Raw genomic sequence first — 44303 nt, forward strand, 5'->3', positions numbered from 1 at the left:
TCGGCGAGGTAGTTTCCTTACGCGAGCAACTCGCCTGGTTTGGCGAGCATGGGAGCGCGCTGACGGCCGATGTGGGCAAGACAGATCTGAAGCTGGTCAGCCTGGCCTGAGACATCTGCTGTTAAAGACGAATCGATTTTCCGGCGCTGCAGACGCGGCGCCGCACTGAACCCAAGGCGCGCCAAGGCGTGCTGGTAATGACTGAGGACCGAGACATGGATCGTGAAAGATTAACCCACCTGCAGCAGCTGGAAGCCGAGAGCATCCACATCATCCGCGAGGTGGCTGCCGAATTTGAAAACCCGGTGATGATGTACTCCATCGGCAAGGACTCCTCCGTCATGCTGCACCTGGCCCGCAAGGCCTTCTACCCGGGCAAGATCCCTTTCCCGTTGCTGCACGTCGACACCAACTGGAAGTTCAAGGAGATGATCAAGTTCCGGGACGAGACCGCCGCCAAGTACGGACTGGATCTCATCGTCCACAAGAACCCGGACGGTCTGGCCATGAACATCAACCCCTTCGTGCACGGCAGCGGCAAGCACACCGACATCATGAAGACCGAGGGGCTCAAGCAGGCGCTGAACAAGTACGGTTTCGACGCCGCCTTCGGTGGCGCGCGCCGGGATGAGGAGAAATCCCGCGCCAAGGAGCGGGTCTACTCCTTCCGTGACAAGTCCCACCGCTGGGATCCCAAGAACCAGCGCCCCGAGCTGTGGCGCGTCTACAACGGTCAGGTCAACAAGGGGGAGAGCATCCGGGTGTTCCCGCTCTCCAACTGGACCGAGCTCGATATCTGGCAATACATCTACCTGGAAAACATCGACATAGTGCCGCTCTACTTTGCGGCCATGCGCCCGGTAGTGGAGCGCAGCGGCATCAAGATCATGGTGGATGACGAGCGCATGCCCATAGGCCCGGAAGACGAGGTGAAGCAGGAGCTGGTGCGCTTCCGCACCCTCGGCTGCTATCCGCTGACCGGGGCCATCGAGTCCGATGCCACCACCCTGACCGAGATCATCGAGGAGATGTTGCTGACCACCTCGAGCGAGCGGCAGGGACGGCTCATCGACCACGATCAGGCGGGCTCCATGGAGCAGAAGAAGCGTCAGGGCTATTTCTAAAAAAATGTTCTAAGGGATCGACACATGAACAACCACATTCAGACCGCCATCACCGAACAGGGCATCGAAGCCTACCTGCACGCCCAGCAGCACAAGAGTCTGCTGCGTTTTCTCACCTGCGGCAGCGTGGATGACGGCAAGAGCACCCTGATCGGCCGCCTGCTGCACGACTCCCAGCAGATCTATGAAGATCAGCTCAAGGCGCTGGAGTCCGACAGCCAGAAGCTCGGCACCACGGGCGAGAAGCTCGACTTGGCGCTGCTGGTAGACGGCCTGCAGGCCGAACGCGAGCAGGGCATCACCATCGACGTGGCCTATCGCTATTTCTCTACGGCGAAGCGCAAATTTATCATCTCGGACACCCCGGGCCATGAGCAGTACACCCGCAACATGGCCACCGGCGCCTCCACCTGCGATCTCGCCATCATCCTCATCGATGCCCGCAAGGGGGTGCTGGATCAGACCCGTCGCCACAGCTTTATTGCGAGCCTGCTTGGCATCAAGCAGTTCGTGGTGGCAGTCAACAAGATGGATCTGGTGGAGTTCAGCCAGCAGGTATTCGATCGCATCAGCGCCGAGTATCGCGAGTTCGCCAAGAATCTCAGCGTCGACAACATCCAGATAGTGCCGGTCTCGGCGCTGGATGGGGACAACGTGGTCAACCAAAGTGACAAGCTGGCTTGGTATCAAGGGGAGACCTTGCTCTCTCTGCTGGAAACGGCCGAGGTGGAGCGCGAGCTGGAACGCCACCCGGTGCGTCTGCCTGTGCAGTATGTGAGCCGCCCGAACCTGGATTTCCGTGGCTTCGCGGGCACCCTCGCATCCGGCATTCTGCGAGTGGGCGACACCCTGGCGGTGCTGCCGTCCGGCAAGCAGAGCAAGGTGACGCGCATCGTCACCTTCGACGGGGATCTGGAGTACGCCCTGCCGGGTCAGGCCATCACAGTCACCTTCGCGGACGAGATCGACATCAGTCGGGGTGATCTCTTGGTGGACGCCGCTCGCCAGCCCAAGGTGACCCAGAACGTGCTGGCTCACATCGTCTGGATGGGGGAAGAGTCCCTGCAGCCGGGCCGGGTCTATGACATCAAGCTGGCCACCAAGAAGACCCGTGGCCAGGTGGAGGCCATTCGCCATCGCATCGAGATCAACAAGCTGGACGAGCTGGACGCGAGCGAACTGAAGCTCAACGAGATAGGCCTGTGCGAACTGAGCCTGACCGATCCGGTGGCGTTCGATCCCTACACGGATATCCGCGACACCGGCAGCTTCATCCTGATCGATCGGCTGACCAACGTCACCGTCGGCGCTGGCATGATAGTGGAAGGGTTGGCGGCCCAGGTGGTGACTCTTGCTGGCAAAGCAGGGCAGTACAGCGAGTTCGAAATAGAGCTCAACGCCCTGGTGCGCAAGCACTTCTCCCACTGGCAGGCGCTGGCAGTCGGCAACGACAGCGGCAAGCAATAGAGCCTGGTACCCTCTCCCTCGGGAGAGGGCACGATGAAGATCTTCCCCCTCATCCCCAGTCCTTCTCCCGCTGATTAAAAAAGAGAGGGAGAAGGGGGTTAATATTCCCTCTCCCTCAGGGAGAGGGTTAGGGTGAGGGGACTCGTTGGCTCCTTCCCATGTGGATGAACCTGAGTGACCGAGGAGTTAGGATGGGTAATATCGTGTGGCATCAGCATGCCGTCAGCAAGCAGAGCCGAGCGCAGTTGAAGGAGCAGAAACCGCTGGTGCTCTGGTTTACCGGGCTGTCCGGGGCGGGCAAATCCACCCTGGCGGGGGCGCTGGAGCAGGCGCTGGCGGCCGAGGGAAAGCACACCTATCTGCTGGATGGAGATAACGTGCGCCACGGCCTCTGTGGTGATCTCGGCTTCGACGATGCTGCCAGGCAGGAGAATATCCGACGGGTTGGCGAAGTGGCGAAATTAATGGTGGATGCGGGTCTAATCGTCCTCACCGCCTTTATCTCGCCGTTTCGCGCCGAGAGGGATCTGGTGAGAAGTCTCTTGGGGGCGGACGAGTTTGTCGAGGTGTTTGTAGATGCGCCGCTCTCCGTTTGTGAAGAGCGCGACCCCAAGGGGCTCTACAAGAAGGCCAGAGCAGGGGAGATCCGCAATTTTACCGGCATCGACTCCGCCTATGAGGCGCCGGAGCAGCCCGAGATCCATCTGCTTAACGCCGGCAAACCGGTAGAAGCGCTGGTGGATGAGTTGCTGACCGCCCTGCGGCAGGGGAGGTTAATTGACTAAGGTTGATTGTCCATTCCGAGGACTGATATCAGAGGGGCGCTTGCCCCCTTGTTTATTGTTTTTCAATTATTTTGCCTATTGGCAGCGACTCCATTAATAAAGCGGAGCACTTACCCTTTTTTTCTTATTTCCCCACAACGATTATCTTGCCACCGGAACCATTTATCTGTTGAACGTTTTTTAGGTTATTAGGGTAATAAACGTAGTCACCGTCAAGTGTGGGAAGTTCTCGGTTCAACTCCTAGTATATATCTAGTACCCAATCCCTACGGAGTTCCACACGCTTTTCGGGTTGTGGTGAGTGGTTTGTATTTACGTGGTAAAAGAGAGCCCATCAATCGAGCAGGTACTCTCGCCAATCAGATAGCCGTACGATTTCTCTCGAGTCGGTCACAAGGTCGAATGGACAGCGTAGATGTAATGTCCAGCCTCACTGTGGTTGCGCTATCATCCCTGATAGTGTTCCTGATCTTGCACCTTTCCCTCGGCGGAGTAGAGGGGGGAGCCAAGACCATGCCCGTTTGTGACTATGGGAACAGTTTGCCAATCTGTTAGTCGCGATGTCCCAATAGCTTACTCCTCCTCCAATACCCTATAGCGCTGGGAAAATTTGATGGCATCAAATCCGGTTTCAGCTAAGCTCTGGTCAATCGGGGTGGTCAGCAAAGGGGGGCTCTTAAAGTATCCATGTGTCTTACTCCTATTTTGGAAAAAGGCGCCATCGGGGCTTAGCATTAGATAGGAGTTAGTCATCGAATCGTTATTTTCCACCGACATAACCTGCGACAGCGCTTGATGACGTGCAACAAAGGAAGCAAACTGCTGGTCGCTGATGGCTTGAATTGAATCAAATACCGGCAACACCCGCAGCACCTTCCACTTGTTGGGTTTAAGTGTGCTAATCAATGCTGTAAAATCCTCATCGACATTGAATAGGTTTACCACCGTATTTATCTTCAGTTTTGTGGCGGGTGAATGGCTTTTAACTTGCTGAAAAATAGATTGTAAGCGCTCTGCGGACAGAACGTTGCCTGACGTTGTGAGCCGGCCTATCTGTTGCTGCCCTTCCAAATGGCACGTGTCGTAGCTAATCCCCAATAACTGCAGTTTATGGCTGTGTTCGGCGATGAATTGGTCGCTGATTAAATGTCCATTAGTGATTATGGATGTTTTGAGGCCAAGTTCAATAGCGTAATCCAGCGCCTCAACAAACCGTTGCTTAAGTAGTAAAGGTTCTCCACCAGCAAAATTTAGCCGCACACTCTGGTATTGAAGTTTATCCTGGATAGGATTGGGCGAAAAAAAATAGTCTGCCAACTTGGCAAGAACTTGCTTCATGTCATCCAAATTACGATGTAGCTCGTTGGGCATAGCCCATTTTGCATAACAGTAATGGCAATCGTAATTGCATTTTTCGGTAATGTGGTAGTTGATAACTAACTGATTTACTTTGCTCATAACACCGTTCTAATATGATTCCATAATCGTGGGCATTAGCTTAAGCGACATCTTACTAAAACACCTCTGTAGCTTGACACCTCAGAGAGATATAGAGGCTAGGATACTTATACTTGATCGCTATATATTCTAATTCTGTTTCTCACATCTTGTTGTTAATTAACCTGGCACCATCATTGTTCCTTACATCGAATGGAGTGGTTGCACGCCGATCTATTGGCTATTACGTGATGCTCGGATAATAATAATGAATACCTTATTTCATTCCCGTTTGAGTTCAAGCGAAGGTATTGTTATCTGTAATAGTGTTTCCTGTGACAATTTTTGAAAAGTGTTACGGTATTTTCAGCTATACCTTCCCCCTTACCCTTCAGCATCTCAACGTGATGAACCTTAACATATGGGAGTCTAGCTATTTTTGAAGTAAACAAATTTTTATTTTTCAGTCATAATATGTACTATTCGTTCTCTTTTAAATATGAGTGGTGACCCTTGAACTCCTTCATATCAAAATGATCTGATCTCTTTTATATAAATAGTTATATATTAATGTGGGTATAATCTCTGTCACCTAGATTGAGATATCGTTTCATAAGCACTGAAAATGCTTCAAGCCAGAGCTAATAAGTGTTATGAATCTCTCAGTAGATAATTTATCATTGTTTTATTTTATATTTGAAAGAAGGTGATAAAAAACGTATGTAACAAATGAAATAGCCACTATGTAATGTGTATATCCTAGCCACATGAAAAATTGTGCTTTAATGTATAACCAAAGATAGGAAGGCCAGTCATTGAACCGCTCAGGTTTGTAAAGAAGTCTGGTGAAAAGATAGTCTATCGGTTTGTGGTTTTCGTATTTCTCCAATATACTGTAATACTCTTCAACTAGTTCATAATATTTATTATAGTCTTCAGGAAAGCCTCGTAATTTACGAGCGAATTTACCAAGTTCCACGCCGCTCCGATGCATCGCCTCCGCGCGAGATACAAAATTTTCTTGACCAAGCAATAAAGAGTATACAAGCACCATGACTGCAAGTATTGCTTGAAAACTATTAAGTAACTTCTCAGAAATGCTTATCTCTACTCCATATGCTTGGAAAAGAGGAATGAAAATCAATGCAGCTGATATAAATGCCACTGTCCACTGTGAGACCTTTTGGTGAGTCGAAAGCCTTTCGTTAGCTATATATCTTGACTTTGTTGTTAATTTTGTGCGTCTCAACAACTCTTTGATTTCACTATTTTCTAATTCAGCCATTTTTCCACCTCTTCGCTATAAGAGTGACTAGATGGAGAGCAGTGCAAATATGTTATGAGCAATTTCCATCTAATACTGTATAACTTATGACAATTGTCATGAAAAATATACATTAAATAAAACTGTTAACGGCCACTCTCCTGAAGCAGAACTTGTTCGCTTGATGTACTCTTTTTGTTTCAGAATTAAGCCATCATAGAATGACTGTAAAGGTGTTAGCCATAGCAAGAGTAGGCAAGGCTACCGCCCCTGAATTCCAGCCTCCAGCCTGCTGCTCTTTCCCTGCGGTGTTGCTCTGGTCTGGTACATGGCTGACTCTGACGAGAGGTGATCCTGATGGCTATGTTACCGAACGGAGCCGGTTAGGGAAGGGGAATTGGATAATTTCTCGGGTAAGATCAATAAATTGAGCCGCTATGGGGTTGTGGTCGAGCGGTGGGGGTATCTCAACGCCCTTACTTTCTCAACGCTCGTAGCGTATTTGGACGGGGCAATTAATTCCGGGATGTCACTCTGTTGAGTGAGGTGTAGTGCAGACGTCATGGTGAGGGCATCAAGACTGGGGCAGTGATGGCGGGGGCGTACCCATCCTGCCAGAACCGCATTTCCCACAAGATATAAATGGGCCCGCTGCCGGTGACGACAGGGGTCCTTCTTTGTTGTTAGCGCACGGTCTTTAGGTCTGGTTTCCTCTGCGGAGGCTCAGCGGGCGAGTAGGGGTTGGGCGCTGACCAGGGCCGAACTGGCAGCATGGGGGGCGGGGCGTTGCTGGAATTGGCGCACCAGCCGCTCCAGTTCGTTCAACTGCCGTACCAGTGCGATGACGCCCTGCACCGCGTGCTGGCTGCCCAGACTGGAGTCATCGGCGAGGCTCTTGATGCTGAGCACGTTGCGGTTGATGTCCATGGTGACCTGGGACTGCTCCTGCACCGCCTGGGCAATCTGGCTGCTGCCGGCGGCCACCTGTAGCAGCATGTCGTTGATCTTCTGCAAGACATCGCCGGTGGCAGAGGCCTTGAGGTGGCAGCTGGCCGAGAGCCGCTCCCCCTTCTCCATCGCCTGCTCCGCATCCCCGGCACTGCCCTGCAACAGACTGATCATCTGCTGGATCTCGCCGGTGGAGGATTGGGTCTTGATGGCGAGGGTGCGGATCTCGTCCGCCACCACCGAGAAGCCACGGCCCGCCTCACCGGCGCGGGCGGCCTCGATGGCGGCGTTGAGGGCCAGCAGGTTGGTCTGGTTGGCGATGTTGTTGATCACATCCAGGATGCCGTCGATGGCCCGGCACTGTGCGGCCAGGGTGTTGATCACTCCCTTGGAGGTGACCAGCTCGCTGTGCATCCCCTCCACCGCGCTGATGGTGTCCAGCACGCTGCGATTGCCTTCATTGAACAGGCCGGTGGTCTCGTCCAGCCGATCGGAAGAGGCGGTGGAGCTGTGGGAGACTTCGCGAATGGACTCTGCCATTTCGGTGATGGCGGTGGCGACCTGATTGGTCTGCGCCTGTTGTTGTTGCAGGTTGTCGGTGATGCTCTCGGCGTTGTGCAAGTCCGTCTGCGCGGAGCGCAAGATCTGCTGGCAAGTTTGCTGGGTGCGGGCCAGCACGGCGTTGAACTCGGCCTGGTTCATCTGCATGGCGAGTTCGATGGCGGCGATATGGTCGACCCGACCGGTGTAGAGAAGTTGCATCAGCGGGTTGTCGAAGCGGCGGCGTGCCTGCGTGCCGAGCCGGCTGAGGCGACGTGAGAGGGCGTAGCCGATCAGGGCTGCGCCGGCCAGTGGCAGGGCGGCCAATAGCAGCGGCCAGCTCAGACCATGCTGATAACCCAGCGCCATCATGGCCCCCAGGCTGAGCAGCAGGCAGAGATTGAGCATCAGGGCATGGGAGAAGGTGGGCAGGCGCAGGGCCAGGGGCTGCTGCCCCTCCCGCAGTTGGGCATAGACCTTCTCGGCTCGTTGTTTCAACGCCTCATCGGGGGCGGTGCGCACCGATTGATACTCCACCACCTTGCCGCTGGCATCCTGGATGGGGGTGACGAAGGCGCTGACCCAGTAGTGATCGCCATTCTTGCAGCGGTTCTTCACCGGGCCCATCCAGCTCTTGCCCTCCCGGATATGGCTCCACATATCGGCGAAGGCTTGAGTGGGCATGTCGGGGTGGCGCACCAGGTTGTGCGGCGCCCCTTGCAGCTCCTCCAGCGCGAAGCCCGCAATGGTGCAGAACTCGTCATTGGCATGGGTGATGCGGCTCTCCAGATCCGTGGTGGAGATGAGGTTCTGATGAGCCGGGTAGAGACGCTCACGCTGGGTAACGGGTTGGTTGACTCTCATGGGGTGTTCCGGCTGGGACTATGGGCGATGAGTGCTGTCTGCAAGCGGTGCACCAGAGTGGCGGAGCATGGCAAAAATAGCGGGATGAGCGGGCGTTGTCCGACGAGGGTCGGTCACGCAGGGAGCTTGAAGCGAGTCGGTGTTGGCAGGGTGCTGAATCGATTCGCTTTTTGGGAGCTGTTTTGGGAATGGGCGGCGGGGTTTTGCAATTTGACAAGGGGGAAGGCCGGAGCCCGCAAGGGCCCCGGCCAGGGTCAGGGCTGGCCCTGTGGTTCATCGGTCGGGGTCAGCATCAGGGTCTCTATCTGCAGGTTGGTGACCAGCAGGGTCTTCAAGTCTTGCAGGTACTCCTCCAGCGGCGGCTCTTGCAGCAACTGGGCGAGCTCATTGCCGACCGGGGTGAGGCGGTAGTAGAGCAGGGTGAGGTTGCTCTGGCGCTGGCGCAGGCGCCAGCGCTGATTGCCGAAGGCCAGCTCGACCCCATCGGCGGGCAACGGGCCGGATTCGAGTTCCCCTCGGTGCAGCAGGCCGAGATCGAACAGCAGCAGCAAGGCGCTGTAGGGCATCCGGTATTTGCCGAGCCCCATGCGGGTGACCTTGGCCCGGCTGAGCAGGCTGGCGCCCTTGTGCATGCCCAGTAGCAGGCGCTGCTCGTCGCTGCCCTCATAGTGGCAGGAGAGGGCGCAGATGCGCTGGAACAGCTGGGCCTCGCGCTGGGTCATCTCCTTGAGGGTGCTGAGGGCGCGGATGGAGAAGCGGCCGGGGGTCGCCACTTCCAGGGCGAAGATCCGCCCCCACAGCTGCTGCATGGGCACCATGCTGATATCTTCGGCCAGTTGCAGGAAGCGGGTCAGCCAGTCGCTGTCCATCTCGCCGCCGGCGGCCGTCTCCTCGCAGTGGCGCGCCGCCATCACCATGATGGATTCCAGGTTGCGCTGACGGGTGGCCTGATCCGCCAGCTGGCGGAAGGTGGCGCGCTGCTCGAAGGTGCTGTCGCTGTTGCGAGTCAGCATGCCATCGATGTTGCGACTGCGGGCCAGGCGCAGGGTCTGCTCCTGACTGCTTAAGATGGAACTCTCTTTCTTGGGGGGCGGAAGATCGGCCATGCTGGCTCCGTGATGGCAGGGGGGGATCAGGCTGGTATTCAATGTTACCCCAACCGGGCGGGCGAGCAATCCCTCAGGCGGGGCCCGGTCCTCTATGTGCAGGCCGGATAACAAAAAGGCCTCCCAGAGGAGGCCATTTTATGGTTTATCAAGGCGCCAGGCGCGGTCGATGCTATAGGCGCTCACTCCTCGTAGACGCTGACGTCGGTCGCCTCCATGGAGTAGGAGGCGGTGGCCATCTCGTGGCTGGAACTGATGGTGCGCATCTTGCCCTTCACCCAGATGGCGTCCCACAGGTCATCCACCGGCGCCCCCTTGGGGTAGCTCACATAGATCACCTGGTTAGTCGGCGGCGGCGGCACGTGGATGCAGGCGCCAAAGTAGGGCACCAACAGGAAGGCGGTGACCTTCTTGGCATCTCCCTCCAGCGGCACCACGAAGCCCGGGATGCGTAGCTCCTGGTTGTCCAGCTTCTTGTTGACCCCGCCGACCGGTTGCGGCACCGACGCCAGGTTGCCGTCGTGGCTGACCTGTGGCGGTGGTAGCAGTTTTTCACCCTCTGGAATGAGTACATCCCAGTCGATTGTTTTGTAATCTACGGCATGGGCAGGCAAAGCCAACACTCCCAACAGCACGGTCAGCACTCGCCACATCGTCATATTTCCTTTGGTTATCGTCATACCCGGATACTCATACTGTCGCTCGGGCTGTAGCGCGTGATGGACGCGAGCGGCGGGCGGTTTGGTGAATCGGTTTGTCCCATATCGTCATACTCGAATGCTCATGCCATCGCTCAGGCTGTAGCGATACGCGCGGGCGGCGGGCAGCAGCCCGATCACCATGCCTGCCAGCCACACCAGTCCCAGCAGTTGCCATTCGTAGGCGCTCGGCAGGCCCAGGCCAAGTTGCAGGCCATAGTGGCTGAGCAGCCAGGGGGTGGCAAGCAGTTGTCCTAGATAGAGCACCCCGACCCCGAGGGCGATACCGAAGGTGGTGAGGGCCATGGCCTCCAGCGCCAGCAGCAGGAACAGATGGGACGGACCGGCGCCGAGGGAGCGCAAGATGGCGAGCTCACGGCGCCGCTCGTTGAGCCCCGCCAGCAGGGTAGTCAGCATGCCGATGAGGCCCGCCACCACCACGAAGCCGGCGATGACCGAGAGCGCCGTTTCCATCACGCTCATCATGCCCCACAGCTCCTGCAGGGCAGCCCCCGGCAAGATGGCCATCAGCGGCTCGCCGGTATAGGTGTTGATGCCGCGCTGCAGCTGGAACGCCAATATCCGGTTGCTCAGACCCACCATGAAGGCGGTGATGGTCTTGGGGGTGAGATCCTGGGCCAGTGCCTGCTCGGCGGTGACGTTCTTGCTGTGGCGACCGGTGTCCCAGCCGAGGTGGATGGCTTCGATGCCGGCCAGCGGCACGTGCACGGTACGATCGACCGGGGTACCGGTCGGCGCCAGGATCCCCACCACCTTGAACGGCAGATTGTCGTGCTGGCTGAACGAGGTGTTGCCGGCGCCGTGGGCGAGGATGATGGATTGACCCAGCTTGTAGCCGAGTTTCTCCGCCACCTGGGCACCGAGTACCGCCTCGAACGGCGTCTCGAACGGGTGTCCTTCCCGCATCTGTAAGGATTGCTGCTGGCCATATTTCAGGTGAGTGAAGTAGTCGCCATTGGTGCCGAGCACCCTGAAGCCCTTGTGGGAATCCCCGAGAGAGATAGGAATGGTCCAGGCGATACCGGGGCGCTGCTTGATGGCCTGATAGGCATCCCAGCCCACGTTGTTGGTGGGGTTGCCGATGCGAAACACCGAGTAGAGCAGCAGGTTCACCTGGCCGGAGCGGGCGCCGACGATGAGATCGGTACCGGAGACAGTGTTGGCAAAGCTCTCGCGTGCCTCGGTGCGCACTCGCTCCACCCCGAGCAGCAGGGTGACGCTGATGGCCACGGCCAGCAGGGTGAGGCCTGCGGTGAGGCGGCGGGCCCAGAGGCTTTGCAGGGCGAGTTTCAGCATGGCGACCTCCGCGTTCTGGATGGCTGGCTGGCAGCCAGCAGTGGCCCCCTTGGGCAGAGGCTCTGGTTATAAAACATCATCATGCAGCCCTCCGGTTGAGCCGTTGCAGGTTTTCCACCCGGGGGAAGAGCGGTTCGAGATAAGGATCGTGGCTGACGAAGATGAGGGTCGAGCCCTGCTTGTCGCACTCCTCGAACAACAGCTTGATAAAGGCGGCTCTGTTGTCGGTATCCAGCGCCGAGGTAGGCTCGTCGGCGATCACCAGCGGCGGTGAGCCGATCAGTGCCCTGGCGGCGGCGACCCGCTGTTGCTGGCCGATGCTCAGGGCATGGACCGGCCTGTGCAGTGCCTCGTCTGGCAGCTGCAACTCCCCCAGCAGGCGACGAGCTTCCTGTTCTGGACTGCCGCGCAGGCGGGATCGTTTCTCCTGGGAGAATGTGAGCGCCGTAGTGACATTATCCAGTACAGATAAAAAAGGCAGCAGATTGAACTGCTGGAAGATGTAACCCAGATTGGCCGCCCGGAAATGATCACGGGCCCGGCCGGAGAGCTGGGCCAAGGGTTGGCCCAGCACTTCCAGGGTGCCGTGGTTGGCAGTCTGGATCCCGGCAAGCAGCCCGAGCAGGGTCGACTTGCCGGAGCCCGAAGGCCCCTTGATAAACACCCGCTCTCCTTGCGTGATGCGCAGGGCGGGCAGATCGAGTACAGCCTCGCCACCTGGCCAGGAGAAGGCCAGATCGCGGATCTCAACCACGGCGTTGTTCATGGGATCACCAGCTCAGTTTGTAGGCGGAGGGGGTCAGCTCGGCTGCGGTCTGACCGCTGGGCAAGATGCCCTGCACGCTCAGCTTTTCCAGGCTCGGGTAGACGGTAAACAGGGTGGCTTCAAGACCACTGAGTTTGGCTGGGGTCGCGCAGGTGTAGGTGTACATGGCACCCATGTCGGCGTGACCGTCTTCGTGGTGGTGCTCATCCTTGGCGCCGTCAGCCTTGTCATGGTCGTGATCGTCCTTAGGGGCATTGAGCTCCTGCTGGGTCAGGGAACAACCGGCGGCGGGATCGAGGCGGAACAGGGTATCCGGTTGTTTGAGCTGGGCCATGGCCTTGGCATATTGCGCCTTCTCGGCATCGGTCTTGGCGGCATGCTCGAAGCCCACCAGATCGGCGGCGGGGGCCAGCAGCTCTATCATCAGCTGGTTGCCATCGAGCACCAGATTGAGGTGGCCGTGACCGTGCTCGTGAGCACCGTGGCCGTGGCTCTCGTGTTCATCGTGGTTGGCTTGCACGCCAAAGGCGGCGGCCGCCAGTAACAGGGTGACTGCTTTCATCGTTAATCCTTTTAAACCATTAATTAATAGGGAAAATAATCAGTAGTGGAAACGATGAAAACGGGCGGGGCACGGATGCTGTAATGGCGTGAAGGGGTTTTGACTACGACAGGAAAGACGGGGATGACAGGCAGGTAGGCGACAAACAGTGACGGAAGTGCGGGCGGCGTGGGCGTCAGGGCCAGCTTGCCATCCAGGTGGAGAGCGCAGATGAGGCAGTGGTGGTCATGGCTCGGCAGATCCGCTTCCAGCGGATGCTGTGCCAGTGCCGGTTGCGACCACAACCAGCCGAGCAGCAACAACCAGATTTTCAGCTTGGTACGACCCATAGACCCTTTTGGAAAGGGCGCCATCAGCGCCCTTTCTCTCTGATTCAGAGATGGGACTTGATGAGCCCCATCACCTTGGTGATGTCGGTGGCATCGAGCTGGCCGTCTTTGGCGAACAGCACCTTGCCTTCTTTATCCAGCAGTATGATGGCCGAACTCTCCGGGGCAAGATCCCAGGCGTTGCGGGCCATGCCCTTGGCATCCAGCACCATGGCGGACCAGGGGAACTCTTTCTTGCTGTCTTCGGCGCTGCTCTTCACAAAGTCGGAGGTGCCCCAGATGGCGTCATTGCTGTTGATGATGGTGACGGTCTGGTACTGATCGTGGGGCAACTTGGCCGCCTTGATCGCCTCGATCATGGGAGCATTCAGCTCCTTGGCGCTGGAGCGACCCGCGATGTGCTGGATCAGAAATACCTTTCCAGTCAGCACCTTGCTCTGCCATGGCTGGTAGCTGATCGCCTTGTCCTGCAGCACCAGTTCGCCCTTGTCGCCGATATTGACCAGCGGTACCTGGGCAGCTTCCTTGATGTTGTGGGCCATGACCAGGCTTGGCAGCAGCGCCAAGGTAAGTACGAGATGTTTCATCCTGATGACACTCCTTTGTTATGTTATAACGATTTCACGATTGAGGGAATGGGGGCGTACTCATCCTAAACTGATCGGATCTGTTTAAAAAGTGTTAAATAAAATGGTGCAGGCTCGAGTGACGCTGCTGGTAAGCGCAGGTCTCTGCTCGCAAGGGCGGTCAGGATGGCACGCAGTCGATAAAAATCAATTTGTTATCAACTGGTTTGATGAGTTGAACTCAGTAGAGCGGTTCACTGACCAGCGGGATCTGGGCCATGGTCATCTGCTGAGCCAGCAGAGGAGAGCCGGTCAGCAACACATGGCGTTGGTTGTCGATCACCACTGTGTCGCCTTTCAGCCCGCTATCGGCGGTGATGGCGAGCCAGGCCGGCGAGACGCTGCCGATGCTGATGTTGGGATAGATGATGCTGAGCATGTACTGGGGCGCCAGCTCGGCCAGCAGGCTGGCCATCAGCAGCGCCTTCTCGTCGCTGTCGGCCTTGTTGTCCTGCAGTGCCTGCAGGGGCGGGGCGAAGTGATCCATCTGCTCAGGGGGAGTGGGGATGGCGTTCAACCACTCCTGCAGCAGATGCACGCTGGTGGCGAGATCCTTGGCCGAGAACTGCTGGGCCAGCGGCTTCAGATCCCCCTTGAATTGGTAGAACAGCTGGGAGTAATTGGGCCTCACACAGGGCAGTTTGCGATTGGCCGGATGCACGCAGGGAAGTACCCGCATCTCATAGAAGGCATCTTCCTGATATTGCTGATAGGCCAGCCAGAACTGGGTCGACTCCTGGCTGTCGTCATGCAGGGTGAAGGCTTGCTCCAGATTGCGAAACTTGGTGGCGGTCTCGGGGCTGCTCTGGTTGATCTGGTTGATGCTGTTGTAGAGCCGAGGGCTGATATAGGAGTAGAGAGTCTCTAGCGGATAGTTGAGAGAGGCGTCGAGCAGGGTCATCTCGTGGCGACTGGCGGAGATAACGCGCTCATCCGTATTCAGCTGCAGGTGCTTCTGTTGACCATCGGCGGACAGCCATTGCCAGCTGAAACTGACCTCCTGAGCGTTGGCCACAGTGCCAAATACTAGACTCCACAGCAGGCCCTGTGCCAGTTTCATGATGATGCCTCCTGCGCCGATAGATAATAAACAACTAGGTGAGACGGCTGAATTTGGATTACTTCAATTGCATTGAATTTGGTAATAGTCTGATAAAGCTTTAAATTTAATTTTTAAAATAAGTCGCACGGGGAACGATCATGAAGCCTATTTCGATGCTCTTGCTGATATCTGTCACGCTACCGGCCCTGGCGGGGCAGGTTTTCGTCAATCAGGGCATGTCCACGGCGGACACCTTTGCCCTGCGGGATCAGCTGGCGCGGGAACATGAATGGCAGGAGTGGCTGCGTTTCCAGCAGGCGGTCAAATGGTTGGAAGTTCTGCCGGTCAACTGCGATCTGGTAGGCGGTGCAGGCGGTGACTACCGCTGTGGTGATGACTACTATCGCCCCTATCGGCAGAATGGGCGCGACCTCTATATACAGGGGGATCCGGCCGGGGTGATGCCGGGTCAGCACCCGCAGCGAGGTATAAAAAAGGCGCCCTGAGGCGCCTTTTTTGCGAGAGATACGCTTACTTGGCGGCAGCGTAACGCTCGGCAGAGGTGACGATCTCGGCTTCGGCGGCAGCCTTGTCGCCCCAACCTTCCACCTTGACCCATTTGCCTGCTTCCAGCTCTTTGTAGCGCTCGAAGAAGTGCTGGATCTGGGCTTTCAGCAGCTCAGGCAGATCGTTCACATCCTTGATGTGATCGTATTGCTTGGTCAGCTTGGAGTGCGGAACGGCCACGATCTTGGCATCTTCGCCAGATTCGTCGGTCATCTTCAGCACGCCGACCGGGCGGCAGCGAATGACGGAACCAGCCAGCAGCGGGTAAGGAGTCGGTACCAGCACATCGACCGGATCCCCATCCAGAGACAGAGTCGCGTTCACGTAGCCGTAGTTGCACGGGTAGAACATCGGGGTGGACATGAAGCGATCAACGAAGATGGCACCGCTGTCTTTGTCGACTTCGTATTTGATCGGGTCGGCGTTTTGCGGGATTTCGATGATGACGTAGATGTCGTCAGGCAGGCTCTTGCCAGCCGGTACCAGGTTCAGGCTCATGACGTTTCCTTTGCGTGTTGGAGTCAAGTTTGCAGGCCGATATTATAGCGATGTCGAAACAAATGACCATATTTCGCGGCCACTGCGACAGACTTGGTGTCCGTCATGCTGCTTGGGTCTGCCAAATCGTTGCCAGCTTGGTAGAATGCGCACTCCCTTTACTGGAAAAGGCAGTGGTATGCACATTCATATTCTCGGGATCTGCGGCACCTTCATGGGTGGTCTGGCGGTGTTGGCAAAGCAGCTCGGTTACCGGGTGACCGGCTCGGACGCCAACGTGTATCCCCCCATGAGCACCCAGCTCGAGCAGCAGGGCATCGAGTTGACCGAGGGTTATGATCCGTCCCAGCTCAGCCCCGCGCCGGATCTGGTGGTGATCGGCAACGCCATGAGCCGTGGCAACCCCTGCGTGGAATATGTGCTGGATCGCAACCTGCCTTATATCTCGGGCCCGCAGTGGCTGCTCGAGCATGTGCTGAAAGATCGCTGGGTGCTGGCCGTGGCGGGCACCCATGGCAAGACCACCACCGCCAGCATGCTGGCCTGGGTGCTGGAGTACGCCAAGCTGGAACCTGGCTTCCTCATCGGTGGCGTGCCGGGTAACTTCCCGGTCTCCGCCCGCTTGGGCGACGCCCCCTTCTTCGTCATCGAGGCGGACGAGTATGACTGCGCCTTCTTCGACAAGCGCTCCAAGTTTGTGCACTACCATCCGCGCACCCTGATCATGAACAACCTGGAGTTTGACCACGCGGACATCTTCCCGGATCTCGCCGCCATCCAGCGCCAGTTCCATCACCTGATGCGCACCGTGCCAAGCAATGGCCGGGTGCTGTTCCCACAGGCCGATCACAATCTCAGCGCCGTGCGTGAGATGGGCTGCTGGAGCGAGGTGGAGCTGGTAGGTCAGGACGACGCCAAGTGGAAGGCGGTCAAGCTGGCGGATGACGGCTCGGTGTTCGAGGTGTGGCTCGATGGCGTCAAGCAGGGCGAGGTGCACTGGGAGTGCATCGGCGAGCACAACGTCAACAATGGCCTGATGGCCATCGCCGCAGCCCGTCATGCCGGTGTCATGGTGAAGCACGGGATTGCCGCCCTGTGCCTGTTCAAATCCCCCAAACGGCGCATGGAGCTCAAAGGCGAGGTAGCCGGTGTCAGCGTCTATGACGACTTCGCCCATCACCCGACCGCCATCGAGACTACCCTCGGCGGCCTGCGTGCCAAGGTGGGCAAGGCCCGCATCCTGGCGGTGCTGGAGCCGCGCTCCAACACCATGAAGCTGGGTGTGCACAAGGCAGAGCTGGCCGCTTGCTTCGACGGCGCCGACCAGGTGTTCTTCTTCCAGCCCTCCAATATCGGCTGGGATCTGGGGGAGGTGACGAGTCATATGCGTCGCCCGGCGACCGTGTTTGGCGAGCTGGATGCGCTGATCGCGCAACTGGTGGCCGAGAGCCGTCCGGGGGATCATATTCTGATCATGAGCAACGGCGGCTTTGGCGGTATTCATGACAAACTGCTTGCCCGCCTCCAGCAGAAGATCGCGAGTTAACATGGATAAACAGATCACTTTGGCGCTGACGGGGGCTTCTGGCGCTCCCTATGCACTGCGTTTGCTCCAATGCCTGGTACAAGCCGATTATCGGGTCTATCTGCTGGCCTCCTCGGCCGCCCGAGTGGTGCTCAAAACCGAGCAGCAGGTGGATTGGCCGGGCTCCCCCAAGGAGCTGTCTGCCTATCTGTGCCGCCAATATGGTGCAAAGGAGGGGCAGATAGTGGCTTGCGGCAAGGAGGAGTGGTTTTCGCCGGTGGCGTCGGGGTCGGCGGCGCCCAAGCAGATGGTGGTCTGTCCCTGCTCCATGGGCACTGTCTCCGCCATCGCCAACGGCACCTCCGACAATTTGCTGGAGCGGGCGGCGGACGTGGTGATCAAGGAGCGCGGTCAGCTCATCCTGGTGCCGCGAGAGAGCCCGTTTTCGGCGATCCATCTGGAGAACATGCTGAAACTGGCGCGGCTCGGGGTGACCATCATGCCGGCGGCCCCCGGTTTTTATCACGAGCCCAAGAGCATCGAGGATCTGGTGGATTTCATGGTGGCGCGGATCCTGGATCACCTCGGTATCAAGCAGAGCCTGACCGAGCGCTGGGGCTATGCCAAGCCTTGATGTGAGCGGATAGCAGACAAACAAAAGCGGCGCCGACCACAAGAGTCCGGCGCCGCTTTTTATTGGCGAGGCGGGTTATGCCGCCTGGATGGGGGCCGTCACATACTTGAACAGGAAATCAGTCACCTCTTCCCGGGATGGGCGTTGCGGTTGATTGATCATCTGCATCATGACATAGCCAAACCCGGTCAGGGAGCGGGCCAGATCCTGCGCCGACAGCACGCTCTGGATCTCGCCACTGTCCATAGCTGCTTGCAGGTGGGAGGCGATGCGTTCCAGCGCCTTGTCCAGCAAGCGGGTGTAGCGGGGCCAGACTTCTTCCCGCACCGATGAACTCCATTCCAGCCAGATACTGGCATGGTCCGGTCTGTCATAGGCGGCATCGACGAACAGCTTCACGTGACGGTGAATGCTGTCGTTGACCGGGCCCTGGCCAGCATAAGCCTGCTCGAGGATTTGTTGCACAAAGCCCTCGATCTCGGCCAACACCTCATCGACCAGATCTTCCCGGGTGTTGAAGTAGTTGAACACGGTCGCGACCGATACCTTGGCCTGCTCTGCGATCTCGGCATGTCCCGCACGGCCAATGCCGCGACGGGAGAATACCTCGATGGCACACTCCATTAGTTGATCACGGCGAGCCTCCGGCGAAAGCCGGGTCCGACGTCTTATTTCTGCGCGTGGTTCCATAGTTTTTTCATCTAATAGTTATTGATTATGGTGTTTATAGTATTGTCACCGATAATGCCGAAAGGCTTGCTAACTCTATCAATTAAAATAAGCCGATAAAAGCATCACGTATGCCTGACGCCTTAGGGCTGTAATGGTAGAATCCTCGGTTTTGATGTTAATGAACGGCCAATAACCCTTTGGCCATTAATGGAGTATGTGATGAAACACACTGTCGAGGTGATGATCTCCGAGGCCGACGTGGCCGCCCGGATCGCCAAATTGGGTGAAGAGATCACCGCCCGTTACCAGGGTTCCGATGAAGTGGTCATGATTGGCCTCTTGCGCGGCTCCTGTGTCTTCCTGGCCGATCTGTGCCGTCAGACCCAACTGCCCATCACCCTGGACTTTATGACCGCCTCCAGCTATGGCTCCGGCATGCACAGCACCCGTGACGTGCGCATCCTCAAAGATCTGGATGATGACATCAAGGGCAAAGACATCGTGCTGGTCGAAGACATCATCGATACCGGCTACACCCTCAACAAGGTGCGCGAGATCCTCTCTCTGCGTGAGCCAAAATCTCTGGCCATCTGTACCCTGCTGGACAAGCCGTCCCGCCGTGAGGTGCATGTGCCGGTCGACTGGATCGGTTTCTCCATTCCGGACGAATTCGTGGTGGGCTGTGGTATCGACTACGCCCAGAAGTATCGTAATCTGCCGTTTATCGGCAAGGTAGTTCCGCAAGAATAAGCCAGGCTCGGAAGTGACAAAGGCAGGATGGCCGCCCGCCATCGACTGTCTACAGGCGGCCTTGGCCGCCTTTTCTGTCTCGAGATGGGCTATTCCATCACAGGGGTTGCAATGAACGCATTGGAAATCAGCGGCCTGAAAAAGACCTATCAGGGGGGCATCGAAGCCCTTAAGGGCATCGATCTCACCGTCAAGCAGGGGGACTTCTTCGCCCTGCTCGGCCCGAACGGGGCGGGCAAGTCCACCACCATCGGCATCATCAGTTCGCTGGTGAACAAGAGTGCCGGCAAGGTGAAGGTATTCGGCTACGATATCGACGGCCAGCTGGAGCATGCCAAGGCCCAGCTCGGTCTGGTGCCGCAAGAGTTCAACTTCAGCCAGTTCGAGAAGGTGAGCCAGATAGTCACCCATCAGGCCGGTTTCTATGGCGTGCCGAGCGGCGAGGCCAAGGTGCGCGCCGAGAAATACCTGCGTCAGCTCGATCTGTGGGACAAGCGCGACATGGCGGCCCGCACCCTCTCCGGCGGCATGAAGCGCCGTCTGATGATCGCCCGCGCCCTGATGCATGAGCCCAAGCTGCTGATCCTGGATGAGCCGACCGCCGGGGTCGACATCGAGATCCGCCGCTCCATGTGGCAGTTCCTGCAACAGCTCAACGAGCAGGGCGTCACCATCATACTCACCACCCACTACCTGGAAGAGGCGGAGATGCTGTGCCGCAACATCGGCATCATCGACAAGGGGCGGCTGATTGAAAATACCAGCATGAAAAACCTGCTCGGCAAGCTGGGCCGCGAGACCTTCATGCTGGACCTGGCCCCCGGCTCCGCCGTGCCCAATGTGCCCGAGTTTCAGGGCCGCATGCAGGATGAGCGCACCCTGGAGGTGGATCTGGACAAGAGCCAGTCCCTCAACAGCCTGTTTGAGCAACTCTCCGCCCAGGGCGTGCAGGTGCTCAGCATGCGCAACAAGGCCAACCGGCTGGAAGAGTTGTTCGTCAATCTGGTGGAAGAGGGTCGCAAGGCATGAATTTCAAGATTGAGTGCATCACTTTGCTGATAGAGGGTTGTAATCCATGAACGCCAACACCTATTACATCGCCTTCAAGAGCATATTGACCAAGGAAGTGGTGCGTTTCACCCGGATCTGGCTGCAGACGCTGGTGCCGCCGGCCATCACCATGAGCCTCTACTTCGTCATCTTCGGCAACCTCATAGGTTCGCGCATCGGTGAGATGGGGGGCTTCAGCTACATGGAGTTCATCGTGCCCGGCCTCATCATGATGTCGGTCATCACCAACGCCTACTCCAACGTTGCCTCCTCCTTCTTTAGCGCCAAGTTCCAGCGCAACGTGGAGGAGCTGCTGGTGGCGCCGGTGCCGAACTACGTCATCATCGCCGGTTACGTGGGCGGTGGGGTGGCCCGTGGCCTCTGTGTCGGCCTCATCGTCACGCTAGTGTCGCTGTTCTTCGTGCCGCTGCAGATCCATCATCTGTTCAGCGTCTGCTTCACCGTGCTGCTGACCGCCATCCTGTTCTCGCTGGCGGGGCTGATCAACGCGGTGTTTGCCAAGACCTTCGACGACATCAGCATCATCCCGACCTTCGTGCTGACGCCGCTCACCTACCTTGGCGGGGTATTTTACTCCATTACCCTGCTGCCGCCGTTCTGGCAGGGGGTCTCCCAGGTGAACCCGATCATCTACATGGTGAACGCGTTCCGCTACGGCTTCCTCGGCATCTCGGACGTGCCGCTCGGCACCGCCTACCTCATCATCATCGGCTTTATTGTGGTGTTCTACGCCCTGGCCTGGTGGCTCATCTCCCGCGGCACCGGGCTGCGGCACTGAGTTTCAGCCATGAAAAAGGCGCCTGCGGGCGCCTTTTCTTTGCTCATCGCCCGCTTCAGAGGGCAGGGGCATCGTAGCCTTCGGGCTCGTCGCTGTAGATGCAGACGTTCCACTTGGCCGCCAGGCCGTCATCGGCGAGGCAATAGCGCTCGAAGAACGCCTTGATCTCGGCACGCTGGCAGTGCGCCTCGAAGCTCGCCATGTCGCGCCAGATCTCGTTGAAGGCGATGGGGAAACTCTCGCCACCGGCGAAGGGGCTAGGGATGTGGCGGGTGACAATGTACTGCTGGCAGCCATCCTCTCGCAGGGTGTTGGGCTCCAGCCCCTGCAACACCTGGAACAGGGCCTGCTCCTGACCCTCTTTGGGCTGGAACTGGGCGATGCAATAAACCTTCTTGGACATAACAATTTCCTCTGGGATCAGGCCTGCTGGCGGGTGACCACGCGGTTGTCGATGAGACGGGCCTTGCCGAGATAGGCCGCCATCAGGATCACCAGCCGTTCGCTGCTGGCGCTGGCTGATTCCAGGGTATCGGCATCGACGATGTCGATGGCATCGGTCTGGAAACCGGCGTTGTCGAGGCGCTGGCTGGCCTGGGCCACCAGAGAGGGCAGGTGGTGATCGCCAGCTTCAATCTGCTCGGCAATCCAGTTCATAGTACGGGCCAGCTCGGGGGCCAGGGCGCGCTCGGCGGCGCTGAGATAGCCGTTGCGCGAAGAGAGCGCCAGGCCATCGTCGGCTCGCACCGTGGGCACGCCGACGATCTGCACCGGCATGGCCATGTCTGCCACCATCTTGCGGATCAGTGCCAGCTGCTGGTAATCCTTCTGGCCGAAGCAGGCCACGTCCGGCTGCACCAGATTGAACAGCTTGGCGACGACGGTGCTGACACCACGGAAGTGACCGGGACGCAGGGCGCCTTCCAGCAGGCCGGAGAGGCCAGGCACCTCGACGAAGGTCTGGCTGGCCAGACCCTGGGGATACATCAGCTCGGGGGTCGGGGTGAACACCAGATCCACGCCGGCGGCTTGCAGGGCGGCGCAGTCCTGCTCCAGGGTGCGCGGGTAGTTGGCGAGATCCTCGGCCTTGTCGAACTGCAAGGGATTGACGAAGATGCTGACCACCACCTTCTCGCCGTGGCTGCGGGCCTGTTCAACCAGAGTGAGATGGCCCTGATGCAGATTGCCCATGGTGGGCACGAATGCGATGACGCGCCCTTCGCGGCGCCATTGACCGATCTGCTCACGCAGCGCGGCGGGATTATTAACGACCAACATCAGCAATTCACCTTCAGATATATCAAAGAGAGGGACGAAATCGACCAGGTAAGAATAGCGAAGCGGGGGCCTGTGCCCCCGCTCTTGCCCTGAGGCGTGTAATCAGTTGAAGCAGTGTTCGGGGCCCGGGAAGGTGCCTTCGCTGACCTCCTTCACATAGAGGCGGATGGCGGCATGCATGTCACCGGTCTCGGCCAGGAAGTTCTTGGTGAACTTGGGCACATAGCCGGAGGTGATGCCGAAGGCATCGTGCATCACCAGGATCTGGCCGTCGGTGGCGGGACCGGCCCCGATGCCGATGACCGGGATGCGCAGCGCCTTGGTGATGCGCTCGGCCAGGGCGACCGGTACGCATTCCAGTACTAGCAGCTGGATGCCGGCGGCTTGCAGCTCGAGGGCCTGACGATACATCTCCTGCGCCTGGAACTCGTCGCGGCCCTGGATCTTGAAGCCACCAAACACGTGTACGGACTGCGGGGTCAGGCCGAGGTGACCGCAGACCGGCACGCCGTTGCGGGTCAGGTGGCGGATGCTGTCACACAGCCAGTCGCCCCCTTCCATCTTCACCATGCGAGCGCCAGCAGCCATCAGGCGGGCGGCATTCTGGTAGGTCTGCTCCGGGGTGGCGTAGCTCATGAACGGCATGTCGCTCACCACCAGCGCCTTGCTGGTGCCACGCACCACGCAGCGGGTGTGGTAGACCATCTCATCCATGTTGACGCCCAGGGTGTCTTCCCCCCCTTGCAGCACCATGCCGAGAGAGTCACCGATCAGCAGCACCTGAGCGCCTTCATCGTCAAACAGCTTGGCGAAGCTGGCGTCATAGGCGGTGATGGCGGTGATTTTTTGGCCGTCTTGCTTCATCTTCAGCAGGCCTGTGGTGGTGATCTTGCTCATAACGTTGCTCCTACTCGCCCATCAGGGTAGCGATGGCGGTGAATGACTGACGGGGTGATGCTGGTTGCAGCAAGAGGGCGGTGGCTATCTGGCACATGGCATCGACTCGTCTACGCACCCGTGGCGTCGGCAATGATCTCGAGACCATTGCGCGGGCAGCGGGCGACCAGTTCGGCGAGCGGGGTACCGCAGGGCAGTACCAGAGCGGGTGCAAGTTCGGCGAGAGGGAGCAGGACGAATTCCCGCTCCTTCATGCCGTAGTGGGGAACGGTCAGGCGTTCATGCTGGATGCGTTGCTCGCCATAGAGCAGCAGATCCAGATCCAGGGTCCTTGGACCCCAACGCTCGTCCTTGCGCACACGTCCCTGTTCCAACTCGATTCTTTGCAATTCATCCAGCAAGGCCAGGGGGCCGAGCCGGGTGTGCAGTCGCACCACGGCATTGACGTAGTCCGGCTGATCGGCAGGGCCCATGGGGCGGCTGCCGTAAAGTGGCGAGGCCTGTTGCAGCTCGGTCTGCGGCAGCGCCGCCAACGCGATGACGGCGCGCCTGGCCTGGGCGATGGGATCCCCCAGGTTGGAGCCGATGGCAACGAAGACCTCGGTCATCAGAGGATCACTCGGCCGCTTTGGGTTTGCGGCGGCGGGGACGACGGCGATTGCGGCTGTTGGTGCCACGTTTCTCACCGTCACCGCTACGCGGTTCAGTGGCCGGGGCGCGTTCACCGCTCGCAGGACGACGAGTCGCTTCCCGCTGCAGCTGCGGGCGCACATCCGGGTTGGATTCCACATAGCGCTCCCACCAGCTGGCGAGCTCGCCCAGGCCCCGTTCGACCCGGTTGCGCAGCAACAGGAAGTCAAAGGCCGCGCGGAACTTCGGATGCTCCATGGCGCGTTCTGGGTGACGGCCTTGGCGACGAGTCAGTCGCTGCTGCAGTGCCCAGATGTCACGTACGTCCGTGGTGAAGCGGCGCGGCACGGCGATGATGCGCACCTGAGCGTCCAGCACTTCGTTGATGGCCAGCATGAAAGCATCGTGCCAGGGCAGGCCGCTCTCATTTTCCAGCACACGGGCGCGGGCTTCGACCGCTCCCCACAGCAGGGCGGCGTAGAGGAAGGCGGGGGTAACCCGCTTGTCTTCACGCACCCGGGTGTCGGTGTCGGTCAGGGCATGCTCGATGAACTGCTCGAACGGCGAGTTGCCGTGCGGGGTGAACAGCGCGGCGACCTGCGGGAACAGCGGCTGGAACAGCCCGTATTCGCGCAGCAGCTTGTAGGTCGCCAGACCATCGCCGGCGAGGAACAACTTGAGTGTCTCTTCAAACAGGCGGGCGGCGGGAATGTCCTGCAGCAGCGGTGCCAGCTCCTTGATGGGAGCGGCGGTGCGTGGGCTGATGGTCATGTCCAGCTTGGCGGCGAAGCGCACGGCGCGCAGCATCCGCACCGGATCTTCCCGGTAACGGGTCTCGGGGTCACCGATCAGCTCCAGCTTGCGCTGGGCGAGATCCTCGATGCCACCCTCGAAATCGTGCAGGGTGAAGTCCCGGGCACTGTAGTAGAGGGCGTTGACGGTAAAGTCACGGCGCTCGGCATCCTCTTCGATGGTGCCATAGACGTTGTCACGCAGCAGCATGCCTTCATCCGACTGGGCCGACACATGCTTGCTGGTATTGACCTGATGGTGGTGACCCCGGAAGGTGGCCACTTCGATCACGTCACGACCAAAGACGATGTGAGCCAAGCGGAAGCGGCGGCCGATCAGGCGGCAGTTGCTGAACAATGCCTTGATCTGCTCCGGCGTCGCGTTGGTGGCGATGTCGAAATCCTTTGGCGTCTTCCCGAGCAGAATATCCCGAACTCCACCACCGACCAGGTAGGCGTCATAGCCGCCCTTGTTCAGGCGGTAGAGCACCTTGAGTGCATTCTCGCTGATCTCTTTGCGCGAGATGGGGTGCTGGTCACGGCTTAAGGTACGACGCTGGCCGGCTACGTGGGCCGGCAGGGTTGATTCCACCGACTGCTCGCTGTCATCCTTGCCAAGCACCTTGCGGCAAAAGTTTGCGATCTGGGAAAAAATGGTACACCTCTTCATGACTTCAAATTGACGGGAGGCCAAAAAATAGCGGCCTATCATAGCTCAGGCTTGACCAAATGAGAAACTGTGCGGTCTGCTCACCTGGTTTGGACCTGCTTGCCTAAAAAATTGAGCGGTCTATTCATCTAGCTCAGGCTTGATCAAATGAGAAACTGTGCGGTCTGCTCACCTGGTTTGGACCTGCTTGTCTAAAAAATTGAGCGGTCTCTTCATCTAGCTCAGGCTTGACCAAATGAGAAACTGTGTGGTCAGTACCCTCAGTTTGGCTCTGGCCAGGTAAAAACGAGAGCGCTCCCTTTACTTGGTTTCCAGGGCCAACTTCTGTTGGCGGGGAACCCTATCCAGCCGCCAGTGTGCGATTCCCCAGCCGATCATCTCCTCGATGGTACAGGCCATCAGCTCGGCGGGTGGGCGCTGGCCGAGGAAGGCGAGCGCCTGCCACAGCGCCGGTCGCACCTCGTCCAGCGCCAGTGCCGGGGCGTGGTTCTGCTTGGAGAGCTTGTTGCCATCGGCCAGCACCGCCAGCGGCAAATGTACCCAGTCGGGCACGGTGGCTCCCAGGGTCTGGTAGAGTGCAATCTGGCGCACCGTGGGCTCCAGCAGATCGGCGCCGCGCACTATCTCGGTAATACCGCTGTCCATGTCATCCACCACTACCGCCAGGTTATAGGCGTAGAGCCCGTCCCGGCGGCGAACGATGAAGTCCTCCTCCGCCAGTTCGGCAGGCACCGCGATGCGGCCTTGCAGCGCATCGTCGAAATGGTAGACGGGCCTATGTTGGCGCAGCCGGGCGGCGCACTCCTCTGGCGGCAGCCCCAGGCTGCGGCAGTGACCGCCATAGAAGCCACCAGCGGCCATGATCTCGCGCCGGGTGCAGCGGCACCAGTAGAGATCTCCCGCCCGGTAGAGTCGCTCGATGATCTCGTCATAGCGGCCGTGGCGCTGACTCTGGAACATCACTTCCCCATCCCAGTAGAGGCCATGGGCCTCCAGGGTGCGGAGGATAAGCTCACTGGCGCCGACCATCTCCCGCGGCGGATCTATGTCTTCGATGCGTACCAGCCAGCGTCCCGCTTGCGACCTGGCCTGCAAGAAGCTGCCGAGGGCGGCAATCAGCGAGCCAAAGTGGAGCGGGCCCGAAGGGGAGGGGGCAAAACGGCCGACATAGGGTTGCGTGCGGGGCGAGGAAGCTGGAGTCATGACCATGGAGATTCGGGTGGGCGGTGCATTGAGGCAACATTCTGGGACTGTGGTGCTGAAAGCTCAATAAAAAAGGGAGCCCGCAAGCTCCCTTTTTCTGTCTATGTCGAGGGTCGGCATCAGCCAGCCATCTGCTTTTCCTTGATTTCAGCCAGCGTCTTGCAGTCGACACAGAGGTCGGCAGTCGGACGGGCTTCCAGGCGACGAATACCAATTTCGATACCGCAATGTTCGCAGTAACCAAAGTCGTCTTCTTCGAGGAGCAGCAAGGTCTTCTCGATCTTCTTGATCAGCTTGCGTTCACGGTCGCGGGTGCGCAGCTCGAGCGCGAACTCTTCTTCCTGCGCGGCGCGATCGACTGGATCCGGGAAATTGGCAGCCTCATCCTTCATGTGGTCAACGGTGCGGTCAACTTCCTGCATCAGTTGGTTACGCCAGGCTCCCAGGATCTTGCGGAAATGAACCTTCTGTTGGTCATTCATGTACTCCTCACCGGCTTTGACCTGGTAAGGCTCGACACCCGCAATGGCCAGGGGGCCCAGAGATTTCCTGTTTTCGCCTGTTGGCATGCCCTGTCTCCTAATTCAGCACGCGACTCGTGCCATCCGTAAATTGAGGGCGGTATCTATAGCAGAAGGGTCAACTGGAGGCAAACAAGCCTTACCAATAATGTTACCCATCCCAGCATTTATTCGCTGCCCTCGGGTTGCAGGTGGTCAGATTCAAACGGAATAAAGCTTTGAGCCACCATGCTCTGGACCCCAACATGGGGGCGATAGCATAAAATTTCAACCCCTGCCGCCATGGCTTGATCAATAAGCTGACTATAGTGCGGATCTATATGGGCTGCCGGACGCATCCGCGCGATCCCCGAGTGCAACACCATGAATAACAACACAGCTCTGTGGCCTGCCGCCTTCATGGCCATTAATTCACGCAAGTGCTTGGCGCCGCGGGTGGTGACCGCATCGGGGAAGTAACCCATGCCAGGCTGTTCCCGCTCGTCGAGAAGGGTCACGGACTTGACCTCGATGTAGCAGCTCGGCTTGTCATCATCTTCCAGCAGCAGATCGATGCGGCTGTTCTCTTCGCCATATTTCACCTCGGTACGCAGCCTGGCGTACCCCGTCAGCGGGGCAAGCTGCCCTTGCTCGATCAGCTCTTTGGCAATCTGGTTGGCCCGCGCGGTGTTGACGCAGATGAAGTGGCCCGCCGGGCTTTCGGCGATCTCCCAGCTGTGGGCCAGCTTGCGCTTGGGGTTGTTTGAGGTGGAATACCAGACCCGGGTGCCCGGCTCGGCGCAGCCGGTCATGGCACCGGTGTTGGCGCAGTGGATGGTGATGGTCTCGCCACTGTCGAGCTGCACGTCGGTCAGGAAGCGTTTATAGCGGGAGACCAGCAGGCCGGATTGCAAAGGGGGATCGAAGATCATGGGGCTCTGTTCTCTATGGTGTCTTGGTGTGGCGGGTGGCCAATCCGTGGGCCGGATAGCGCAGGGGAAGCGATATGCATCAGACCGGCTGCTCGCTCGGTGCTGCTTCGGCGGCCTTGCTGCGGGCCCGCAGGGGCCAGCAGGCAAGCGGCTCGTATTGAACCCCCACCGGGGTGCTGACGGACTGATAGAGGCAGAAGCTATCGGCCTGCAGCACCAGATCCGGCGCCGGCAGCTCGGCGGGGGCTTCGCTCGCCTTGCGCGACAGGGTGACGTGGGGACGATAGCCCTGCTCGCCATTGCCAAGTCCCAGTTTCTCACCGTGGCGGCGCAGGGCCTTGGCCAGCACATTCAACTCGTTCGGCCACTCGCGCGGCCCCACCCAGGCGGCCTTGGCACGGTTGAACCAACCGGTCTGATCCAGCCGGATGCTCAGTGGCGGGCAGTGTTGACGCTCGGCGGCGGCCATCAGCCGGGCCAGGGTGACCTCGTCGGCATCGCCGAGAAAGGCCAGGGTCAGGTGCAGATTGGCCGCCGGCACCGGCAGACCGGGCCAGGGGCGCTGTTCACGCCACTCGGTCAGGGTGGGGGCGAGCTCGTGCAGGGGCAGGGCGAAGAAGAGTCTTGGCATGCGGGTAATCTGGCCTCGTTGCGCGCAGGGATTGCCCCCATTCTATGGCAGCCAGCCGGCTCCTGTCTCGCCGGCGCGATCCACTCACGGTGGCAGCAGATGCTATGGCAGAATAGACGCCGCTTTTAAGGTCACCACAGAAGGTTCTCGCCGCTTTGTCCCAACTCCCCATCGTTTCGGTGCTGCCCGAGCTGTTTGATGCCATCGACACTCATGCCAGCGTGATCCTGCAGGCGCCCCCCGGCGCGGGCAAGTCGACCCTGCTGCCGCTGGAGCTGGTGCGCCAGCACCGGTTGCACGGTCGCATCATCATGCTGGAGCCACGCCGGCTGGCGGCGCGCAACATCGCCAGCTTCCTGGCCCGCCAGCTGGGGGAGAAGGTGGGAGATCGCATCGGGCTGCGGGTGCGCGGCGAGAGTAGGGTCAGTGCCAAGACCCGGCTCGAGATCGTCACCGAAGGGGTGCTGACCCGGATGCTGCAGCAAGACCCCGAGCTCGCGGGCGTCTCGCTGGTGATCTTCGATGAGTTCCACGAGCGCAGCCTGCATGCCGACACTGCTCTGGCCTTCGCCATTGAGAGTCAACAGGGGCTGCGAGACGATCTCAAGCTGCTGATCATGTCCGCCACCCTGGATGGCATGGCGCTGGAGAGCCTTCTGCCGGATGCGCCGGTCATCCGTTCCGAGGGGCGCGGCTTTCCCATCGACTACCACTATCGCCCCGCCAATCGCCAGCAGTGGCTGGAGCCACAGGTGGGCGCCGTGGTGTTGGAGGCGCTGGCCAGTCACGCCGGCAGTGCCCTGGTATTCCTGCCGGGGCAGGGGGAGATAGAGCGGCTGGCGCAATGGTTGGAGGGGCGGTTGCCGGACGATGTGCGCCTCGCCCCGCTCTATGGCCGCCTCGACATGGCGGCCCAGCAGGCCGCCATCGAGCCAGCGCCGGCGGGCAGCCGCAAGTTGGTGCTCACCACCAATGTGGCGGAAACCTCCCTCACCATCGAAGGGGTCTCGGTCGTCATCGACAGCGGGCTGGAGCGGCGCGCCTCCTTCGATCTGAAAAGTGGGGTCACCCGGCTGGAGACCCGCCAGATTGCCAGAGCCTCCGCCACCCAGCGGGCCGGCCGCGCCGGCCGTCTCGGCCCTGGCGTCTGCTACCGGCTGTGGAGCAGCGAGGTGCAGGATCGCCTCGCCGAGCAGAGCCCGCCCGATATCCTGACCCAGGAGCTGACCGGTCTGCTGCTGGATGCCGCCCAGTGGGGCGCCAGGGTGGAGAGCCTGCCCTTGTTGGACTCGCCCCCTGCCGCCGCCGTGGCCAGCGCCCAGCGCTTGTTGGTGGCGCTCGGCGCCATGCAGCCTGAAGCGGATCAACAACTTACCCCTCAGGGGCGGGCCATGGCGGCCTTCGGTACCCACCCCCGGCTGGCGCGGCTGTTGCTGCGCGCCCGGGCGCTGGAGACAGAGGGTCTGACAGGGATTGTCGCCGATGCCGCTTATCTGGTGGCGCTGCTGGAAGAAGATCTGCGAGGATCGGAGCGCCTGTCTGTGCTGTTCCATCGCCGCCTGGGGGCCCTGCGCCAGGGCGCCGCCCGCTGGTTTGAGCGGCTCGGCGTGCGCCCCGGGCAGGCTCAGGGCCAATGGTTGGGGCTGCTCTGCGCCCTCGCCTGGCCGGACAGGATCGGCAAGTTGCGCAGTGCCAGCCGTTATCAGCTCAGTGGTGGGGTGAGCTGCGATCTGGTAGAAGGTCACCCCTGTCAGGGACAAGCGGCGATCGTCGCCGTGGAGATGGGCCAGAATGAGCGCGGCAGCCGCATCTTCATCGCCGAGCCGGTGGAGTTGGACGAGCTGGTACGTTTGCTGCCCGAGCTGGTGAGCGAACGGCAGTGGTTTGACTGGGACGAGCGCGAAGAGCGGGTGCGCGCCGAGCGCCAGCAGGTGCTCGGCGAACTGGTACTGAGCCAGCGTCCGCTGACCGAGTTGTCGGACGAGCAGAAGGGGCGCTGCCTGCTGCAAGGCATTCGCCGCAAGGGGCTACACGTGCTGTCCTGGGATGAGAGCAGCGAAGGATTGCTTGCCCGGCTGCGCTGCGCCGCCGACTGGTTGCCGGACGAGGGGTGGCCTGCCATGGACGAGGAGAGCCTGCTGGCTCGGCTGGAAGAGTGGCTGTTGCCCGCGGTGGCGGGCATGACCCGACTGGAGCAGCTCAAGCGGCTCAAGCTGTCTGATATACTGCGCCAGTCCTTGCCCTGGCCACTGCCCAAGCGGCTGGACGAGGCGCTGCCGAGCCACTTTACCGCCCCCACCGGCAGCCGGGTGCGCATTCGCTATCAGCCGGGTCAGGCGCCGGTGATCCCGGTGCGCATCCAGGAGATGTTCGGCCAGGCCAGTACCCCCTGCGTGGCCGATGGCCGGGTGGCGCTGGTGGTGGAGCTGCTCTCCCCGGCCCAGCGGCCGCTGCAGATCACCGCGGATCTCGCCGCCTTCTGGGCCGGCTCCTACGCGCTGGTGAAAAAAGAGATGAAGGGGCGCTATCCCCGCCACTATTGGCCGGACAACCCGCTGGAGGCGATGCCGACCAAGGTCACCAAGAAGCGGATGGGATTGCAGGAATAACGGGTATTGAGTGCCCGGCCGTTGGTTCGATAAGCCGCGCAGCGGCGTACTCGGACGAGCGCGAACACGACATTACAAAGTAGAAAGGAAAGGCAAAGAGGATTTATGGCAACGCAACAACGCAAGCGTACCCCCAAGAAGGCGGCGCCCAAAGGCACCCTTTGGCGCAAGCTGTTCTGGCTTGGCTTCAAGCTGTCCCTGGTGGTGGGGGCCTTCATGGTGGTATTTGGCATCTACCTCGATACCAAGGTACGCGAGCGCTTCGACGGCGAGAAGTGGCAGTTGCCGGTGATGGTCTATAGCCGTCCGCTGGAGCTCTACCCCAGCCAGCGCCTCTCCCAGGCCCAGATGATGCGCGAGCTCAACATGTTGAGCTACAAGCAGGTTCGCCAGCCGCACACCCCGGGGGAATATGCGGTCAACGGCAACAAGATCGAGCTGATCCGCCGTCCGTTTGCCTTCTCGGACGGTGCCGACGGGGCCCGTGGTTTGCGGCTGACCTTCAACGGCGCACGGCTGGAGGGGATCCAGTCCCTGGAGAACCAGCGCCAGCTCGGTTACGCCCAGATGGACCCGGTGTTGCTCGACCGACTCAACACCGAGGATCGGGAGGATCGCCTGCTGGTGCGCATCGCCGAGGTGCCGGACAGCCTGCTGATCACCCTGCTCACCACCGAGGATAGAGACTTCTACCAGCACGGCGGCGTCTCGCCGGTGGCCATCATGCGAGCCATGGTTGCCAACGTGCTGGCCGGTCGCACCGTGCAGGGCGGCAGTACCCTCACCCAGCAGCTGGCCAAGAACTTCTTCCTGACCCGCGAGCGCAGCCTGTGGCGCAAGGCCCAGGAAGCCTACATGGCGGTGCTGATCGATTATCGCTACAGCAAGGACGAGATCCTGGAGGCCTACCTCAACGAGGTCTATCTGGGGCAGAACTTCTCGCAAGGGGTCTATGGCTTCGGGCTCGCCTCTTACTTCTACTTCGGCATCCCGGTCAACGAGCTGGACATCGATCAGGTGGCCCTGCTGGTGGGCATGGTGAAGGGCCCCTCCTATTACGATCCCTGGCGCTTCCCGGATCGGGCCAAGGCACGCCGGGATCTGGTACTCAAGCTGTTGATGGATCACGGCAGCCTGCAACCGGCCGAGTATGAGCTGGCCAGCAAGCAGCCCCTTGGCATCATCACCCGTGGTCAGATGAGCTATGGCCGCACCCCGGCCTTCATGGGCCTGCTCAAGCGCGAGATCCAGAGCCGCTTCGGCCCGGATCTGCTCAAGCAGTCCGGCCTCAAGATCTTCACCAGCCTGGATCCCATCGCCCAGCATGCCGCCGAGCAGGCGGTGCAGTCGGGTCTGGCCACCATCGAGAAGCAGCGTGGCAAAAAGAAGCTGGAGGCGGCCATGGTGGTCTCCGACTGGCACAAGGGGGAAGTGGTCGCCATGGTGGGTGGCCGGGATCCGCGCTACGCCGGCTTCAACCGCGCGCTGGATGCCCGCCGTCAGATAGGCTCCCTGGTCAAGCCGGCGGTCTATCTCACCGGTCTCTCCAACGGCCTGACTTTGGGCACGCCACTCAAGGATCAACCTATTCGCATTCGCGGCCAGGATGGCCAAGTCTGGACGCCCCAGAACTACGATCGCAAGTTCCGCCAGAGTGTGCCGCTGATGGAGGCGCTGGCCAGCTCCCTCAACGTGCCGACCGTCAACCTCGGTCTGCAGGTGGGGCTGGACAAGGTGGTCGACACCCTGCACAAGCTGGGGGTGGAGCAGGAGATCCAACCCTATCCGTCGCTGGTGCTGGGGGCGGTGGCGCTGTCACCGATGGAGGTGAACCAGATGTATCTGCCCATCGCCAACCAGGGGCTGACCCAGCCGCTGTCGGCCATCCGTGCGGTGATCAACAGCGATGGCAGCCTGCTCTATCAGCACGATCAGGCCGCCAAGCGAGTGGCGGATCCCCAGGCCAGCTGGCTGACCCTGTTCGCCATGTCCAAGACGGTGAGTCAGGGCACGGCCCGCGCCCTGAGCGCCAAGTTCCCCGGGGCCACCATGGCCGCCAAGACAGGGACCACCAACGAGTTGCGTGACTCCTGGTTTACCGGGCTCGACAACAACGAACTGGTGAGCATCTGGGTGGGCCGCGACGACAACACCCCGGCCGGGCTGACCGGTGCCAGCGGCGCTCTGCAGCTGTTCAGTGGCTACATGAGCCAGCGCGGAGTCAACAGCCTGGCGCTGAACATGCCGGAAGGGGTGAGCTGGGCCAACTTCTCCCGTACCAGCGGCGTCCGAGTTGCCAGCGATTGCCCCGGCAGCATGCAGGTGCCGGCCAAGCTGGCCGGGTTGGGCGAGCCCATGAGCTGCGCCAGTCCTGTCGCCAACCCGGCCAACGCGCTGGATAACTGGTTCAGCGGTTTCTTCAACTAACGAGACGGGCGGCCTGGCCGCCCGTTGTTATGGAGTGGATATGACGGTTCCCCTCTTTGATGGCATCCACCATGTGGCCATCATCGCCAGCGACTATGCGCGCTCGCGCCACTTCTATCATCAGGTGCTGGGGCTGCCCATCATCAATGAGACCCTGCGCGAGGCGCGCCAATCCTGGAAACTGGATCTGGCACTGCCTGATGGCAGCCAGCTGGAGTTGTTCAGCTTCCCGACGCCCCCGGCGCGGCCCTCAAGGCCGGAGGCCTGCGGCCTGCGCCACCTGGCATTTCGGGTGGGAGATCTGGATAAGGTCATCGCTCACCTGCAACAGCACGGGATCGAGGTGGAGGCAGTCAGGGTGGACGAGCTGACCGGTCGGCGCTTTACCTTCTTCGCCGATCCGGATGACCTGCCATTGGAGCTGTATGAGGTAGAGAGTTAGTCTGTTTTGTGATGTTTTACTTGTCTCTTTGACTGATAAAAAGCCGCCCGGCAAACCGGGCGGCTTTTTTCATGCCATTTCTGAGTGGATCATGCGGTGGTCAGCAGCGCCACGGCCAGCGCCATCACCAGAATGCCAGCCCAGCCGATGGGTTTGAGCCGCTCGCCAAACAGCAGCAGGCCGCCGAGTGCGGTACCGAGGATGCCGATGGCGCCCCAGGTGGCATAGGCGATGGCGAGATCTATCTTGCCGGTGCTCACCGCCTCGGAGAGCAGGGTGAAGGCGCACAGCACCAGCAGGATGCCGAGAAAGCCCCAGCCCTTGTAGCGAAAGCCGACCGAGCGGTTGATGGCCATGTTGGCGCCTATGTCCAGCAAGGCCGCGCCCAGTACGATGATCAATGGGTGCATACGGCCTCCTGCTGCTTGCTGGGCGGTGCGACCTCGTCATGGGTCTCGCCCATCGTCACCATAACAATGCCCACTATTGCCAGCGCCAGGCCGATCAGCTCCTGAGTGCTGATGTCGTAATCCAGAAACAGCATGGAGACGAGGGTGATGAGCCCTATCCCCAGCCCCTCCCACAAGGCGAACGCAATACCAATGGAAATTGTTTTGGCGGCTTTGGCCAACATCAGATAGGAGAGGGCGATCAGTATCCACATGGGCAGATAGTTGAGCCAGCTCGCCTCGTTGTCGGGAATGAAGGCCATGGAGGAGGTACCGACGACCTCGGTCAGAATGGCACCGGTCAGAAAAATCCGGGCCAAAAGCATGCGACTGAATAACATATAACGATCCTTTTGTTGCTGCGACCAGGGAATGATAGCCGTGGCAAATTGAGGCGTTGGTGTCGCTGAGCATCGATTAATCAGACGCCAAGGGTTTGCCTCACGCCCAGCGGGCAAGCTAAGGTAGAGATCGGATACTCCGCAGTCAGCCGCCGTTATGAAGCTTAATCAGATACAACTCTTTGTAGAATCAGCAGACAGTGGCTCTATCGCCAATGCAGCCAGGCGGCTTGGCAAGAGTCGCAGCGCGGTCAGCACGGCGATCGCCGCGCTGGAAGTCGAGCTTGGCGTCGACCTTTTTGAACGAGGGGCAAACCGGAGCCGGCTGACCGAGATAGGTGAACAGGTGCTGGACGACTGCAAGCGACTGTTGCAGGCGGCCAACAGCCTGCAACTCAAGTGCGAGCACCATGCCTCGGGGGCCGAGGTGGCGCTGCGGGTGGCGCGGGACGACGCCATCCCGGAATCGGTCTGGCGCGACATGCTGGGTACTCTGCGCCGTCAGTTCCCCGGCACCAGTATCTCGCTGGTGCTGGCGTCGCCCCCGGAGTTGCCCGCCCTGGTCGAAGAGGGCTTTGTGGACGCCGCCTTCGGCCTCATCACCGAGGAGCAGGAGCGCAGTGGTCTCAATATCGATGTGCTCAACCCGATCCGCACCCTGATGGTGGTGGCGCCGAGTCACCCGCTGGCGAGCCTGAAACGGGTGCTGCAGCAGGATTTGACCGGTCACACCCAGGTCACCCTCTCCTACGTTGACGAGTTCTCCCTCAAGAGCCTGTTGCCCATCGGCGGGCAGCACATCGGCCTGTCCAGCTTCGAGTTGATGCGCGATGCGGTGCTCGATGGGCTCGGCTGGGCTGTACTGCCGTCACCGCTGATCCAGAGCCAACTGCGCCAGGGGGAGCTGTTGACCCTGAAGCACAAGTTCAGCCTGCAATGGCGCGATTACGGGGTCTATCTGTCGGAGAATGCTCACCACGGCAAGGTACTCGCCTGGTTGAAGAAGGCGATTCAGGCCTATCTCGAACCCTTCGAATAGGGAGATCAGACCCGTTAAAAAGGGGCCATCAGGCCCCTTTTTGGTGTCAGATTGAGGGCTCCCGGCTCAGCGCAGGCTGCGACGAGGCGCGGGTTGGCGGGCACGGAAGGGCAGCAGTAGAAGTGTGAGTAGCAGATCGCCCGCCAGGGACGCGAGCAGACCCACCGTCATGCCGCAGAAGATGGCGGCCTGCTTGAGGGGCACCACGTAGCTGTAGTTTTGCAGGGTGTCCTGCCAGAGCTGGGGATCCGCTTGCCACAGCAGATGGGACAGCTGCTGATACCAGGGCTTGCCCTGGAAGGCGTTCTCCTGCTGCAGGCGCTGCTGCTGACTCACCAGATGCAGCAGGCTGGTGGCATCCTGGGCAAAGACAGGATCCGGGTTGGTGCGGTAATGGTTGACCAGGGCATCGAGATCGCCGCCGAAGTGCTGATCCGCGGTGCGCTGGAAGGGGGCCAGACTGAGGCTGGCCTGCTGCAGGCGCGCATCCAGTCGCTGGTAATAGAGATCGACCAAGCCCGGTATCTGCACCCCCGCCAACAACCCGAGTGCAAACAGCATCATGCGAAGGTAACTGCGCATAGTCATCATCCTGATTGAAGAGAGTGGCCATACTAGCCGCAAGTCGGGGATGCGCCAAGGCGGCAGCACTGTACCGAGTTCTATGTCGGGCAAGACCGCCCGTACAAGATTCGGCAGAATGTGTTTCCTGTATGAAACTTTACATTTTTGTGATTCAACTCACGAATTTTCTGTTTTAACATGAGCCTTTTTGAGGGGAGGCTCGGCATGAGCAAATTGCTACCTTTCTATCTGGTCGGGGGCCTGCTCGCCATCAGCTGGGCCGTCTTGCCGGGTCATGGTCCCTGGGATCGATGGGATCTTGTCATCTTCCAGCTGGTCAACGGCTGGCTGGCCGAATCCCCATGCTGGGCCAACCTGGTCGCCATCACCAATAACCGGCTGTTCGATCTGGCCACGCTGGCTTGCATGGGCGCGATCCTGGCAATCTGCTTCTTCGGGGCGGATGAGCAGGATCGCCGCCGCCTGGTGGCGATGGGCCTGGTCATGTTGCTGGGGGCCTTGGTTATCAACCAGTTTGGCCACCTGCTGCCGGTCAGCCGCCCCAGCCCCACCCTGATGGTGGAGGGGGCACTGCGGCTTACCGAGCTCAGTAGCATCCCGACCAAGGACTCCGCCGGCGACAGTTTCCCCGGCGATCATGCCCTGTTTCTGATGATCTTCGCCGGTTTCGCCCTGCGCTATCTGCCGCGCTGGGCGGCGGTTAGTGCCGTGCTGATGGTGCCCCTGTTCTCGGCCCCCCGCATTCTCGCTGGTGCCCACTGGCTGACGGATGTCTACGTCGGCGCGCTCTGCCTCGCCCTGCTCTGCCTGCCGTTGTTGTTGCTGACACCGCTGTCGGATCGCCTGATCGAGCGCTTCGCACTCAGGTTGCCGCGCTGGTTGCGCTGATGGCCGCGTCCCTTGCGGCTGAGCGCCGCGCAATAAAAAAGAAGGCCGGTATAAACCGCCTTCTTTTGGTTATGCACCATCGGCGACTGTTGGTCGTCGCGAAAGGACCATCACTACGACCGATGAACCCGGGCTCGCGCCCTCATCAATGAGTATGGTCAGCGTCGTTCGAGTTCGCACTCTCACCATCATGCGGTGCGAACCGTTTTTGTTGGAAAATACCTGTCCTGGCTCAAGCCTTTTGCGCGGCTCTCCTTTAGAATCGCCGCCCTTGCTGGAGAACCCCAATGTTAATCAATCTGCTACGCCTGCTGTTCATCGGCTGCGCCCTGGTCTTTATCTTCATGTTGATCCACGCCTGGTATCATAAACGGCGCAAGGGCGAGCTGGAGCCCACCCCGTTCTGGCCGGTGGCGGGCATAGGTTTTGTGGCCAACTTTCTCGATACCCTGGGGGTCGGCAGCTTCGCGGTGAAGACCGCCTGCTACAAGCAGTTCAAGCTGATCGATGATCGCCTGCTGCCCGGTACCCTCAACGGCCAGTGCGTGCTGCCGACCGTGACCCAGTCCCTCATCTTCATCGGCGCGGTCAAGGTGGATCCGCTCACCCTCATCAGCATGATGGCGGCAGCAGCAGCCGGTGCCGCCTGGGGGGCGAGGCGCGTCGCCGGGTTTGACCGGCAGACCATACGGCTGGTGATGGCGGTCTCCCTGCTGGTGGTGGCCGGGCTCATCTTCGCCGGCCTGTTGGGGCTCTTCCCCCTCGGCGGCGAGGCCATGGGGCTGACCGGCTACAAGCTCGGGATAGCGCTACTCGGCAACTTCATCTTCGGGGTCTTGATGAATGTCGGCATCGGCCTGTTCGCCCCCTGCATGACCCTGGTCTATCTGCTGGGGATGAACCCCATGGCGGCCTTCCCCATCATGATGGGATCCACCGCCGTGCTCAGCGTCTTCTCGGCGGGCACCTTCATTCGCAAGGGGGCCTTCGATGCCAAGGCCGTGCTGGCGGTGGCCATCTTCGGCCCCATCGGGGTGGTGCTGGCCGCGCAGCTGGTGCAGTCCATGAACATGGAGATGCTGAAATGGCTGGTGGCCTTCGTGGTCATCTATACCTCCTGGACCATGTATGCCTCCTGGCGGGCGGGGCGCCGTCAGTCTCAACCTCAGCTGGCGGGCGCCGCAGGCTAGCCTGTACCAGCGCGGCCTCGGCCTTGGCGCCCAGGAAGACATAGAGCCCCAGCGCCAGCAGCAAGCCCACCGCACATCCCATCACCCCCACCGCCGGCCAGAGCAACTCGTTCTGGCCGAGCGACCCCTTGAACAGCAGCAACAACCCCTCGATGGAGACCGCGATCAGGATGGCGGCGATGAAGCGGGTGATGGTGCGGCGAATGGCGCTGTGGCGAAAGATGTCCTTATGCAGCAACACCTCCTCTTCCAATATGGTCTTGCCGAGATCGAACACCGCCAGCGCCAGGGTCAGGAAGATGATGGCGCTGAAGGCGCCGAGCCGGTTCTGCTGGGTGCCGCACAGCAGGAGGTAGAGCTGCTCCAGCCCGTGCCAGATCAGGGTCGCGACGATGAGAAACAGCGCAAAGCTAAGCACCACGTAAACGGCCCTGAACCAGGGGATGGCGCGGCGCCGCTCCCTGTCCCCCATCAACCAGGCAATCAGCTGATGCAGGTTGATGCCGAGTTCACGGCCATGGCCCTGCACCACCAGTTTCAGCTGTGCCTGCGGGGCGGGGATGGGGGCCAGTATGGTCGGCGCTGCCTGGCTCAGACCTATGGTCTGCACGAAGGGATAATCCTTGAGGGATTCCTGAGGCAGGGTGAGCAGCCCCAGCAGCAGGGGGGTCAGCTCGGTCTCGTATTCCTGATAGCGCCGCAGCACATCGATGGGGCTCATCTCTGCCATACACACCTCGGTCAAGTGGGCTCCTGCCTGAGCTAGTGCAAATAGTGGGCCCGCTTTATGACAATCAGGGGAGTGCTTGCTGCACCAAGGGATGGCAAAACCAGCGGGAAGGGGAGAAGTGCGCACCAGCATGGGGCGTGAGGGCAGGGTTCTGTGCTCGTCTGGAGCAGGGCTAAAGCATAAAAACGAAAAGGGCCCTGCGAGGGCCCTTCTTTATATGGACTGGGATTAACCCGCCAGCTTGGCGAAGCTGCGATCGGCGGCGGCCAGGGTGTGCGCTATCTCCTTGTCGCCGTGGGCCAGGGACAGGAAGCCTGCCTCGTAGGCACTCGGCGCCAGGTAGACGCCTTCTTCCAGCATGAGGTGGTAGAAGCGCTTGAAGCGTTCCATGTCGCAGCGAGTCACCTGTTCATAGCGGGTGATCTCGGCTTCATCGGTGAAGAAGAAGCCGAACATGCCGCCCACATGGGTGATGGCGAGCGGGATACCGTGCTTGGCGGCCGCTGCCTTCAGTCCTTCCGCCACCTGGGTGGTCTTGGCGCTCAGCTGTTCATACAGGCCAGGCTCTTGCAGCAGATCCAGCATGGCGAGGCCGGCGGCCATGGCCACCGGGTTGCCAGACAGGGTGCCCGCCTGATAGACAGGCCCGGTCGGCGCTATGTGTTGCATCACTTTCTTCTTGCCACCGAAGGCGCCCACTGGCATGCCGGCGCCGATGATCTTGCCGAGGGTAGTGAGATCCGGCTCGATATTGTAGTGGCCCTGGGCGCCGCGCAGGGAGACGCGGAAACCTGTCATCACTTCGTCCAGGATCAGCAGGGCACCGGCCTCGTCACAGATGGCGCGCAGTCCTTCCAGGAAACCGGGGACCGGCGGAATACAGTTCATGTTGCCCGCCACTGGTTCGACGATGATGCAGGCGATCTCGCTGCCGTACTGATTGAAGGTGTCGCGCACCGACGCCAGATCGTTGAACACGCAGGTCAGGGTGTGCTTGGCGAAATCCGCCGGCACGCCCGGGCTGTTGGGCTGGCCCAGGGTGAGAGCGCCGGAGCCGGCCTTCACCAGCAGGGAATCGGCGTGGCCGTGGTAGCAGCCTTCGAATTTGACGATCTTGTCGCGGCCGGTGTAGCCACGGGCCAGGCGGATGGCGCTCATGGTGGCCTCTGTGCCGGAGTTGACCATCCGTACCTGCTCCATGGAGGGGACAATCTGGCGCACCTTCTCGGCCATCAGCACCTCGATCTCGGTGGGGGCGCCGAAGCTCAGTCCCTTCTCCACCGCCTGGATGACGGCGGCCTTGATGGCGGGGTGGTTGTGGCCGAGCAACATGGGGCCCCAGGAACCGATGTAGTCCACATAGGCCTGACCATCCACATCATAGAGATAGGCGCCGTCGGCGTGGTCGATGAAGCGGGGCGTGCCACCGACCCCGTTGAAGGCGCGGACCGGGGAGTTGACGCCACCCGGAATGGTCTGGCGGGCCTGTTCAAACAGCTGATCTGATTTTGACATGGATCATCCTTAATGGGATTTTGGTGGTCGTACCGGGGAAGATGGCCGAATGCGGCTCGGCAGCCTGCGGGGGGTGGAGTATGCTTTGCGCTCTCGTTACCCGGGCCTCTGGCCTGCCCCGTGGCACATGAAACGGGCCGACTATAGCAGAAAGGCCCTGTGCTGGGCAGCCGAGCCGAGGCCGGGTGTTTTCAAACCTTGCTAGATGAATATGGTTTCTCATGGTGCAACAATCTACTTCTCCTGCTGAGTCACCGCTCCCGCGCCGCAGACTCGGTCTTCAACGACTTATTCAGCAGGATAAAATGCCACTGCTGGTACTGCTATTGGCGGCCCTGGTGGGTCTCTTGGCCGGTCTGGTGTGCGGGCTGTTTGAATCGGGTGTGCACTGGGTGATGGCGCAGCGCATCAGCCTATTGGCGGATCGACCCTGGTGGCAGCTCGGCCTGCTGGGATTTGGCTTCAGCGCCCTGCTCGGCTTCGTCGGCTATTTCCTCACTCATACCTTCGCCCCCGAGGCGGGCGGCTCCGGCATCCCCGAAATTGAAGGGGCCATGGACGATCTGCGGCCGGTGCGCTGGTGGCGGGTGCTGCCGGTCAAGTTCTTCGGTGGCATCTGTACCCTGAGCTCCGGCATGGTGCTGGGACGGGAGGGGCCCTCGGTGCAGATCGGCGGCAACCTCGGCAAGATGGTGGCGGATATCTTCCGGCTGCCCAAGGAGCATGGTCATGCCCTGCTGGCGGCAGGGGCGGCCGGTGGTCTCGCCGCTGCCTTCAACGCCCCCCTTGCCGGGATCCTGTTCGTGATGGAGGAGATGCGGCCCCAGTTTCGTTACTCCTTCCTCGCCATCAAGGCGGTGGGGATCTCCGCCGTCATGGCGACCCTGATGCTGCAAAACATGAAGGGGCAGGGGCCGGTGATAAGCCTGCCTCATTACGATGCCCCCGCCCTGAAGGCGCTCTGGCTGTTCCTCTTTATGGGCGGTTGTTTCGGCGTGCTGGGATTTGTCTTCAACAAGCTGGTTCTCGCCTGTCAGGACGGTTACCTGGCGCTGCACCAGAACAAGCGTCACCGTTTCGTCGCCATCGGCATGCTGGTGGCGGGCACCTTCGGCGTATTGTCGCTGTTCGCCCCCTCGCTCACCGGTGGTGGTACCGAGCTGATCCCGCACCTGCTGGGCAGCGAGTATGCGATGGCGACCCTGTTCCTCATCTTCTCGGTCAGGTTGATTGCGACCCTGATCTGTTTCTGCTCCGGCGCCCCCGGCGGGGTCTTTGCCCCGACTCTGGCACTCGGTACCCTGTTCGGGGTGGTGTTTGGTCATCTGTTTCATGCGGCCTTTCCCGAGCTTGGCATCGAGCCGGGCGCCTTCGCCATCGCCGGCATGGGGGCGCTGTTCGCCGCGACGGTGCGGGCCCCCATCACCGGCATCGTGTTGGTGACCGAGATGACCGACAACTATCAGCTGATCCTGCCCATGATGATCACCACCATAGGGGCTACCCTGGTGGCGCAATGGTTGGGCGGGCGCCCCATCTATTCCCAGATCCTGGAGCGAACTTTACGGCTTGCTGCGCGTCAAAAGCGGGGAGAGAGCAGCGTGACCGCTGGTTAACTCCTTGTTTGCCCGCATCAATCAGATGATGTCGCGTATAGTGAGGGGAGAGTGGCCGTGGTGCGGCGCAGTCATAAAGAGGCCCTATGTCCCGAATCGTGAAGGTATTGGTCGTGCTGATAGTGGGGGCGATCATCGGTTATTTCGTTGGTAATCGACAGGAGCTGGCCCAGGGCAGCCTGTTGACGGTGCAGCAAGAGACTCTGGAGCGTCAAAGCAAGGCCATTGGTCAGCTCAAGACGGATCTGGGAATTAAAGAGACCTTGCTGGCGACCCAGAAGGCGGCCTTCGAACAATTGCAACTGACGCTCAAGGATCAGGAGGCGCAGGTGCAGGAGCAAAAACGCCAGCTGGCCTTCTTTGAGCGGATCATGAGGCCCACCGGCGAGCAGGTGGGGGTGGTCATCGACAACCTGACCCTGCAGGAGACCAGTGTGCCCGGTCGTTACCACTATCGTCTGGCCCTGACCCAGCCGGCCAAGAAGCGCGAGCTGTTTCGCGGCCAGGTACAGATAAAGGTGGAAGGCAGTCTCGCGGACAAACCCAAGACCCTCAGTGGCCGGGAGTTGGGTATGAAGGTGGGTGAGGGGCGTTATGCCTTGCGCTACTTCCAGTTATTGGAAGGGAACTGGCAATTGCCGGAAGGCTTTATCCCGGATCGGATACGCATCACTATAGCCAAAGAAGGCCGGCAACCCGCTCAGGAGCTACTGATCGAGTGGAGCGAGGTACTCAAACCGCTGGTGGCTCAACCCGCTCCCTTGCCAGCCGTTCAGTAAGAAGCGTGGTGAATACTTGAACTGAATGGTCGGGTATTGGATAATTTCACGGTTTCCATGTTAGTGGACTTAACGGTTGTGAGGTCAGTGATGAGTGCAGTAGCAGAAGCCCCGTTGCCAATCCAGATGACGGATGCGGCGGCGAACAAGGTAAAGACCTTGATTACCGAAGAAGAAAATCCCGAGCTCAAGCTGCGGGTCTATATCACTGGGGGGGGCTGCTCCGGTTTCCAGTACGGTTTCACTTTTGACGAGAAGATCAACGACGGGGATACCGTTGTCGAGAAGAGCGGCGTCACCATGGTGATCGATCCCATGAGTCTGCAGTATCTGGTCGGTGGCAGCGTGGACTACACCGAAGGTCTGGAAGGTTCCCGTTTTATCGTGACCAACCCCAACGCCTCGACTACCTGTGGCTGTGGTTCCAGTTTCTCCATCTGATCTGTCGCGATAGCGAGATTGAAAGGGCCCAATGGGCCCTTTTCTATTACATGTGATCTATCTCTCCTATATAGGTACCCGCTACAGAGAGCTAATCCTGTCAGCATCGGTCAATCCGGTACTATTTTGATCACCTTTGAGTCCCGTCTTGCTGCTAGTTTGTACGAACTGGTTGTTGATTAAACACTTGAACGCTTTTCTCAAAAAAACACATAGTTTTTGCTTGTCAGAAAGAACCAAGCCCCTATAATGCGACCCCATCAGCACGGCGCAGTGCGCGTCTGGTCTGGCTTGCAAAGCAAACCAGTGAGGGTTATAGTTATCGACCCTGCTCTTTAACAATTTGAATC

The 44303-nt window shown here is 60.0% G+C and carries 48 protein-coding genes (1 of these 48 only partly in view); 19 read left to right on the forward strand and 29 right to left on the reverse strand.

The window, feature by feature from the left end:
- The 4 genes from cysG to cysC form a co-directional block, all read left to right on the forward strand.
- Positions 1-110 carry the 3' portion of a siroheme synthase CysG gene (gene cysG, locus BN1137_RS13320; RefSeq protein ID WP_050719070.1) on the forward strand. It extends 1318 nt beyond the left edge of the window, so 110 of the gene's 1428 nt are visible here — the last part of the coding sequence; the start codon falls outside the window, past its left edge; it ends in the stop codon at positions 108-110.
- A 105-nt stretch (positions 111-215) separates the two neighbouring features.
- Positions 216-1124 carry a sulfate adenylyltransferase subunit CysD gene (cysD, locus tag BN1137_RS13325; protein ID WP_050719071.1) on the forward strand — a complete coding sequence of 303 codons (909 nt, stop codon included), beginning with the start codon at positions 216-218 and terminating at the stop codon, positions 1122-1124.
- Positions 1125-1148: 24 nt separating this feature from the next.
- Entirely contained in the window at positions 1149-2591 is a 1443-nt protein-coding gene (gene cysN / locus BN1137_RS13330) for a sulfate adenylyltransferase subunit CysN (protein WP_050719072.1), read from the forward strand.
- Positions 2592-2782: 191 nt separating this feature from the next.
- A complete protein-coding gene (cysC, locus tag BN1137_RS13335) occupies positions 2783-3376 on the forward strand; it encodes an adenylyl-sulfate kinase (protein WP_083443453.1) in 594 nt (197 codons plus the stop codon).
- A 573-nt stretch (positions 3377-3949) separates the two neighbouring features.
- Here the strand turns inward: cysC and BN1137_RS13340 are convergent.
- The 12 genes from BN1137_RS13340 to BN1137_RS13390 all read right to left on the reverse strand — a co-directional run bounded on the left by BN1137_RS13340 (position 3950) and on the right by BN1137_RS13390 (position 14893).
- On the reverse strand, positions 3950-4834 hold the full coding sequence (locus tag BN1137_RS13340; RefSeq protein WP_050719073.1) for a viperin family antiviral radical SAM protein: 885 nt from the start codon (positions 4832-4834) through the stop codon (positions 3950-3952).
- A 293-nt stretch (positions 4835-5127) separates the two neighbouring features.
- Positions 5128-5265, reverse strand: a complete 138-nt coding sequence (locus BN1137_RS23180; RefSeq protein ID WP_157433748.1) for an HNH endonuclease — start codon at positions 5263-5265, stop codon at positions 5128-5130.
- A 233-nt stretch (positions 5266-5498) separates the two neighbouring features.
- Positions 5499-6098, reverse strand: coding sequence for an SLATT domain-containing protein (locus BN1137_RS13345; protein ID WP_050719074.1), 600 nt, complete (start codon positions 6096-6098; stop codon positions 5499-5501).
- A 702-nt stretch (positions 6099-6800) separates the two neighbouring features.
- A complete protein-coding gene (locus BN1137_RS13350; protein ID WP_050719075.1) occupies positions 6801-8429 on the reverse strand; it encodes a methyl-accepting chemotaxis protein in 1629 nt (542 codons plus the stop codon).
- 254 nt (positions 8430-8683) lie between these two features.
- On the reverse strand, positions 8684-9535 hold the full coding sequence (locus BN1137_RS13355; protein WP_050719076.1) for a TIGR03899 family protein: 852 nt from the start codon (positions 9533-9535) through the stop codon (positions 8684-8686).
- 182 nt (positions 9536-9717) lie between these two features.
- A complete protein-coding gene (locus BN1137_RS13360; RefSeq protein ID WP_050719077.1) occupies positions 9718-10188 on the reverse strand; it encodes a DUF3299 domain-containing protein in 471 nt (156 codons plus the stop codon).
- Positions 10189-10302: 114 nt separating this feature from the next.
- Entirely contained in the window at positions 10303-11550 is a 1248-nt protein-coding gene (locus tag BN1137_RS13365; RefSeq protein WP_050719078.1) for an ABC transporter permease, read from the reverse strand.
- Positions 11551-11629: 79 nt separating this feature from the next.
- Positions 11630-12316 carry an ABC transporter ATP-binding protein gene (locus BN1137_RS13370; RefSeq protein WP_050719079.1) on the reverse strand — a complete coding sequence of 229 codons (687 nt, stop codon included), beginning with the start codon at positions 12314-12316 and terminating at the stop codon, positions 11630-11632.
- Positions 12317-12320: 4 nt separating this feature from the next.
- Positions 12321-12878 (reverse strand): DUF2796 domain-containing protein, encoded by a 558-nt coding sequence (locus BN1137_RS13375; RefSeq protein ID WP_050719080.1) that lies wholly within the window; start codon positions 12876-12878, stop codon positions 12321-12323.
- 23 nt (positions 12879-12901) lie between these two features.
- Positions 12902-13207 carry a DUF2946 family protein gene (locus tag BN1137_RS13380; RefSeq protein WP_050719124.1) on the reverse strand — a complete coding sequence of 102 codons (306 nt, stop codon included), beginning with the start codon at positions 13205-13207 and terminating at the stop codon, positions 12902-12904.
- Between the two features lie 44 nt (positions 13208-13251).
- Entirely contained in the window at positions 13252-13794 is a 543-nt protein-coding gene (locus BN1137_RS13385; protein ID WP_050719081.1) for a YtfJ family protein, read from the reverse strand.
- Positions 13795-14014: 220 nt separating this feature from the next.
- On the reverse strand, positions 14015-14893 hold the full coding sequence (locus BN1137_RS13390; RefSeq protein WP_050719082.1) for a hypothetical protein: 879 nt from the start codon (positions 14891-14893) through the stop codon (positions 14015-14017).
- Positions 14894-15033: 140 nt separating this feature from the next.
- On the opposite strand from BN1137_RS13390, the gene BN1137_RS13395 reads away from it, so the two are divergent.
- A complete protein-coding gene (locus BN1137_RS13395) occupies positions 15034-15381 on the forward strand; it encodes a hypothetical protein (RefSeq protein WP_050719083.1) in 348 nt (115 codons plus the stop codon).
- A 25-nt stretch (positions 15382-15406) separates the two neighbouring features.
- Here the strand turns inward: BN1137_RS13395 and ppa are convergent, their stop codons facing one another.
- The gene (gene ppa, locus BN1137_RS13400; protein ID WP_033128795.1) at positions 15407-15940 is read right to left on the reverse strand and encodes an inorganic diphosphatase; all 534 of its coding nucleotides are present in this window, start codon (positions 15938-15940) and stop codon (positions 15407-15409) included.
- A 178-nt stretch (positions 15941-16118) separates the two neighbouring features.
- Here ppa and mpl point away from each other — a divergent pair, with 178 nt between their 5' ends.
- Together mpl and BN1137_RS13410 are read left to right on the forward strand one after the other, a co-directional pair.
- Entirely contained in the window at positions 16119-17486 is a 1368-nt protein-coding gene (gene mpl, locus BN1137_RS13405; RefSeq protein ID WP_050719084.1) for a UDP-N-acetylmuramate:L-alanyl-gamma-D-glutamyl-meso-diaminopimelate ligase, read from the forward strand.
- A gap of 1 nt (position 17487) precedes the next feature.
- Positions 17488-18099, forward strand: coding sequence for a flavin prenyltransferase UbiX (locus tag BN1137_RS13410; RefSeq protein WP_050719085.1), 612 nt, complete (start codon positions 17488-17490; stop codon positions 18097-18099).
- Between the two features lie 75 nt (positions 18100-18174).
- Here the strand turns inward: BN1137_RS13410 and BN1137_RS13415 are convergent, their stop codons facing one another.
- Entirely contained in the window at positions 18175-18789 is a 615-nt protein-coding gene (locus tag BN1137_RS13415) for a TetR/AcrR family transcriptional regulator (RefSeq protein ID WP_050719086.1), read from the reverse strand.
- Between the two features lie 201 nt (positions 18790-18990).
- On the opposite strand from BN1137_RS13415, the gene hpt reads away from it, so the two are divergent.
- From hpt to BN1137_RS13430, 3 genes are all read left to right on the forward strand, one after another.
- Positions 18991-19521 (forward strand): hypoxanthine phosphoribosyltransferase, encoded by a 531-nt coding sequence (gene hpt / locus BN1137_RS13420; protein WP_042653310.1) that lies wholly within the window; start codon positions 18991-18993, stop codon positions 19519-19521.
- A 111-nt stretch (positions 19522-19632) separates the two neighbouring features.
- Positions 19633-20550: an ABC transporter ATP-binding protein gene (locus tag BN1137_RS13425; RefSeq protein WP_050719087.1), complete on the forward strand. Its 918-nt coding sequence runs from the start codon at positions 19633-19635 to the stop codon at positions 20548-20550.
- A gap of 46 nt (positions 20551-20596) precedes the next feature.
- Positions 20597-21370, forward strand: coding sequence for an ABC transporter permease (locus BN1137_RS13430; RefSeq protein ID WP_050719088.1), 774 nt, complete (start codon positions 20597-20599; stop codon positions 21368-21370).
- Between the two features lie 55 nt (positions 21371-21425).
- Here the strand turns inward: BN1137_RS13430 and BN1137_RS13435 are convergent, their stop codons facing one another.
- The 9 genes from BN1137_RS13435 to thpR form a co-directional block, all read right to left on the reverse strand.
- Positions 21426-21773, reverse strand: a complete 348-nt coding sequence (locus tag BN1137_RS13435; RefSeq protein ID WP_050719089.1) for a putative quinol monooxygenase — start codon at positions 21771-21773, stop codon at positions 21426-21428.
- A gap of 17 nt (positions 21774-21790) precedes the next feature.
- Positions 21791-22648 (reverse strand): pantoate--beta-alanine ligase, encoded by an 858-nt coding sequence (panC, locus tag BN1137_RS13440; RefSeq protein ID WP_050719090.1) that lies wholly within the window; start codon positions 22646-22648, stop codon positions 21791-21793.
- 102 nt (positions 22649-22750) lie between these two features.
- Positions 22751-23545 carry a 3-methyl-2-oxobutanoate hydroxymethyltransferase gene (gene panB / locus BN1137_RS13445; RefSeq protein WP_050719091.1) on the reverse strand — a complete coding sequence of 265 codons (795 nt, stop codon included), beginning with the start codon at positions 23543-23545 and terminating at the stop codon, positions 22751-22753.
- A gap of 110 nt (positions 23546-23655) precedes the next feature.
- The gene (folK, locus tag BN1137_RS13450; RefSeq protein ID WP_050719092.1) at positions 23656-24153 is read right to left on the reverse strand and encodes a 2-amino-4-hydroxy-6-hydroxymethyldihydropteridine diphosphokinase; all 498 of its coding nucleotides are present in this window, start codon (positions 24151-24153) and stop codon (positions 23656-23658) included.
- Between the two features lie 7 nt (positions 24154-24160).
- Positions 24161-25636, reverse strand: a complete 1476-nt coding sequence (gene pcnB / locus BN1137_RS13455; RefSeq protein WP_050719125.1) for a polynucleotide adenylyltransferase PcnB — start codon at positions 25634-25636, stop codon at positions 24161-24163.
- A gap of 300 nt (positions 25637-25936) precedes the next feature.
- Positions 25937-26845, reverse strand: coding sequence for a tRNA glutamyl-Q(34) synthetase GluQRS (gene gluQRS / locus BN1137_RS13460; RefSeq protein WP_050719093.1), 909 nt, complete (start codon positions 26843-26845; stop codon positions 25937-25939).
- Between the two features lie 113 nt (positions 26846-26958).
- Entirely contained in the window at positions 26959-27408 is a 450-nt protein-coding gene (gene dksA, locus BN1137_RS13465; RefSeq protein WP_005329052.1) for an RNA polymerase-binding protein DksA, read from the reverse strand.
- A 119-nt stretch (positions 27409-27527) separates the two neighbouring features.
- Positions 27528-28271 carry a DNA/RNA nuclease SfsA gene (gene sfsA / locus BN1137_RS13470; RefSeq protein ID WP_050719094.1) on the reverse strand — a complete coding sequence of 248 codons (744 nt, stop codon included), beginning with the start codon at positions 28269-28271 and terminating at the stop codon, positions 27528-27530.
- A gap of 79 nt (positions 28272-28350) precedes the next feature.
- Complete coding sequence (gene thpR / locus BN1137_RS13475; protein ID WP_050719095.1) at positions 28351-28902, reverse strand: RNA 2',3'-cyclic phosphodiesterase; 552 nt, start codon at positions 28900-28902, stop codon at positions 28351-28353.
- Positions 28903-29057: 155 nt separating this feature from the next.
- On the opposite strand from thpR, the gene hrpB reads away from it, so the two are divergent.
- From hrpB to gloA2, 3 genes are all read left to right on the forward strand, one after another.
- On the forward strand, positions 29058-31511 hold the full coding sequence (hrpB, locus tag BN1137_RS13480; protein WP_050719096.1) for an ATP-dependent helicase HrpB: 2454 nt from the start codon (positions 29058-29060) through the stop codon (positions 31509-31511).
- 105 nt (positions 31512-31616) lie between these two features.
- The gene (gene mrcB, locus BN1137_RS13485) at positions 31617-33938 is read left to right on the forward strand and encodes a penicillin-binding protein 1B (protein WP_050719097.1); all 2322 of its coding nucleotides are present in this window, start codon (positions 31617-31619) and stop codon (positions 33936-33938) included.
- Positions 33939-33978: 40 nt separating this feature from the next.
- On the forward strand, positions 33979-34380 hold the full coding sequence (gloA2, locus tag BN1137_RS13490) for an SMU1112c/YaeR family gloxylase I-like metalloprotein (protein WP_050719098.1): 402 nt from the start codon (positions 33979-33981) through the stop codon (positions 34378-34380).
- Between the two features lie 89 nt (positions 34381-34469).
- Here the strand turns inward: gloA2 and BN1137_RS13495 are convergent, their stop codons facing one another.
- Both BN1137_RS13495 and BN1137_RS13500 read right to left on the reverse strand, forming a co-directional pair.
- A complete protein-coding gene (locus BN1137_RS13495) occupies positions 34470-34790 on the reverse strand; it encodes an SMR family transporter (RefSeq protein ID WP_050719099.1) in 321 nt (106 codons plus the stop codon).
- A complete protein-coding gene (locus BN1137_RS13500; RefSeq protein ID WP_050719100.1) occupies positions 34778-35170 on the reverse strand; it encodes an SMR family transporter in 393 nt (130 codons plus the stop codon). The genes BN1137_RS13495 and BN1137_RS13500 overlap by 13 nt, the downstream gene beginning before the upstream one ends.
- A gap of 157 nt (positions 35171-35327) precedes the next feature.
- Between BN1137_RS13500 and BN1137_RS13505 the strand changes: the two genes are divergently transcribed.
- Entirely contained in the window at positions 35328-36209 is an 882-nt protein-coding gene (locus tag BN1137_RS13505) for a LysR family transcriptional regulator (RefSeq protein ID WP_050719101.1), read from the forward strand.
- A gap of 66 nt (positions 36210-36275) precedes the next feature.
- Here BN1137_RS13505 and BN1137_RS13510 read toward each other — a convergent pair whose 3' ends face one another.
- Entirely contained in the window at positions 36276-36791 is a 516-nt protein-coding gene (locus tag BN1137_RS13510; RefSeq protein ID WP_050719102.1) for a DUF2937 family protein, read from the reverse strand.
- 207 nt (positions 36792-36998) lie between these two features.
- Between BN1137_RS13510 and BN1137_RS13515 the strand changes: the two genes are divergently transcribed.
- Complete coding sequence (locus BN1137_RS13515) at positions 36999-37682, forward strand: phosphatase PAP2 family protein (protein WP_050719103.1); 684 nt, start codon at positions 36999-37001, stop codon at positions 37680-37682.
- A gap of 287 nt (positions 37683-37969) precedes the next feature.
- Complete coding sequence (locus tag BN1137_RS13520) at positions 37970-38872, forward strand: sulfite exporter TauE/SafE family protein (protein WP_050719104.1); 903 nt, start codon at positions 37970-37972, stop codon at positions 38870-38872.
- On the opposite strand, the gene BN1137_RS13525 is transcribed toward BN1137_RS13520, so the two are convergent.
- Both BN1137_RS13525 and hemL read right to left on the reverse strand, forming a co-directional pair.
- Positions 38787-39602, reverse strand: coding sequence for a hypothetical protein (locus tag BN1137_RS13525; protein WP_050719126.1), 816 nt, complete (start codon positions 39600-39602; stop codon positions 38787-38789). The genes BN1137_RS13520 and BN1137_RS13525 overlap by 86 nt on opposite strands.
- 228 nt (positions 39603-39830) lie before the next feature.
- A complete protein-coding gene (gene hemL / locus BN1137_RS13530; RefSeq protein WP_050719105.1) occupies positions 39831-41117 on the reverse strand; it encodes a glutamate-1-semialdehyde 2,1-aminomutase in 1287 nt (428 codons plus the stop codon).
- Between the two features lie 221 nt (positions 41118-41338).
- Here hemL and clcA point away from each other — a divergent pair, with 221 nt between their 5' ends.
- The 3 genes from clcA (at position 41339) to erpA (ending at position 43953) form a co-directional block, all read left to right on the forward strand.
- A complete protein-coding gene (gene clcA, locus BN1137_RS13535) occupies positions 41339-42733 on the forward strand; it encodes a H(+)/Cl(-) exchange transporter ClcA (protein ID WP_050719106.1) in 1395 nt (464 codons plus the stop codon).
- Positions 42734-42819: 86 nt separating this feature from the next.
- On the forward strand, positions 42820-43512 hold the full coding sequence (locus tag BN1137_RS13540; RefSeq protein WP_050719107.1) for a DUF6776 family protein: 693 nt from the start codon (positions 42820-42822) through the stop codon (positions 43510-43512).
- A 90-nt stretch (positions 43513-43602) separates the two neighbouring features.
- Complete coding sequence (gene erpA / locus BN1137_RS13545; protein WP_050719108.1) at positions 43603-43953, forward strand: iron-sulfur cluster insertion protein ErpA; 351 nt, start codon at positions 43603-43605, stop codon at positions 43951-43953.
- An 81-nt stretch (positions 43954-44034) separates the two neighbouring features.
- Here the strand turns inward: erpA and BN1137_RS22885 are convergent.
- Positions 44035-44303: hypothetical protein (locus tag BN1137_RS22885; protein ID WP_232306942.1), on the reverse strand; the 269-nt coding region annotated here is incomplete at its 5' end.

The organism is Aeromonas tecta (assembly GCF_000820185.1).
In the GTDB taxonomy this organism is placed as follows: domain Bacteria; phylum Pseudomonadota; class Gammaproteobacteria; order Enterobacterales; family Aeromonadaceae; genus Aeromonas; species Aeromonas tecta.

What these genes read in the sequence shown, in the direction of transcription:
- cysD (WP_050719071.1), top strand. Translation starts at nt 216, where the DNA reads ATGGATCGTGAAAGATTAACCCACCTGCAGCAGCTGGAAGCCGAGAGC.
- cysN (WP_050719072.1), top strand. Translation starts at nt 1,149, where the DNA reads ATGAACAACCACATTCAGACCGCCATCACCGAACAGGGCATCGAAGCC.
- cysC (WP_083443453.1), top strand. Translation starts at nt 2,783, where the DNA reads ATGGGTAATATCGTGTGGCATCAGCATGCCGTCAGCAAGCAGAGCCGA.
- BN1137_RS13340 (WP_050719073.1), bottom strand. Translation starts at nt 4,834, where the DNA reads ATGAGCAAAGTAAATCAGTTAGTTATCAACTACCACATTACCGAAAAA.
- BN1137_RS13345 (WP_050719074.1), bottom strand. Translation starts at nt 6,098, where the DNA reads ATGGCTGAATTAGAAAATAGTGAAATCAAAGAGTTGTTGAGACGCACA.
- BN1137_RS13350 (WP_050719075.1), bottom strand. Translation starts at nt 8,429, where the DNA reads ATGAGAGTCAACCAACCCGTTACCCAGCGTGAGCGTCTCTACCCGGCT.
- BN1137_RS13355 (WP_050719076.1), bottom strand. Translation starts at nt 9,535, where the DNA reads ATGGCCGATCTTCCGCCCCCCAAGAAAGAGAGTTCCATCTTAAGCAGT.
- BN1137_RS13360 (WP_050719077.1), bottom strand. Translation starts at nt 10,188, where the DNA reads ATGTGGCGAGTGCTGACCGTGCTGTTGGGAGTGTTGGCTTTGCCTGCC.
- BN1137_RS13365 (WP_050719078.1), bottom strand. Translation starts at nt 11,550, where the DNA reads ATGCTGAAACTCGCCCTGCAAAGCCTCTGGGCCCGCCGCCTCACCGCA.
- BN1137_RS13370 (WP_050719079.1), bottom strand. Translation starts at nt 12,316, where the DNA reads ATGAACAACGCCGTGGTTGAGATCCGCGATCTGGCCTTCTCCTGGCCA.
- BN1137_RS13375 (WP_050719080.1), bottom strand. Translation starts at nt 12,878, where the DNA reads ATGAAAGCAGTCACCCTGTTACTGGCGGCCGCCGCCTTTGGCGTGCAA.
- BN1137_RS13380 (WP_050719124.1), bottom strand. Translation starts at nt 13,207, where the DNA reads ATGGGTCGTACCAAGCTGAAAATCTGGTTGTTGCTGCTCGGCTGGTTG.
- BN1137_RS13385 (WP_050719081.1), bottom strand. Translation starts at nt 13,794, where the DNA reads ATGAAACATCTCGTACTTACCTTGGCGCTGCTGCCAAGCCTGGTCATG.
- BN1137_RS13390 (WP_050719082.1), bottom strand. Translation starts at nt 14,893, where the DNA reads ATGAAACTGGCACAGGGCCTGCTGTGGAGTCTAGTATTTGGCACTGTG.
- BN1137_RS13395 (WP_050719083.1), top strand. Translation starts at nt 15,034, where the DNA reads ATGAAGCCTATTTCGATGCTCTTGCTGATATCTGTCACGCTACCGGCC.
- ppa (WP_033128795.1), bottom strand. Translation starts at nt 15,940, where the DNA reads ATGAGCCTGAACCTGGTACCGGCTGGCAAGAGCCTGCCTGACGACATC.
- mpl (WP_050719084.1), top strand. Translation starts at nt 16,119, where the DNA reads ATGCACATTCATATTCTCGGGATCTGCGGCACCTTCATGGGTGGTCTG.
- BN1137_RS13410 (WP_050719085.1), top strand. Translation starts at nt 17,488, where the DNA reads ATGGATAAACAGATCACTTTGGCGCTGACGGGGGCTTCTGGCGCTCCC.
- BN1137_RS13415 (WP_050719086.1), bottom strand. Translation starts at nt 18,789, where the DNA reads ATGGAACCACGCGCAGAAATAAGACGTCGGACCCGGCTTTCGCCGGAG.
- hpt (WP_042653310.1), top strand. Translation starts at nt 18,991, where the DNA reads ATGAAACACACTGTCGAGGTGATGATCTCCGAGGCCGACGTGGCCGCC.
- BN1137_RS13425 (WP_050719087.1), top strand. Translation starts at nt 19,633, where the DNA reads ATGAACGCATTGGAAATCAGCGGCCTGAAAAAGACCTATCAGGGGGGC.
- BN1137_RS13430 (WP_050719088.1), top strand. Translation starts at nt 20,597, where the DNA reads ATGAACGCCAACACCTATTACATCGCCTTCAAGAGCATATTGACCAAG.
- BN1137_RS13435 (WP_050719089.1), bottom strand. Translation starts at nt 21,773, where the DNA reads ATGTCCAAGAAGGTTTATTGCATCGCCCAGTTCCAGCCCAAAGAGGGT.
- panC (WP_050719090.1), bottom strand. Translation starts at nt 22,648, where the DNA reads ATGTTGGTCGTTAATAATCCCGCCGCGCTGCGTGAGCAGATCGGTCAA.
- panB (WP_050719091.1), bottom strand. Translation starts at nt 23,545, where the DNA reads ATGAGCAAGATCACCACCACAGGCCTGCTGAAGATGAAGCAAGACGGC.
- folK (WP_050719092.1), bottom strand. Translation starts at nt 24,153, where the DNA reads ATGACCGAGGTCTTCGTTGCCATCGGCTCCAACCTGGGGGATCCCATC.
- pcnB (WP_050719125.1), bottom strand. Translation starts at nt 25,636, where the DNA reads ATGAAGAGGTGTACCATTTTTTCCCAGATCGCAAACTTTTGCCGCAAG.
- gluQRS (WP_050719093.1), bottom strand. Translation starts at nt 26,845, where the DNA reads ATGGTCATGACTCCAGCTTCCTCGCCCCGCACGCAACCCTATGTCGGC.
- dksA (WP_005329052.1), bottom strand. Translation starts at nt 27,408, where the DNA reads ATGCCAACAGGCGAAAACAGGAAATCTCTGGGCCCCCTGGCCATTGCG.
- sfsA (WP_050719094.1), bottom strand. Translation starts at nt 28,271, where the DNA reads ATGATCTTCGATCCCCCTTTGCAATCCGGCCTGCTGGTCTCCCGCTAT.
- thpR (WP_050719095.1), bottom strand. Translation starts at nt 28,902, where the DNA reads ATGCCAAGACTCTTCTTCGCCCTGCCCCTGCACGAGCTCGCCCCCACC.
- mrcB (WP_050719097.1), top strand. Translation starts at nt 31,617, where the DNA reads ATGGCAACGCAACAACGCAAGCGTACCCCCAAGAAGGCGGCGCCCAAA.
- gloA2 (WP_050719098.1), top strand. Translation starts at nt 33,979, where the DNA reads ATGACGGTTCCCCTCTTTGATGGCATCCACCATGTGGCCATCATCGCC.
- BN1137_RS13495 (WP_050719099.1), bottom strand. Translation starts at nt 34,790, where the DNA reads ATGCACCCATTGATCATCGTACTGGGCGCGGCCTTGCTGGACATAGGC.
- BN1137_RS13500 (WP_050719100.1), bottom strand. Translation starts at nt 35,170, where the DNA reads ATGTTATTCAGTCGCATGCTTTTGGCCCGGATTTTTCTGACCGGTGCC.
- BN1137_RS13505 (WP_050719101.1), top strand. Translation starts at nt 35,328, where the DNA reads ATGAAGCTTAATCAGATACAACTCTTTGTAGAATCAGCAGACAGTGGC.
- BN1137_RS13510 (WP_050719102.1), bottom strand. Translation starts at nt 36,791, where the DNA reads ATGCGCAGTTACCTTCGCATGATGCTGTTTGCACTCGGGTTGTTGGCG.
- BN1137_RS13515 (WP_050719103.1), top strand. Translation starts at nt 36,999, where the DNA reads ATGAGCAAATTGCTACCTTTCTATCTGGTCGGGGGCCTGCTCGCCATC.
- BN1137_RS13520 (WP_050719104.1), top strand. Translation starts at nt 37,970, where the DNA reads ATGTTAATCAATCTGCTACGCCTGCTGTTCATCGGCTGCGCCCTGGTC.
- BN1137_RS13525 (WP_050719126.1), bottom strand. Translation starts at nt 39,602, where the DNA reads ATGGCAGAGATGAGCCCCATCGATGTGCTGCGGCGCTATCAGGAATAC.
- hemL (WP_050719105.1), bottom strand. Translation starts at nt 41,117, where the DNA reads ATGTCAAAATCAGATCAGCTGTTTGAACAGGCCCGCCAGACCATTCCG.
- clcA (WP_050719106.1), top strand. Translation starts at nt 41,339, where the DNA reads ATGGTGCAACAATCTACTTCTCCTGCTGAGTCACCGCTCCCGCGCCGC.
- BN1137_RS13540 (WP_050719107.1), top strand. Translation starts at nt 42,820, where the DNA reads ATGTCCCGAATCGTGAAGGTATTGGTCGTGCTGATAGTGGGGGCGATC.
- erpA (WP_050719108.1), top strand. Translation starts at nt 43,603, where the DNA reads ATGAGTGCAGTAGCAGAAGCCCCGTTGCCAATCCAGATGACGGATGCG.